Annotated in this window: 45 protein-coding genes, 1 pseudogene and 3 riboswitches (1 of these 49 running past the window's edge); of the genes and pseudogenes, 5 read left to right on the plus strand and 41 right to left on the minus strand. The window is 44.6% G+C overall.

The genetic code is table 11. The annotated features are described in order from the left end of the window. On the minus strand, positions 1 to 650 hold the 5' portion of the coding sequence (locus ACTSEZ_RS08760) for a RecQ family ATP-dependent DNA helicase (RefSeq protein ID WP_369733791.1). The gene continues 829 nt to the left of window position 1, outside the view; 650 of the gene's 1,479 nt are visible here — the first part of the coding sequence; its start codon is at positions 648 to 650; its stop codon lies beyond the left edge, outside the window. 9 nt (positions 651 to 659) lie between these two features. Then, positions 660 to 1,709: a YpbB family protein gene (locus ACTSEZ_RS08765; RefSeq protein WP_369733792.1), complete on the minus strand. Its 1,050-nt coding sequence runs from the start codon at positions 1,707 to 1,709 to the stop codon at positions 660 to 662. Positions 1,710 to 1,996: 287 nt separating this feature from the next. On the opposite strand from ACTSEZ_RS08765, the gene ACTSEZ_RS08770 reads away from it, so the two are divergent. Continuing rightward, a complete protein-coding gene (locus tag ACTSEZ_RS08770; protein ID WP_029280187.1) occupies positions 1,997 to 2,245 on the plus strand; it encodes a ferredoxin in 249 nt (82 codons plus the stop codon). Positions 2,246 to 2,292: 47 nt separating this feature from the next. Here the strand turns inward: ACTSEZ_RS08770 and ACTSEZ_RS08775 are convergent, their stop codons facing one another. Continuing rightward, positions 2,293 to 2,874 carry an ECF transporter S component gene (locus ACTSEZ_RS08775; protein ID WP_369733793.1) on the minus strand — a complete coding sequence of 194 codons (582 nt, stop codon included), beginning with the start codon at positions 2,872 to 2,874 and terminating at the stop codon, positions 2,293 to 2,295. A 152-nt stretch (positions 2,875 to 3,026) separates the two neighbouring features. Then, positions 3,027 to 3,166, minus strand: a riboswitch (FMN riboswitch). A 178-nt stretch (positions 3,167 to 3,344) separates the two neighbouring features. Between ACTSEZ_RS08775 and serA the strand changes: the two genes are divergently transcribed. Beyond that, entirely contained in the window at positions 3,345 to 4,919 is a 1,575-nt protein-coding gene (serA, locus tag ACTSEZ_RS08780) for a phosphoglycerate dehydrogenase (protein ID WP_369733794.1), read from the plus strand. A 44-nt stretch (positions 4,920 to 4,963) separates the two neighbouring features. Here the strand turns inward: serA and ACTSEZ_RS08785 are convergent, their stop codons facing one another. The 25 genes from ACTSEZ_RS08785 to ACTSEZ_RS08905 all read right to left on the minus strand — a co-directional run bounded on the left by ACTSEZ_RS08785 (position 4,964) and on the right by ACTSEZ_RS08905 (position 26,293). Next, a complete protein-coding gene (locus ACTSEZ_RS08785; RefSeq protein WP_369733795.1) occupies positions 4,964 to 6,217 on the minus strand; it encodes an ATP-binding protein in 1,254 nt (417 codons plus the stop codon). Positions 6,218 to 6,358: 141 nt separating this feature from the next. After that, positions 6,359 to 7,171 (minus strand): histidinol-phosphatase, encoded by an 813-nt coding sequence (locus ACTSEZ_RS08790; protein ID WP_369733796.1) that lies wholly within the window; start codon positions 7,169 to 7,171, stop codon positions 6,359 to 6,361. 70 nt (positions 7,172 to 7,241) lie between these two features. Then, a complete protein-coding gene (locus ACTSEZ_RS08795) occupies positions 7,242 to 8,090 on the minus strand; it encodes a M23 family metallopeptidase (protein WP_369733797.1) in 849 nt (282 codons plus the stop codon). Positions 8,091 to 8,639: 549 nt separating this feature from the next. Then, positions 8,640 to 8,888, minus strand: a complete 249-nt coding sequence (locus ACTSEZ_RS08800) for a hypothetical protein (protein WP_369733798.1) — start codon at positions 8,886 to 8,888, stop codon at positions 8,640 to 8,642. A 71-nt stretch (positions 8,889 to 8,959) separates the two neighbouring features. Next, on the minus strand, positions 8,960 to 9,148 hold the full coding sequence (locus ACTSEZ_RS08805) for a hypothetical protein (protein ID WP_369733799.1): 189 nt from the start codon (positions 9,146 to 9,148) through the stop codon (positions 8,960 to 8,962). Positions 9,149 to 9,197: 49 nt separating this feature from the next. Continuing rightward, positions 9,198 to 9,683 (minus strand): hypothetical protein, encoded by a 486-nt coding sequence (locus tag ACTSEZ_RS08810; RefSeq protein WP_369733800.1) that lies wholly within the window; start codon positions 9,681 to 9,683, stop codon positions 9,198 to 9,200. Positions 9,684 to 9,717: 34 nt separating this feature from the next. After that, complete coding sequence (locus ACTSEZ_RS08815; RefSeq protein ID WP_369733801.1) at positions 9,718 to 10,158, minus strand: group-specific protein; 441 nt, start codon at positions 10,156 to 10,158, stop codon at positions 9,718 to 9,720. Between the two features lie 196 nt (positions 10,159 to 10,354). Then, the gene (locus tag ACTSEZ_RS08820; protein WP_369733802.1) at positions 10,355 to 11,491 is read right to left on the minus strand and encodes an RsiX family anti-sigma factor; all 1,137 of its coding nucleotides are present in this window, start codon (positions 11,489 to 11,491) and stop codon (positions 10,355 to 10,357) included. After that, complete coding sequence (gene sigX / locus ACTSEZ_RS08825; protein WP_369733803.1) at positions 11,488 to 12,024, minus strand: RNA polymerase sigma factor SigX; 537 nt, start codon at positions 12,022 to 12,024, stop codon at positions 11,488 to 11,490. The genes ACTSEZ_RS08820 and sigX overlap by 4 nt, the downstream gene beginning before the upstream one ends. Positions 12,025 to 12,141: 117 nt before the next feature. Continuing rightward, on the minus strand, positions 12,142 to 12,720 hold the full coding sequence (locus ACTSEZ_RS08830; protein WP_369733804.1) for a cob(I)yrinic acid a,c-diamide adenosyltransferase: 579 nt from the start codon (positions 12,718 to 12,720) through the stop codon (positions 12,142 to 12,144). A gap of 80 nt (positions 12,721 to 12,800) precedes the next feature. Next, positions 12,801 to 13,316: an ECF transporter S component gene (locus ACTSEZ_RS08835; protein ID WP_369733806.1), complete on the minus strand. Its 516-nt coding sequence runs from the start codon at positions 13,314 to 13,316 to the stop codon at positions 12,801 to 12,803. A gap of 12 nt (positions 13,317 to 13,328) precedes the next feature. Further along, positions 13,329 to 13,742: a DUF4430 domain-containing protein gene (locus ACTSEZ_RS08840; RefSeq protein ID WP_369733807.1), complete on the minus strand. Its 414-nt coding sequence runs from the start codon at positions 13,740 to 13,742 to the stop codon at positions 13,329 to 13,331. Positions 13,743 to 13,892: 150 nt separating this feature from the next. Beyond that, positions 13,893 to 14,084: riboswitch (cobalamin riboswitch) on the minus strand. A 77-nt stretch (positions 14,085 to 14,161) separates the two neighbouring features. Continuing rightward, the gene (locus tag ACTSEZ_RS08845) at positions 14,162 to 15,967 is read right to left on the minus strand and encodes an ATP-binding protein (protein ID WP_369733808.1); all 1,806 of its coding nucleotides are present in this window, start codon (positions 15,965 to 15,967) and stop codon (positions 14,162 to 14,164) included. After that, complete coding sequence (locus ACTSEZ_RS08850; protein WP_029566080.1) at positions 15,964 to 16,686, minus strand: response regulator transcription factor; 723 nt, start codon at positions 16,684 to 16,686, stop codon at positions 15,964 to 15,966. The genes ACTSEZ_RS08845 and ACTSEZ_RS08850 overlap by 4 nt, the downstream gene beginning before the upstream one ends. Positions 16,687 to 16,922: 236 nt before the next feature. Then, positions 16,923 to 18,098, minus strand: a complete 1,176-nt coding sequence (gene ccsB, locus ACTSEZ_RS08855) for a c-type cytochrome biogenesis protein CcsB (protein WP_369733809.1) — start codon at positions 18,096 to 18,098, stop codon at positions 16,923 to 16,925. Between the two features lie 20 nt (positions 18,099 to 18,118). Beyond that, entirely contained in the window at positions 18,119 to 19,744 is a 1,626-nt protein-coding gene (gene resB / locus ACTSEZ_RS08860) for a cytochrome c biogenesis protein ResB (protein ID WP_369733810.1), read from the minus strand. 16 nt (positions 19,745 to 19,760) lie between these two features. After that, a complete protein-coding gene (resA, locus tag ACTSEZ_RS08865; RefSeq protein WP_369733811.1) occupies positions 19,761 to 20,285 on the minus strand; it encodes a thiol-disulfide oxidoreductase ResA in 525 nt (174 codons plus the stop codon). 100 nt (positions 20,286 to 20,385) lie between these two features. Then, the gene (rluB, locus tag ACTSEZ_RS08870) at positions 20,386 to 21,111 is read right to left on the minus strand and encodes a 23S rRNA pseudouridine(2605) synthase RluB (protein WP_369733812.1); all 726 of its coding nucleotides are present in this window, start codon (positions 21,109 to 21,111) and stop codon (positions 20,386 to 20,388) included. A gap of 173 nt (positions 21,112 to 21,284) precedes the next feature. Then, complete coding sequence (locus ACTSEZ_RS08875; protein WP_369733813.1) at positions 21,285 to 21,812, minus strand: spore maturation protein; 528 nt, start codon at positions 21,810 to 21,812, stop codon at positions 21,285 to 21,287. A 2-nt stretch (positions 21,813 to 21,814) separates the two neighbouring features. Next, positions 21,815 to 22,408 (minus strand): nucleoside recognition domain-containing protein, encoded by a 594-nt coding sequence (locus ACTSEZ_RS08880; protein WP_320155939.1) that lies wholly within the window; start codon positions 22,406 to 22,408, stop codon positions 21,815 to 21,817. Then, positions 22,401 to 23,552: a D-alanyl-D-alanine carboxypeptidase family protein gene (locus ACTSEZ_RS08885; protein ID WP_369733814.1), complete on the minus strand. Its 1,152-nt coding sequence runs from the start codon at positions 23,550 to 23,552 to the stop codon at positions 22,401 to 22,403. The genes ACTSEZ_RS08880 and ACTSEZ_RS08885 overlap by 8 nt, the downstream gene beginning before the upstream one ends. A 379-nt stretch (positions 23,553 to 23,931) precedes the next feature. After that, on the minus strand, positions 23,932 to 24,423 hold the full coding sequence (locus ACTSEZ_RS08890; RefSeq protein WP_369733815.1) for a DUF3907 family protein: 492 nt from the start codon (positions 24,421 to 24,423) through the stop codon (positions 23,932 to 23,934). 24 nt (positions 24,424 to 24,447) lie between these two features. After that, entirely contained in the window at positions 24,448 to 24,855 is a 408-nt protein-coding gene (locus tag ACTSEZ_RS08895) for a hypothetical protein (protein WP_369733816.1), read from the minus strand. 99 nt (positions 24,856 to 24,954) lie between these two features. Continuing rightward, positions 24,955 to 25,539: an SMC-Scp complex subunit ScpB gene (gene scpB / locus ACTSEZ_RS08900; RefSeq protein ID WP_277987827.1), complete on the minus strand. Its 585-nt coding sequence runs from the start codon at positions 25,537 to 25,539 to the stop codon at positions 24,955 to 24,957. A 4-nt stretch (positions 25,540 to 25,543) separates the two neighbouring features. Continuing rightward, positions 25,544 to 26,293, minus strand: coding sequence for a segregation/condensation protein A (locus ACTSEZ_RS08905; RefSeq protein ID WP_369733817.1), 750 nt, complete (start codon positions 26,291 to 26,293; stop codon positions 25,544 to 25,546). A 198-nt stretch (positions 26,294 to 26,491) separates the two neighbouring features. Here ACTSEZ_RS08905 and ACTSEZ_RS08910 point away from each other — a divergent pair, with 198 nt between their 5' ends. Both ACTSEZ_RS08910 and ACTSEZ_RS08915 read left to right on the plus strand, forming a co-directional pair. Further along, a complete protein-coding gene (locus tag ACTSEZ_RS08910; protein ID WP_081414149.1) occupies positions 26,492 to 26,587 on the plus strand; it encodes a YjcZ family sporulation protein in 96 nt (31 codons plus the stop codon). Positions 26,588 to 26,720: 133 nt separating this feature from the next. Then, positions 26,721 to 27,242 (plus strand): DUF309 domain-containing protein, encoded by a 522-nt coding sequence (locus ACTSEZ_RS08915; RefSeq protein ID WP_369734089.1) that lies wholly within the window; start codon positions 26,721 to 26,723, stop codon positions 27,240 to 27,242. Between the two features lie 73 nt (positions 27,243 to 27,315). Here the strand turns inward: ACTSEZ_RS08915 and ACTSEZ_RS08920 are convergent, their stop codons facing one another. From ACTSEZ_RS08920 to ACTSEZ_RS08950, 7 genes are all read right to left on the minus strand, one after another. Beyond that, positions 27,316 to 27,672 carry a GNAT family N-acetyltransferase gene (locus ACTSEZ_RS08920; RefSeq protein ID WP_369733819.1) on the minus strand — a complete coding sequence of 119 codons (357 nt, stop codon included), beginning with the start codon at positions 27,670 to 27,672 and terminating at the stop codon, positions 27,316 to 27,318. Between the two features lie 188 nt (positions 27,673 to 27,860). Continuing rightward, positions 27,861 to 28,325, minus strand: coding sequence for a 6,7-dimethyl-8-ribityllumazine synthase (gene ribH / locus ACTSEZ_RS08925; RefSeq protein WP_369733820.1), 465 nt, complete (start codon positions 28,323 to 28,325; stop codon positions 27,861 to 27,863). A 17-nt stretch (positions 28,326 to 28,342) separates the two neighbouring features. After that, positions 28,343 to 29,539 (minus strand): bifunctional 3,4-dihydroxy-2-butanone-4-phosphate synthase/GTP cyclohydrolase II, encoded by a 1,197-nt coding sequence (locus ACTSEZ_RS08930; RefSeq protein ID WP_369733821.1) that lies wholly within the window; start codon positions 29,537 to 29,539, stop codon positions 28,343 to 28,345. Between the two features lie 15 nt (positions 29,540 to 29,554). After that, positions 29,555 to 30,196, minus strand: a complete 642-nt coding sequence (gene ribE, locus ACTSEZ_RS08935) for a riboflavin synthase (protein WP_369733822.1) — start codon at positions 30,194 to 30,196, stop codon at positions 29,555 to 29,557. Positions 30,197 to 30,202: 6 nt separating this feature from the next. Next, on the minus strand, positions 30,203 to 31,288 hold the full coding sequence (gene ribD, locus ACTSEZ_RS08940) for a bifunctional diaminohydroxyphosphoribosylaminopyrimidine deaminase/5-amino-6-(5-phosphoribosylamino)uracil reductase RibD (protein WP_369733824.1): 1,086 nt from the start codon (positions 31,286 to 31,288) through the stop codon (positions 30,203 to 30,205). Between the two features lie 146 nt (positions 31,289 to 31,434). After that, a riboswitch (FMN riboswitch) is annotated at positions 31,435 to 31,580 on the minus strand. Between the two features lie 877 nt (positions 31,581 to 32,457). Continuing rightward, positions 32,458 to 33,372 (minus strand): nuclease-related domain-containing protein, encoded by a 915-nt coding sequence (locus ACTSEZ_RS08945; RefSeq protein WP_369733825.1) that lies wholly within the window; start codon positions 33,370 to 33,372, stop codon positions 32,458 to 32,460. A gap of 182 nt (positions 33,373 to 33,554) precedes the next feature. Continuing rightward, positions 33,555 to 33,989, minus strand: coding sequence for a peptidylprolyl isomerase (locus ACTSEZ_RS08950; RefSeq protein WP_029280109.1), 435 nt, complete (start codon positions 33,987 to 33,989; stop codon positions 33,555 to 33,557). Between the two features lie 172 nt (positions 33,990 to 34,161). On the opposite strand from ACTSEZ_RS08950, the gene ACTSEZ_RS08955 reads away from it, so the two are divergent. Continuing rightward, a complete protein-coding gene (locus ACTSEZ_RS08955; RefSeq protein ID WP_369733826.1) occupies positions 34,162 to 35,043 on the plus strand; it encodes a DUF1002 domain-containing protein in 882 nt (293 codons plus the stop codon). Between the two features lie 39 nt (positions 35,044 to 35,082). Here ACTSEZ_RS08955 and ACTSEZ_RS08960 read toward each other — a convergent pair whose 3' ends face one another. The 6 genes and pseudogenes from ACTSEZ_RS08960 to ACTSEZ_RS08985 form a co-directional block, all read right to left on the minus strand. Then, positions 35,083 to 36,507 carry a sigma-54 interaction domain-containing protein gene (locus tag ACTSEZ_RS08960; protein ID WP_369733827.1) on the minus strand — a complete coding sequence of 475 codons (1,425 nt, stop codon included), beginning with the start codon at positions 36,505 to 36,507 and terminating at the stop codon, positions 35,083 to 35,085. A 135-nt stretch (positions 36,508 to 36,642) separates the two neighbouring features. Beyond that, positions 36,643 to 37,428: a 3-hydroxybutyrate dehydrogenase gene (locus tag ACTSEZ_RS08965; protein WP_342826539.1), complete on the minus strand. Its 786-nt coding sequence runs from the start codon at positions 37,426 to 37,428 to the stop codon at positions 36,643 to 36,645. A gap of 30 nt (positions 37,429 to 37,458) precedes the next feature. Beyond that, the gene (locus ACTSEZ_RS08970) at positions 37,459 to 38,112 is read right to left on the minus strand and encodes a CoA transferase subunit B (protein WP_369733828.1); all 654 of its coding nucleotides are present in this window, start codon (positions 38,110 to 38,112) and stop codon (positions 37,459 to 37,461) included. Between the two features lie 15 nt (positions 38,113 to 38,127). Further along, positions 38,128 to 38,829 carry a CoA transferase subunit A gene (locus ACTSEZ_RS08975; protein ID WP_369733829.1) on the minus strand — a complete coding sequence of 234 codons (702 nt, stop codon included), beginning with the start codon at positions 38,827 to 38,829 and terminating at the stop codon, positions 38,128 to 38,130. Positions 38,830 to 38,859: 30 nt separating this feature from the next. Further along, positions 38,860 to 40,302: a GntP family permease gene (locus ACTSEZ_RS08980; RefSeq protein WP_369733830.1), complete on the minus strand. Its 1,443-nt coding sequence runs from the start codon at positions 40,300 to 40,302 to the stop codon at positions 38,860 to 38,862. A gap of 699 nt (positions 40,303 to 41,001) precedes the next feature. Then, positions 41,002 to 41,422: pseudogene (locus ACTSEZ_RS08985) on the minus strand (diaminopimelate decarboxylase); the annotation flags it as partial.

Here is a 41,422-nt window from a genome sequence, read left to right on the forward strand (position 1 = left end):
TGAAGTTTATCTTCCAGAGAAGAGTATTCCTCAATTTTGATGCTGATGTTTCTTCTGTTCACTGAATAGACGTGCCTGATTGGTTCTTTCATGTTCAGTGATTGTTCAATGTCTGCTAAAACCTCTTTTGTTGCCGTCGCCGTCAGGGCAAGACAAGGGGGATTTCCGAGGCGTTCTCTAAGTTCGCCCAATTTCGAGTAGTCCGGTCTGAAATCATGGCCCCACTGGGAGATGCAGTGTGCTTCATCGACAGCAAATAAGGATATTTTGACTTCAGTTAGCGCGGAAAGAACCGCTTCAGACTGAAGGATTTCCGGTGAAGCAAAAATAAACCTGTACTGATTTAAATGAGAAAGAGCCCTCTGCCTTTCAAGATATGGAAGAGAGCCATTTAGACCAATCACTCTTTTTTCACCCCGCAGGCGGATTTGCTGCACCTGGTCTTCCATAAGAGAGAGCAGGGGGGAAATAATCAGAACGGTCCCCTCAAGAAGATAGCCCGGGAGCTGATAGCACAGCGACTTTCCCCCGCCGGTCGGAAGCATGGCAAGGACATCCCGGACTGAGAGCACATCCCGTACGATATTTTCCTGCCCTTCCCGAAAGTGATTATATCCAAAATAGCGGGACAATGCCTGCTGAACGTTCATAGCATCCTCCTAGGTTCTTGTATAGGCAAGCCTGATCTGAAAATAGCTGAACCGGTCATCTAAAGCCTCTTTTACGATTCTCAGCTGATGGGTATTCAGTTCATGAATCTTGCGTGTAATCAGAGCAAGCCCCTCTTCTTCAAGAAACATTGAGATATCAAAACCTGGGTCATTTAATGAGATCTCGACAATGTGGTCTTCTATCGTGCTTCTTTTTAAACGCCTGATGTCAGAAATCGTTTTAACCGACTTCCCTGAGCGGATCAAATGAAGTGTTTTGGAAGCAGATTCAGTCAGAGAATCGCTTTTTGTCAAATCTTTTGAAACGGCATGCAGGATCGGATAGGCGTGAACATTTTTCGTTGATTCCTTTAAAAAACGGTGAACAAGTCCCCAGAACTTGAGCCTGATGTAAACTTCATCGTCATTAAACTTCTCGGCAAGCTGCTGGTAGGTAAAGCCGATTCTGCTTTTGGAACTTAATTGATACACCCACACAGCGGCCGCTGTATTGTCAGCCTGCTTCAGAAATGCCTGCATCTCCTGATACATGCTGAAGGCAAGCTCTTCTTTTGAGAATGGCATCCCTTTAAGATAGGATTTCACCCATCGCTGCACTTTTTCGTCTTTTATCACAGGCAGATAGCGCGCGCTCCCGGCTGCTGCATGAGAAAGCACCTGTACTAGAAGGACGGTCCGCTTCCAGAAATGTACACCTGCCTGGGAATAAATAGCGCCGTCCAAGTCTTCCGGAAGCGGCTTTTCTTTTAACATCTTTTCTTTATGAATGACGGCATCAGGATTCGTCCTGCAGACATCGCCTTCACCGGGAAGCAGCCACCCTTTCTTTACAAGTCCTCCAATGGCTGCATCAAATTCTTTCCTTGAAAGATCGGGAAACATTCCGAAGAGGCGGGACAGACCGAAAAGTTTGCTGTCCTGAATGGTCTGGGAAGATTTTTTTCCTTTCAGCAGATGAAAGACCGCAGATGCAGTCCGTTCGCCTCTGAACCCATCAAGGCATTCCAAGTAAATACACTCCATATAAGGATCTGTCATGGTCATCACCCTGCACTTTTTGACACGATTCGATATATGTTCATTGTAACAGATTCTGTATAAAAAAAGGCGTTTAAAGTTGCGTTCAAAGGGTACCTTATATACTAGAAACCCTTATATGATAAGCATTCTCAATGTACTTTACTATTGAAAAGTTTTATAAACAGATTTACAATGTATAAATATAAAGAGGTACGCACTCGTTCAGACTTTCATTTCTTATGCACTGACAAATGAATGACAGTACCATATCATAGAGTGTAACCAATTCAGAGGAGGTTTTTTTGATGGCAAAGTATACAATTGTTGACAAAGATACGTGCATTGCTTGCGGTGCTTGCGGAGCTGCTGCACCGGACATTTATGATTATGATGATGAGGGGATTGCATTTGTAACCCTTGATGATAACCAGGGAATTGTTGAAGTTCCTGAAATTCTTGAAGAAGACATGATGGATGCATATGAGGGCTGCCCGACTGACTCCATTAAAATTGCTGACGAGTCATTTGACGGCGACGCATTGAAATTTGAATAGCATAATACGAAAAACCCTCCGCATCTGCGGAGGGTTTTTTAATGGGCTTAAGCAGCCCGTTTATAGTCATTTTGAGCATGAACCCATGTTTTCAGCTTGGCGAAAATCGCCATAAACACAAAGCCCATCACAATTCCTTTAATTAAGTTAAATGGCAGAATACCACTTACAATCAGTGCTTTAAGCTCAGGCGCTGCCATTGCCGGCGCGTTCAGGAACCACGTGTAGGCAGGAATAAACAAGTAATAGTTCAGGACACTCATAGCACCTGCCATGAGGACTGTTCCTGCTGAAAGACCGATTGCAAGACCTTTCATGCTGTTCATTCTTCTGTACAGATAGGATGCCGGAAGAATATAAAGAACTCCCGCAGTGAAGTTTGCGAGCTGCCCTACAGGTACTCCCGCAGCATTTCCCATAATGATATAGTGAAGAATGTTCTTCAGCGCCTCGACCATAATCCCTGCGCCAGGTCCGTAAAGAATGGCTGCAATAATGGCCGGCACGTCCCCAAAATCAAGCTCCAGAAAGCTTGAAAAACCAATCGGGAAATTAAAAATCATTAAAACAAAACCTACACTGGCAAGCATCGCAATCGATACCTGCTTTTTGACTTTACTTTGCTGCATTGCTGCTTCTCTCCTTTTTCGATCCATCCGGAAAGAAAGGAAACGTTCTGTTTTTCCCTGAAAAATAAAAACCCCAAGTGAAAAAATCACTATGGGGAGAATTTAGTCAAGGTCAAATAAACGGTTAAAATTTTCATTTTAAACGCCAGAACCTCCATCTTCTCCCATCCAGACTTTACTGTCGGCTCTGGAATCTCACCAGATCCTGCCATCACAAGGACGGCTCGCGGGCTTTGGAAATAACTCTTTCCTTACCGCCGGTCGGGAATTTCACCCTGCCCCGAAGATAGATCATGTTATTTTGTTTTCGAGATAAGTATACTGCATCTGTTTCAATTTGTGAATACATTTGCTTGCGAAACATCTTCCAGCAAATGTCTTTATCGTTGTACCGCGTTAATGTTATTGACACAATAATCGTAATATGATAAATTATCTGATATTTACTAGATGTACTTAGGGGGATAAACATGTACCGAATTCTTGTTTCAGATTCAATGAGTGCAGACGGTCTGCAGCCTTTACTCGAAGCAGAACACGTCGAAGTTGTCCAGAAAAAAGCCGCCGAAGCAGAAGATGACCTTCATACATTTCATGCTTTACTGGTGCGCAGTGCCACAAAAGTAACAGACGAACTGATTGGAAAAATGACCTCTCTTAAAATTATTGCCAGGGCCGGTGTTGGAATCGATAACATTGATCTTGATGCTGCTACAAAGCACGGTGTTGTCGTCATTAATGCACCTGACGGAAATACCATCTCGACAGCAGAACATACTTTTGCCATGATGACATCTCTCCTTCGCCATATTCCTCAGGCAACTGTATCTGTTAAATCCAATGAATGGAACCGGAATGCATTTGTCGGGACGGAGCTTTACGGCAAAACGCTCGGTATCGTGGGACTTGGAAGAATCGGAACTGAAATTGCCAAGCGAGCACAGGCCTTCGGGGTAAATGTGATCGTATTTGATCCGTTTTTAACCCGCGACCGCGCAGCCAAAATATCTGTTAAAAGCGCCACATTGGATGAAGTTTTGACACAGGCGGACATTATCACCGTACATACACCGCTTACTAAAGAGACAAGAGGCCTGATCGGTGCTGAATCACTGCCGAAAACAAAAAAAGGCGTTTATTTGCTCAATTGTGCACGTGGCGGAATTATAGACGAGAAAGCAATCATCCCTTATCTTGAAAACGGCCATATTGCCGGTGTTGCCCTGGATGTATTCGAAACAGAGCCGCCGGAAAATCATCCGCTTCTGAAATTTGACAATGTGATTGCCACACCGCATTTAGGGGCCTCAACAAAAGAAGCCCAGTTGAATGTAGCCGCTCAGGTTGCACAGGATGTTCTCGACTTCCTAGATGGAAAGATCGTCACAACTTCTGTAAACCTGCCTGCTCTGACAAAGGAAGTATTCGAAAAAATCCAGCCATTTTACAGGCTCGCAAAGAATATGGGCAATATCGTTTCACAATGCATGAAAGAGCCTGTACATGATATTTCCATTACATACGAAGGTTCTGTTGTAGAGCTTGAAACGTCGTTTGTGACAAAAAGCCTGATTGCAGGATTCCTCACTCCCCGCGTTGCATCAAATGTCAACGAAGTAAACGCAGGGATGATCGCCAAAGAGCGCGGCATCAGCTTCAGCGAAAAAATCACTTCGAATCAGTCAGGTTACGAAAACTGTATTACGGTGTCCATTCACGGAGACCAGACTACTTTTGAAATAAAAGGCACACATGTTCCGCATTACGGCGAACGCATTGTCGGCATCAATTCCTTTAACATTGATTTTTATCCCGCAGGTCATCTTATTTATATTCAGCATACAGATAAGCCAGGAGTCATCGGACGTGTCGGAAGAATTCTAGGAGATCATGAAGTCAATATCGCAACGATGCAGGTAGGACGGAAAAATGCAGGCGGAGAAGCCATCATGATGCTGTCATTCGACCGCAAGCTTGATGATTCCCTTATTAAAACCCTTTCTGACATCGACGACATTGTATCCATAAAACCTATTGAGCTTTAAGGGAATAAGAAAAAACGAGCAAGCAGATCATCTGCTTGCTCGTTTTACGTTCTTTTTACAGGCAGATCAATGACAACTTTAGTGCCCTCTCCCACCTTGCTTGAATACGTGATGGTGCCGCCATGCGACTGGATGATTCTGTAGCTGACCGTAAGGCCGAGCCCTGTTCCTTTTTCTTTCACGGAATAAAACGGCTCTCCAAGGCGTTTCAGCCTCTCCTCTTCCATGCCTTCCCCGTCATCTTCAATCATGATGCGCGCTGATCCGCCTTCTTCAAAAAGAGAGATGGAAATCGTTTTTGATCCTGCTTCAATAGAGTTTTTTATAATATTGATAAAAACCTGCTTCAGCTGATTCGGTTCGCAGTCAATTTCCTTCATCCCCGCGTCTGACTGAAACACAATATTCACCCCGTACATATTCGCCTGTGATTCTAGCAGCGAAATGACATTGCACATCAGCTTGCTAACATTTGTTTTCGTAAAGCAGATGTTCTGGGGCTTTGCCAGCACAAGCAGCTCTCCGACAATCTCATTGATCCGGTCAAGCTCATTTTCCATAATCTCATAATACATTTTATTCACACTGTCGTTTTTGTTCATCAGCTGAACAAACCCTTTTAAAGAGGTGAGCGGATTTCTTATCTCGTGGGCGACGCTTGCGGCAAGACCTCCGACAACACTCAGTTTTTCAGCTTTTTGAAGACGGTCCTCCGCTTCTTTCATCTGGGTGATGTCCCGTCCGATCACGACAAGGGCCTTTCTCGAGCCGTCTTCATTGAACAGCGGAACCTTAATCGTATCAAACGTTTTAAAGTTTCCATCCGGCTGCGGGATCTGTTCTTCACTCCTGCTGACAGATCCGCTCATCCAGGTCTGCTCGTCCGATTCCTCGCAATAAAGCAGTGCCTCTCTGTAGAATTCCGTGTATTCAGCAAGATCCCTGTCCCGCTTCCCCTTGTAATCCACTCCCTGCAGGTCAAACAGATTCAGCCCGAACGTATTTACCTCAATCCACCGGCCCTCACCGTCTTTAAAGTTTACAAAGTCCACCATAGAATTTATAAGCGACAGCAGCTTTTCTTTTTCCCGCTCAAGCTCTTGAAACTGTTCATTTTTGCTGATCAGGTATTTTATAAAAATAAACGTCGCGACAATGAAGAAAACTGCTTTTATTTTTGAAATTGCAATAAATGTGTATATGTCATAATCAAGCAGTGCAATCAAATGGTCTGTGCCAAATACCCACACGATGCTTAGTAAAACATAGAAATATAGAACCTTTTTCATTTTTGACATGTATGTCTCCCGAAAATAAGATGTAGACTTCCATTTTACTACTAAATCCGGGAAAAGGGATAGGCATCGGCAGAAATTTTTAAAACAGACATGTTCTTTCAAATAAAAAAGACCGCGGGCATCAGCCTGCAGTCTCCTACTTCAATCTATTGGAACTTCTTTGCGCTCGCCTTTTGAAAATGTCATCAGCGATGTGTAGCCAACTCTCTTTGCAAGAGCCACAGCCTGGTCATAATCGGCACCGACATCACCCGGGACATGTGCATCCGAAGACAGGACGATTGGAATTTGCTTTTGATGGCACAGCTTTAAAAGCCTTTCATCAGGATACAGTTCGCCGACAGGCTTTCTGAGCCCTGCAGTGCTGATCTCAACGCATGTCTTGGACTGGGCAAGAGCATCTGTCGCCCGGTCATACTGCTTCATTAGAAACTCTTCGTCATCCGGGACGTATTTAAAAATTTTGACAAGATCCAGGTGGCCGACGATATCAAACAGATTCGACTGGGCAAGGGTTACGACCTGATTGAAATAATGCTCATACACTTCTTTTACATCACGCTTGTCCCATTCATGCAAATATTCCTTCAGGTCAATTCCAAAGTCATCCACCCAGTGTATGGAACCGATAACATAATCAAAATCATATGTATCAATAAACGATTTCATTTCAGCATGCCTGCCTGGTGTATAGTCCATTTCAATCGACATTTTCACATCAATTCCCTGATTCCATGCCTCGTGAAAAAGTGACACGTAATCCTTCATATCATAGTAGCGCCTCTCGTCTACCCATGGGTTGCTCAGAATGTTTTTTGTCTGATAAAAATGATAGGCATGCTCGGAAATTCCGAAATGCTGTATGCCTTTTGCGGCAGCTTCATCTGTAAATTCCTTTAAATAATCAAGTGTCAGAGTGCCTCTTTCGAGATGATTGTGATAGTCGGTGCGCATTGTCTGCTCCCCCTGCGAAGTTTTGTCCTATTATATCGCTTTTTGGAAAGTGTGACAATGCATTTTCAGTTTATTTAGAGGAAACTGAAGATTGAGTAATTTTCAGCATTTGGTCAGGAAAAATAGCTTCAGATGACAGGTCATTTTCTCGCTTCAGCTGCTGAACAGTTATTTGTAGCTGTTCTGCTATCGAAAAGAGGGTGTCCCCTTTTTTAACGGTGTACTGGCTAACGGAGGCCGTTCTTTGCTCAATCATCAGCTTCTGTCCTGCGTATAGACGGTCAGATACAAGGCCGTTTATTTTCTTCAGTCCATCTATGCTCAGTCCATTTCTTTTGGCAATCCCCCACAGCGTGTCCCCTTTTTGGACAGTGACAGATCCATCTTCAGCAGCAGGCTGTGCCGTCGCGGGAACGGCTTCTATAGATTGGGCTGCCACCATGATAAATGGATCAACAGCCTGTTTTTTGTCGTATGTCCATTTTCCTTTATGTACTTCAAAATGCAGGTGAGTCCCTCTGGATACACCCGTGTTGCCGATCACACCGATTTTTTGGCCCCTTGCTACTTGTTCACCTTCTGAAACGGTCCTTTTGCTCAAATGGGCATAGACCGTTTCATATCCTTCAGGGTGAGAAATAAAAACGACATGGCCATATGTATTCGAAAGATAGGATTTTGTCACTGTTCCTGACTGTACAGCGGAAATGGCCGTTCCTTCAGGTGCTGCAATATCAATTCCTTTATGTTTTCCGCTTCTTGTTCCAAATGTGTCTGTTATTGTGCCCTTGACGGGATGAATCCAGCTTTTGTCTTCAGCTGGACTTTCTGCTTTTGCGAGTGTGCCTCCGACAAAGAGCAACATAACGCATATTCCGACAATCAGAGCAATGGATAACCTTCTCAGCAAATCTAACATGAGTTCCCCCTAGTTTGTTCATTTGTCAAAAAATGACCAATACTAGTATTATGCAGACTTTGCCAATTCATACGTTAAAATTGTGTGAAGAGGGGGTTTTGGATGAGGGTTATTCTTACAGCATCCTTTTAGATAAGGCCTAATTATTCTTCTCTAATTTTTAATGGAAGCCTGACTTTGTGGGGATTTTTGGTTTGAAGGTATACCCGTTCCCTTGCGCTCCAGTCACTTGCTTTCCGCGGGGAGCCCCGGGAGCCTTCTCACTCCGTTTGCGGGGTCTCCCGTGCCCTCTTCATCCCTTAGAAATGCGGAAGCGTCCGTTTTGCTCCGGCAGTCAGATAAGAAATCATCCGAAAAGTACGGGTCCCGCCTTTTTGGGGGATTTTGTTCTGACAGAGGAGCCTGAGCGCTGCAGCTGGACAAGGAGTCAAGTGCCTTCCGCTTCAGTTCACTGGAGAGTGGTGATTCTGCTGCAGGAAGGAAACCCTAAAACGGAATAAATTTAATGCTTTAAATGGACTATAGCAATCCATTTTTTTCGTTAATTTTTTATAAAGATTTTCTCTTAAACAACTTCAATAAACCAAAGAGAACGAGATATATAATAAATACATTCAAAAGAAGTCCCCATATTTCAAAACTAAATTGACCATCACCATAGTAGCCCAGCCATTGAACACGTATCCCAAAGAATCTATAAGTGCCTTCATTCCAGTATCCAATGTTAGGTATAAAAGCTATTAAAACCGTTAGAATCAGTGCAATGAGAATAAGAAATTTCTTATTGATTATACTCATAGCAGAATCACCTCCACCTATTTAAGCATCGATTCCATTTAACCGATAGCCCCATTTTCAATAAGGTAAGTTCACTCCTTGTTCCTAAACATGAAATTGGCTAGAATTCCGCATACAATAATAGTCAATCCAGCAAAAATTCCGGCGTATATTCTATTGTCCCAGTCTATAAGAAAATTTGCGGCAGTAATGACTGTGGCAGCAAGAAAGGACATAAGAATTGTTTGAGGAATATTTAATTTCAATTTTAACTTTTCCATAAAAATCTCCTATTCAGATCTTAGAATTAGAGGTACCTTTGAACTTTTCTTAAGGATTGTTAACCGATACCGTTTCTTCAAACTGCAATCCAAAGTAACTATATGTTATATGCAATCTTTCTATGGGTTCATTATGTACAACACTTATTCCATAACTTTTATCATTTTTAGTTGCCGTTCCATCATTCATCTTTTCTAGTTGGGTTATTGGAGATGTGTCGGACTCAATGTAGATAGTATCAATATTACTAATGCCAAATTCCTTTTCATCAAATGTATTAGATATGACAAAACCTTTAAGGGGATTCGTGGCCTGTATTTTAAGCTTTATAGGTTCATTGTAATTATTTACTAGAACTTCATTAATCTTCAGCTTTCCAAACCCTTTATTCCCTATTGCAACAACAACTGCTTTATTATCTACTGTTGAAGCAACTGTACCACTTTCCAATGGAGAATTGATTTTGAAAAAAGAATAAAGTCCAATAAATACTATTATTATGCTTAGAGCTAAAATTAAAATTGATTTCTTCATTTATCCCAACCCCCACACCACGCCCAATTCCTTATTATGAAAATGAGATTTCATTGTGCAACAATTGCCCCCTATAATTGAGGATCCTATCTTCATTTGTAATTATAAATTCAACTAACTCATCTAAAGGACCGATAAAAGTTTCAACCTCTCTTAGGTGATAAAAAGTGCTTGTGGTTGCAAATTTATTAACCTCATCGTTGGATGAATATAGAATAATTCTTTTATTAAGTCCCAAAGCTATTCCAAACTCAATGTGACTTCCTTTTCCAGCTGGTAATAATACAACGATCAAATCAGCTTCCGCCACAGCAATCTTTTCTTGACGACCAATTAGTTTTAGGTCTTCAAATGTGGAAGCTTTTTCATTTTCAGTCCAATCATATGTTTGTATATAACCTCTACTTTTTAACTGATTACTAACCTGTCTAACCTTATCTATATTTTTAAAACTAGACGCAACATAAAACTTCATTCTTCTCCTCCTTTGCTATTACATTTATTCAACAAGTCTGCCTTTTAATTAAATACCTAATATTTACAATAGTACCATAAATATTCCGTCTACTAGACAGGTAATTCTAAATCTATATATAAAGACTCCCCCCCTCCTCTACCATCTTTTCTCAACGGCAAAAAACCCGCAAGCATCATGCTGCGGGTTTTTCCGGCTATTCCTCAAGATCAACGGGATTTGGCGAGAACGGAACGGGCACGGCCTGTGTTACGTCCATTTCACCAATTCTGCCGGCTTCAATTCCTTCGAATTTTACACTTTCATAGCCAAAATCTTTGGCGGTCATCAAAATTGCTTCAAGCATCAGTGTATCTGTTTCGTTATCATCTATTGTTGAGGCGTCTGTAAATTCAATGGTTACTTCTTTATCTGTTTCTTTTACTTCATCAATGATAACTGTTTTTTCGATTACTGGTTTTAATCCGAGAGTCCCTTTTTCCTTCATAGCAGTCAGTGCATCTGTCAGCTTGTTAAAGGGTAGAAGGGAAGGAGCCAGGAATTTAGGGGAATCGAGGCTTTCTTGATACAGAAAATAGGCTTTCTTCTTGAACTTTGTGAATGTCAGCTTATCCTGAAAGCCATACGCTCCGATTTCTGCTCCTTTTTCGCTGCCGGTATAATAGTCAGCCTGAGAGGCATCCTGCCAGCGGAAAGACTCTTCCAGACCTTCTGTAAAGAGTCTGTTTTCCGTTTCAGAGCTGGATGCCGCATAGGCATTGCCTTTTATGTCAACAGACATCCGCTCTTCTCCTGTTTCATAGGAGAGCTTTGTTCCTGAGAGTGCAGAAGGACTAAGCCCGGAGATTTCCGGGTCAAATGAAGACAATGCCGTTTCAAAAAGAGTCATGTACGAGTCAGAGGAATCGAACTGAAAACTGAGCGGTATCGTATTTTGCACCTGAAGATCTGGATAGGCAACCGTTACAATCGTCTGATTGTCATTTGTTCTTGCTACAAATGACTTTTTCTCAGGCTCTGGTGCAGACTTTGCTTCTAATTTCATGTCTGCGTTCTCTTCCGGCGCCTGGCCGCTTTCAACTGCTTTATCCGCACTTGATTCAGACCTGCTATCACTCATCTGGAAGTTCTGAAGGAAAAAGGGTGAAAGGATTAAAAGAATAAAAAGTGCGGCAATGCTTGCAAAAGCCGGTGTTTTCCACTGAACTTGCTTTTTGTGCATACGTTCCTGCAAACGGGTGTATATTTGCTGCTGCGAGCGCCGATCTTTGATATCCGGCATTGCTTGAAGCTTATCTGTAATCTGCTCATCGTTCCATTTTGATTGATTCATCCCTTTACTATTCCCTCCTTCCTGATCGAGTGTTCAGACAATTTATTTTTCAAAGCTTTCAGCGCTCTGTGCTGGGTCGTTTTCACTTTGCTTTCTGTAAATCCCAGGGCTTCTGCTGTATCCGAAATGGACATTCCCTGAATATACCTTAAGATTATGACGGCCTTCTGATCGACCGTGCATGTATCAAGCGTTCTGTATACCATCTGCATCTCTTCGTTTAAAGCGGCAATCTCCTCCGGAAGCGGCTGATGATCCCGTATTTGCTCACGGTCCCAGTCAAATGCTTCAAAGATGCGCTGTTTGAGTGTTTTCTGTTTGCGGAAAAAATCAATCGCAACATGTCTTGCAATGGAGAGGATCCAGGTTTTTTCACTGCTCCGTCCTTCAAAACTGCTGTGTGATTTTAATATTCGTATATACACTTCCTGAACGAGGTCCTCGGCCTGTTCACGATTCTTTACCATATAAAATAAGAACTGGAAAAGATCGCTGTGATATTTTTCATAAATCCTCTGAAAGGCCTCTTCCATGAACGAACCTCCAATCAATACATTAGTCGGAATGAAGAATAAAAAGTTACACATCTTTTACTATATCGGGATTGCATAGAAAAAGGAAGGCAGTTTCCGCCTTCCTTTTTAAAGAAATTATGACTCTTTCTTTTTAGTAAATACGATGGCACTTCTTTCATACTCCACATCTTTTGAACCGAGTCTGGCATTTGCCGCTCTAGCTGCCGCAAAGAAATAATCGGAAAGTCTGTTCATGTATGTTAAAACATGCTCATTGATTTCCGTTTCTTTTTTGAGCGAAACAATACAGCGCTCTGCCCTTCTTGCTACGGTCCTTGCCACATGGATGGCAGCAGCCGCCTTTGTCCCTCCAGGAAGAATGAATCGCTCGAGCGGAGGGGCTTCTGCTGTGTACGCATCGATTCGTGATTCAAGAAACTCAATCATGTCAGGAGTTGTTTTATAGGGATGTTTTTGCTTGCCGTGGATGACAGCAAGATCGCTTCCGCAGTCAAAAAGTTCATGCTGGATTTTTTCAAATTCCTGCTTCATGTCTTTTAGGGTATCATCGTTCATCCATGTCATGGCAAGACCGGTAAAAGAGTTTACCTCATCGATTGTTCCGTAGGCCTCTACCCTCAGATCATCCTTATCGACCCGGCCCCCGATAATGCTTGTTTTCCCTTTATCACCGGTTCTAGTATACAAATTCATATTCAGCAGCTCCTGTCCTTTGTTCTCAGACTGTCTTGCCTAAGCTATAAAGAAAGTCTCTCTCTTATTCTGCCATTATTTTATTGAAGTGTAACGCCATAATCGTTTTTATAGAGATAATACTGAAACGTTTTTTGCATGACCGGGTACAGCACGAGAAAGAAAATGCCGTTTCCTGCTGCATGCATCGTATCAAACGGGATTCCTGCAAGATAGTAGACAAGTCCATTTTCGGTCAGGACAAACATATTCAGAGAAACGATGAATCCAAAAAGATATCCCGCAAGAACGGCTGCCGGGGTAAAAACGAGAAGTCTGTTTCTTTTAACCGCTTTTCCAAGCAGGCCGAAGATTAAAGCCAAGGTCCCCCAGGCAAGCATCTGCCAGATTGTCCACATGCCCATGCCAAGCAGCAGATTGCTGAGAAAACAGCCAAGCACCGCGACGATCATTCCATTAACCGGTCCGAGCAGAATCGCGGTTATAAGAATTACGGCTGTCATCGGCTGCACATTCGGAATGAACTGAAAAGTCAGCCTGCCTACAACGGACAAGGCAATAAGCAAAGAGAGAAGACTGATTCTTCTCGTTGTCATTGTTTCTCACACTTATTCATAATTCCGCAGATCAAATTCAATCTTATCGCCGTCTTTCAGCTTAATGTCATTTGCTCCTGTCATAGCATCTTCCCCGTTTACAACTAAATGCCAGTATGTTTTGTCCGCTTCGCTCGCCTGGATGCCTTCAATTCCGTTGATAAAGCCTCCGGACTCTTCAATTTCAAAGTTTGCCTTCATTGCATCCATAAGGCTCTGGCCTTCTTCAAAAACCACTTCTTTTGATTCTACTTTCTCCGCCATTTCATTTTTAGTCAGCGTGACAGAGGCTTTCAGTTCCTCCGCCTGCTCTTCGCTTTCAGCAGCAGGTTTTGCTTCTTCTGTTTTAGGTTCCTCTGCCGCATTTCCGCAGGCGCTCATCAGTGCAAGAAGAAGCACTGCGAGAAAGCTGTAAAATTTGTTCATGATCCATCTCTCCTCTTGTTGTTGTGTATGTATTGGAATAGCAAAAAGCCCATCTGTTAGAAGATGGGCTTTTAAAAACGGCATAGAAGAAACTGCAGGCACTGGTGCCATAACTGTGCCGTTTCTATGCTCAAATCCCCGAAGAATAGTAACGTTTGAAAGAACCCGGCAGGTCTACTGACTCGTGCTTCATCCTCAAGCCTGCACCTTCCCGTCTGAATCAGTCATTCTGACAGTGGTCTAAAAGCAGGTATTGTCTGCACTTACAGTTGCGGGGACAGTTCAGGCATCTCACCTGATTCCCTATTAAGCAAAGTTTGCACCAGTTTCTTTTCGTATTCACTTTTATATCCAGCTTTTATTGTACCTAAAATGACAAGCGGCATCAACAGGTGTTTCGTATGAAACAAGAATATTCGTCACATTCTATCAGGAAAAACGTTTTTTCGAGGCAGATAGAAACTGAATGTGGTTCCTTCATTGACTTTGCTGTGCACATTAATCGAACCTGAATGGGCATCGACAATGTTCTTGGCAATCGCAAGACCAAGGCCTGTTCCGGAGCGGCCTCTCGTCCTCGCCTTATCTGCTTTATAGAAGCGTTCAAAAACAAACGGCAGATCTTCTTCGACAATTCCTGTGCCTGTATCCTTAACATCAACCTTTATTCCGCCCGCAACGGACTGCACCCCCACTTCAACTGTGCCGCCCTCAAGAGTATGCCTGATTGCGTTATCCACAAGATTCGTCAGAACCTGTTCAATTTTATCCGGATCAAGAACAAACTCAGGTTCGTCGAGTGCAAAACTGGAGGTGAGCGTAATATCTTTTTCCCTCGCAAGTCCCTGGAACTTGCGGTTGATTTTTTCAATAAATTCATTAATGGAAATGCTCTCAAGATTGAGGGTGATATGACCCGCTTCCATCCGGGCAAGATCGAGCAGATCATTGACAAGCCGTCCCATTCTGAGCGATTCATCGTAAATAACCTGGGCAATCTCTTTTTTCTCCTCATCCGAGCTTGCAATATCATCTACAATCGCTTCAGAATACCCCTGAAGCATGGCAATCGGCGTTCTCAGTTCATGGCTGACGTTTGCGATAAAGTCTTTGCGCAATTTATCAAGCCGGCGCTCTTCTGTCATGTCCCGAAGCACGGCTACCGCCCCCCGGACGTAAGACTGATTGTAAAGCGGGCTCATGACAAGCACCCAGCTTCTTCCCTGAAGGGTTACTTCCACGATATGCTCTCTTTCTGTGTTGACAACCCGCTGGAACAATTCTTTCGCTTCAGGAGGAATTTCTTCCCCCTCGTTTATCTGCATTTTTTGTTCATAGTACCATGACTGCAGGAAGCGTTCCGCAGGGGGATTGGTCACAAGAATGGTTCCATCAATATTAAGTGTGATAACCCCGTCTGCCATACTGCTCAGAATGCTCGTTAAGTGCTCTTTCTCCTGATTAAGAGCGTTGATGTTAAACTTCAGCTGTCTCCCCATCTGATTGAATGCAATAGCGAGCTCCCCGATTTCATCGTGGCTCAAAATCGGAACTTTTGTATCAAAATTGCCTCGTGTCAGCTCTTGTGTCGCCTCTCTCATTTTTCTCAGCGGATAGGTAATTCTGGTTGACAGGAAGAAGGCAAAAACCGTTGTCAGAATGATGGCTATACCTGCCGCAAGAAGAATGTATTTTGTCGTGTGCTCGGTTGTCTTTTGGACGGCCTGCAGGGACTGTGACATAAAAACGGCTCCGTCCTTGCCGTCACTTGTTTTATAGGGAACACCGACTACAAGCACTTCCTCCTTGTTTCCGGAGTTTTTTTGCTGTTCTTCCGGCAGCCGGGTGAGCTTGCTTACATTTTTCTGATCCTGGAACACCTTTGACAGCTCTCTGTCAGCGCGGATGTCCTCCATGCTGAAGGTTGGTGTGTTTTCATACTTTTTAGGAGAAAACCAGTATTCATTTTCGTTCTCGGCTATCACAATGCTAGTCAGTTCATCCGCAAGCTCCCAGGTAATGGACCTTGCAAGCTCCTGGTCTTCATGATTTTCCAAAATAACAGACACTTTATTGGCCAGCTGCGTCAGTTCATTTTCGGCTTCATCAACATGAAAGCTTTCAATAAACTGGAGCAGCAGAACAGTCAGGACAAACAAGACGAATGATACAAGAAGCAGAATGGTAAACCAAAGTTTACCGACTACGCTTTTCCAGAACATCATTCACTGCCTGCCTCAAACTTGTAGCCGACACCCCAGACCGTGACTATCATCGAGGCAGCATCGGGTGAAACTTTGCTGAGTTTCTCTCTCAGGCGCTTTACATGCGTATCAACCGTTCTCAAGTCTCCGAAAAACTCATACTGCCACACTTCCTTCAAAAGCTTCTCACGGTCATACACTTTGTCAGGCGTTTTCGCAAGAAAATAAAGCAGCTCATACTCTTTAGGCGTTAAGCTGACTTCTTTTCCATCAGCAAGCACCCGGTGAGCATCATGGTCAATGGAAAGATGCGGGAAAACAATGACGTTTTTCGCTTTTGTTTCTGTTTTAAGGAAAGAAGTCGTTGAAGAGCGTCTCAGCAGGGCTTTCACTCTTAAAACAACTTCTCTCGGGCTGAACGGCTTAACGATGTAGTCATCTGTTCCGACCTCAAAGCCCTGAACTCTATTCACTTCTTCCCCTTTTGCCGTCAGCATGATGATCGGGGTCGCTTTTTTCAGGCGCAGCTGTCTGCATACCTCAATGCCGTCAATGCCCGGCATCATTAAATCAAGCAGAATCAGATCATATTCTTCTGCAAGAGCCATTTCCAGAGCGTCGCTTCCGTTGTCGGCTTCTTCTATTTGATAGTTTTCACGTTCAAGGTACATCTTCAGCAGTCTTCTTATTCTGTCTTCATCATCTACAACAAGTATTTTATAGTTTGGATTGGTTTCCATAGAGGTTCCTCCCTTATTAGAAAAGCGTAAGCGGGCGTTCAGCTCCGGGAGCCAGATAAGAAATCACATAAAAAGTCCGGGTTTAGACTTTTTAGGGAATTTTGTTCTGGCAGAGGAGCTGGCCGCTGAAATGCGTAAGCGGCAAATCCGCCCGCCATTAAGAAAAAGAATGATTACTTCCTATTTTACCAAAAAACCTTCACTTTATAGGAGTGAAGGCTCTTTAAAAACGTATTTTAAGCGTAAGAATGCAATCCGGCAATGACAAGGTTCACAAAAATCAAGTTAAACATGATAATAGCAAAACCGATTACAGCAAGCCAGGCTGATTTTTCTCCCTGCCAGCCTTTTGAAAGCCGCAGATGGAGATATGCCGCATAAAACAGCCACGTAATCAGGGCCCAGACCTCTTTTGGATCCCAGCCCCAAAAACGGGTCCATGCAATCTGCGCCCAGATCATGGCGAAAATCAGAGCGCCTAATGTGAAGACCGGAAAACCGATTGTCACAGAACGGTAGCCAATTTCATCTACAAGGTCCAGGTTGACGTTTTTCGTCAGCGGCTGCAAAAAGGCGGATATCCGCTTTCTTAAAATCAGGCGCAGCGCACCGTACAGCAGCAACCCTGTTCCAAGCGACCAGATCACTGTATTCAGTTTTCGTGCTGAAATCAGAGCCGGAACTTCAACAGCAGCTTCCATTTTTCCTTCTGTCAGCAGTTCGCCTTTATGGGGACCAACTAAAGCAGGAAGGTTATAGACCATTTCTGCTTCCTGTTCGTTCTTATCCGTCCACTTATAAACAGCCTCATAATCCATGAATCTGAATGTGCTGGTAATCGCTATAAACGCAATTGTGGCAACAAGCGCATACATGACCGCTTCAAGCCAGAATGTCTTTTTGGATCTCACGGACTGATCGACTGTACGAATGAGATAAATGACTCCCGCAATAAAACTGATTGCAAGAATTGCCTGTCCAAGAGCCGCAGTGGTCACATGGATGTGAAGCCAGTTGCTCTGCAAAGCCGGAATCAGCGGAGATATGTCTGTTGGAAACATGCTTGCATAGGCAATCAGAAGCAAGGCAACAGGAAGTGTAAATAATCCAAGAACCGATACTTTATAAATAAAATAGAGGACAATAAATGCCAGAACAAGCATCATGCCGAAAAACGTTGTAAACTCAAAAAGATTGCTGACAGGAGCATGCCCGGAAGCCATCCATCTTGTAAAAAAATAGCCGGTCTGTGCTGCAAACCCGGCGATTGTCACCGCAATGCCTGCAGCCGCCCATTTCGTAGGCTTTTTATATTCTTTTCTCTTGTCGCGGATTGCTCCTGCAAAAAGAAAGGTTGCAGCCAGGTATAGAAAGAATGCTGCAAATAGCAAATTACTGCTTAAAGCCGCCACACCTTTTCCTCCTCATCGCTTTATTTCTCATCTGACTGGTCAGCCGGCTTTTCAATCACTGTTCCTTCAAGCACAGCTTCCATTTCCTTTTTAATGCCGTACCAGTTTTTATTGGTATGGCCTGCAAGGAGAATGGCATCCCCGTTCCGCCTGATCCAAATGCGGCGGTGATTCCAGTACATGCCCTGAGTGACACCGATCATGAAAATGGCTCCGCCAAGTCCAAGGAACCAGAGGGTATTGTCTTTTCTTACCGTAAGAGCAGAAAGGTTTTTTGTTTCGACTCCTTCAAACTTCATCTTCATCTGATTATCTTCACTCGGCTCAATCGTCTGCTGAATCGCAACAAAACTCGTTTCGCCTTCAGGTTTATCAGGAGAAATCATTTTAAAAACGAATGCCGGGTTATCCGGAATCCTTGTCTTCGTTGCCGGCTCACCCTCGCTGTTAAAATAAAAATCAGGAAGATAGCTTGCGACTTCAACTTTATAGCCATTGCCAAGGTCGTACTGTTTTTGCGGATCCAGCAGATCTATGGCAAGCTCACCAAAGCTCTCTTCCGTCTCTTTGTCTATCAGACTGAATTTCATCTTGTTTAATTCGTTCAGTTTGAAGTCAACTTGATAAAGAGCATACGAATCATGCTTTAACGGCTGATTCACTTTAATCTGCTCATCCTTTATTTTCTCAAGCTCAGGTTCTGCGCCAACGAGCGCTTCCCCTTTTCGTTCAAATAAGGTGACGTTTGTCTGATAGTTTTTGGCTACACTGCCGTCTCCTACTCTAGTAATCGCGTTTTCAAATACTTCATCTTCGCTTTCTTTCTGGTAGGTTTCCATAATGAACTGATCGCTTTTCAGAAAATACTTGCCGTCTGTTCCAGGGATGACCTTTGTTTCTCCTTCGCGGATCCACAAGACATCATCCACATACATGCCCGGCACAAACCTGAGCATCGCTCCAAACAAAAAGATGATTAGACCGATGTGGTTGACATAGGGTCCCCATCTTGAAAAACGGTTTTTTTCGGCCAACAGGCTGCCGTTCTCTTCTCTGACATGATAGCGTTTTCTCTCAAGCTTTTCTTTCACCATTTTCAGCTGCGCATCTGCGTCTGTGACAGACGGTGTCTCGCTGAACAGACGCTGCCTTCTCATGAAACTTTCATGGCGTGTGACGCCCTGCTTTTTCAGCGCCCTGTAAAGCGGTACGAATCTGTCAAGGCTTGCAATGACAAGCGAAGCTGCCAGAGCCCCGATAAGGACGATATACCACCACGAGCTGAAAAGTTCATGAAATCCAAGCTGATAATAAAGCTGGCCGATTACGCCGTATTCTTCCCGGTAGAAATCTTTAGGCGTCACATTCGGCGGTATGTACATCACTTGAGGAAGAATGGTGCCGATCGCTGACGCTATTAAAATCAGGACGATAATCCAAATCCCGACTTTTACGGAAGAAAAGAAATTCCAGATCTTATCGACCGGGGTTCTTTTATAGGTCTGGGACCGTCTTGCACTGCCGTCATACTTCATATCAAGCAGCTTGCTTCCGTTCTCCTTTTCCTGAATAGGACGGCCGCAGGATTCGCAGAGAACCGTTCCATGCGGATTGCTGTGGCCGCATAAGCATTTCACTTCATTCATGATGAAAACTCCCCGTTTACGGCTTGATTGATTCCATATAATCCCTGACCATCCGCTCATTCATCTGGCCAGTGATAATTTCTTTCACTACTCCATTTTTGTCAATGAGAAATGTAGTCGGAAGCGGGACAACTCCATATGCCTCAAGCACCTGTGAGTCTTTATCAAGAACCACGGGAAAAGATAAATCATATGTTTCCATAAAGCTCTGCACGGCAACGTCTGACTCTGCGATGTTCACGGCAAGAATTTCAACGCCCTTGTCTGAATAATAATCATACTGGTTCTGCATATAGGGCATCTCGCGTTTGCACGGCTCGCACCATGTTCCCCAGAAATTCAGAAAAACACCTTTTCCTTTGTAATCAGAAAGCTGGTGCTTGTCCCCGTTCAGGTCTGTTAATACGAAATCAGGCGCCTCGCTGCCAACCTTCACCTTTTCTTTGCTTGAGAAAAAATTTGTGTATAACGTATATCCCAGCGCCCCGGCAAGCAGGGCGAGGATAATGGATCTCATGATCAGACGTCTTTTTTTCTTCATTGAAAACTCTCCCATATCCTCATACATTTCAACTCATTATATCACTGTTTTTTTGGAACATTTTCCTGATAATTTGAAGTTTATGTGAAAATTAAGGCGCTTACTTTCCAAATTTGGCAAGGGATCTGAGCTGTTTCACCTCATGCGGGGAAAGCTCGCGGGCATCGCCTGTTTTCAGTCCCTTAAGGTCAAGGAAGCCGTATGTTTCGCGCTTAAGCTTTAGAACAGGGTGTCCGATCGCTTCAAACATGCGGCGCACCTGTCTGTTTCTGCCTTCATGGATGGTCAGTTCCACAATGCTTGTCTGCTTCTTTTTATCAAGAGATACAAACTTCACCTTTGCAGGAGCCGTTTTCCCGTCTTCAAGCATGATTCCTTTTTCAAGCGATCTCAGCGTTTCACGCGGAGGAATGCCTTTGATTTTTGCCACATAGGTTTTTTCAACTTCGCTCTTAGGGTGCATCATCAAATTGGCAAATTCGCCGTCATTAGTCATGATGACAAGGCCGGAAGTATCATAATCAAGCCTTCCAACGGGATAGATTCGCTCTTTAATATGCTGGAAGAAATCTGTCACCGTTTTTCTTCCTTTATCGTCAGAAGCAGTCGAGACCACTCCGCGCGGTTTGTAAAGAATAAAATACACAGGTTCTTCTTTTTCAACAGGAACTCCGGCAACCTCAACACGGTCATTTCCGGATACTTTTATCCCAAGCTCCCGGACGGTTTTGCCATTCACTGTAACTTTTCCTTCTAATATAAGCTCTTCCGCTTTCCTTCTTGATGCAAGGCCTGCGTGAGCTATCACTTTTTGCAAACGTTCCATTCTTTTCACCTCGTTAACATCTTACTGCTAAAAATTTGATTAGACAAGTTCTCGTGGCATGCACGAAGCCTTATTATCTCACAAAAATGATGCGCCTGCTCAAAAATCTTCATAACTGCCGAAACAGGCATATAAAAAAGCCTTCCGGATGAGGAAGACTTGAATTCTATGCATTAAAAAGCAAGCATCACAATAAAGATAGCAGCCGCAATCCCCAGCAAGTCTGCTAGGAGCCCCACTTTCAGCGCATCCCCCATTTTTTTCACACCGACCGCGCCGAAGTAAACCGTCAGGATGTAGAGCGTTGTATCCGTGCTTCCCTGCATGACGGCAGAGAGCCTTCCGATAAAAGAATCCGGTCCGTAGGCTGCAATCAAATCTGTCGTCATTCCAAGAGCGGCAGTCCCTGATATCGGCCGGATAAAAGCCAGCGGTACAATTTCACTCGGCACACCGATTGCATCCAGTGCGGGTTTCATCATCCCGACGAAAAATTCAAGCGCACCAGATGCACGAAAAATGGTGATGGCTACGAGCATTCCCACTAAATAAGGAATAATGGAAAAGGCAATTTCAATTCCTTCCTTGCCGCCTTCAACAAACGTTTCATAGGTCGGCACTTTCTTAAACGTGCCGTAAACAAGAATGAACCCGATCATCAGGGGAATCATCCAAAGAGATATGATGCTGACAAGCCCCATTCCTATCTCCTCTCCTTCCGCATTCTTCTATGGTAGAAATAGCGGTCTATCAGAATGGCGCCAATGGCGGAAATGATGGTTGCAAGCAGTGTCGGCCCAACAATATCAGTGGGTGACTTTGACCCGTATGTCATCCTCACCGCAATGACTGTCGTTGGAATCAGCGTAATGCTTGATGTGTTCAGCGCGAGAAATGTAATCATTGACCTGCTTGCATCCGGTTTATTCCCATTCAGCTTTTTCATCTGCTCCATCGCTTTAATGCCAAGAGGTGTGGCTGCATTGCCGAGTCCGAACAGGTTCGCCATCATGTTTGACAGAATGTAGCCCATTGCCGGGTGTTCAGGAGGGATCTCCGGAAAGAGTCTTTTAACAAGCGGCTTAAACAAATTGCTCAATTTTTCAAGGAGTCCTGCTTTTTCCGCCACCTTCATCAGACCAAGCCAGAACACAAGCACACTGATCAAGCCGATGCTGATGGTAACAGCATCTTTTGCCCCTTTAAATACCGCAGCGTTCACTTCTTCCATCGTTCCGTTCACCATGGCAAACACAATTCCGATGACAGTCAGCCCCACCCATATGATGTTAATCATGTCCGCTGTAGCCCGCTCCGATAAAGAATAGCTTCCGGAATTTTTCCCAAAGAGGGGCATTCGGTTTGTTGGTCAGGCCATTATCATAGTAAATGGGCACCTCATCGACACGTTCATCTTCTACAATAACGGACATTTTCCCGACGACATTCGGCACATCTTCCGGCTTATCCCATTTTTTATCCGGTTTGATGAGCGTGATGTCGATTCTGATTTCATCCTCCTCCTCATCGTTCAGCGGATAGTACACATCTCTTTTGATGAACAGCCGGTTCTTATAGATTTTCTCCTGAATATCTTTCAGCGTTCCCGACTCTTTCACTTTAAAAAGATCATAATCTCTGTATGCCATATTGAACATGGCAATATGATCATTCCAGTCATCAGAAGCATCAATCGTAACAGCCACAAGGTTCATGCCCTCTTTAGAAGCAGTTGACACAAGCGTTCGCTTCGCCCGTTTCGTATACCCCGTTTTCCCGCCGGTGCTGTACTCATAAAGACTTGTCAGCAGTTTATTTTTATTTCTCCACACCCGGTCCCACTGCTCATTCGGATTAGGGGCACGGTGCACCTTAGTGCCTGATATTTTCTGATACATCGGGTTTTCCATGGCATACCTTGTCAGGATCGCCATATCATAGGCAGTTGAATAATGATTTTCATGATCATCCAGACCGTGCGGATTCGCAAACTCCGTATTCATCATGCCGATTTCCGCTGCCTTCTGGTTCATCATATGGACAAACCCTTCAACACTTCCGCCAACATGTTCTGCAATTGCAACCGCAGCGTCGTTTCCGGAACGGAGCATCAGGCCGTACACAAGGTCCTCAAGCTTAATCTTCTCACCCTCCTGAAGGTAGACCGCCGACCCTTCAGTATGTATCGCGCGATTGCTGACCGTTGCCTTTTCATCCATCTTCCCGGATTCAATCGCAAGAATGGCCGTCATAATTTTAGTAATGCTCGCAATTCTCCGTTTTGTATGGGCATCTTTTTCAAAAAGGATTCTTCCTGATTCCTGTTCAAGCAGTACAGCACTTCTTGCACTGACGCCCATCGCATCAGCCTTATGCGGCAGACCCGAAATAAGCAAAAGGCAAACAAGTGCGGTCACTGCGATCTGTTTCCATTGCCGCACAGCCCCCACGTCCTTTGATCGTTTTGTACAAGTTTATGCGGGTGGACAAAGGTTATGAAGGAATAATTTCTTCTTTTGGATGAAAAGTGTTGTGATACTGAGTTTGATGCTTGTCCTCTGAAATCGAATTACAGCTTGGGAGGGTACGAGTCGTGTGGTTGCTTACCCTCCTAGATCGTTTCTCAGTTTCCGATGGTACGATTCGGCCGCTTGCTTACCCTCCCAAATCGTTTCTCGGTTTCCGTGGGTACGATTCGCGCATTTGCTTACCCTCCCAGATCGTTTCTCGGTTTCCGTGGGTACGATTAAAGTGCCCGCACCTCATGCCATACCGAAAAAACAAAAAAACAGCTGCCCACTGGACAGCTGCTCACTTCGTTCATTTGGATTGAATCATTTTTGTACGGTAATCGGTTTCGTAGTACTCAAGCTCTTCGCGGATTTCCTGAAAGCCGCTTTCGAGTGAAGCTATCATCGTTTGAAGGGTTGCCGGTGCAGCATGGCGGTATTTGATGGCGTTTTTGCCTGTATAGGCTGACCTGCTGTCTTCATACCACACATCATTTTTCGGATTATAAAACTCTTCAATGCACTGATGATAAATTTTATAAAGCGCCTTTTCGGCTGCAGGCTTTCTGAAAGGCTCATTCTGAAGCACGATTCTGCACGCTTCAAGCCCTTCCTCGCAGTAAACGGACAGCCTTCTCAGGTTGCGGAAAAGATCTTCATAATACTCCTCTTCTCCTCCCGCTTCCTCGTTTAAAAAGGATGAGATTGTCGCATGGTTTAAAAACGTATTCAACTCATTGACGACATTCCCCAAAAAACGTTCTACTTGTTCAGTTTGTGCTTTCACAATGGCATTTCCCACTTGAGACACTTCCCTTCCGTTTGTTTACATTTCTTTATGTACAGTCATTTTTACTTTTTCAGCAGCATCCAAAAGACTGATCCTGCCGTGCTCTCTAATGTGAGCAGGAATCTCCAGGGCCTGCTGAAGATTGATTCCATCCAAGTACTTGAGGAAAACATCCTGCTCATTTACATAAAATCGTTTCCGCTTTAAGAGCGATTCATTTTGAATAATGCAAATTAACGCCAATACATCCTTTATTGCCGCATCTTTGAAAAGGGCAGGGTTTTGACCGGCAAACACCTCTTCAAAGTACCTGACATACAGGACGTGAAACGTTTTTTCGGTTTTACCTGTGACAATCGTGATTTCAGAGCGGTTAAAAAAATCCTCGGATGTATTCGGCATCTCTTTTTCTAACTCATAGCCTCTGCACATGGTTATGTACACCTGATTGCCCTCCTGATTTAGATTCAAAAAAAGGAACAAAGAGTGTCCTTTGTTCCGTTGTACCCTATTTTACCACAGGTTCTGCTTCAATTGTGTAAATTATTTGATTTCTTCAAATGTCTGATTGAAATTTTCAAAAAAGAGATCTGCTTCTTCTCCGAACGCCTCGTCGTCTTCTTTTTCAGGAAGTGGAGGAAGCTCCTTAATGTTCTTCAGGCCGAAATGCTCGAGAAATTCCTTGGTCGTTCCATAGAGAATGGCCCGTCCTGTTCCTTCCGCCCGACCGACTTCTTTCACAAGAACCTTGGCTGTGAGTGTCTGAAGAGGCCGCTCGGACTTGACTCCTCTTATCTCTTCAATTTCAGCTCTTGTAATCGGCTGTCTGTAGGCTACTATTGCAAGAATTTCAAGGGCTGCCTGTGACAGGGAGCTGTGGTTTGGTGTTTCAACCAGTTTCTTTAAATAAGCGGCATGCTTTTTCTTCGTTGTCAGCTGATAAACACCTGCGACTTCAATCAATTCAATGCCCCGCTGCTTTTTCTTATACTCTTTTTGAAGTTCTTCTATTGCTTCTGCTACAACCTCTTCTTCAATCTCAAGCACGGCTGTGAGCTGTTTCTTTGAAAGCCCCTCATCACCTGCGGCAAACAGCAGGGCTTCCATAATGGATTTCCATTTCTCCAAGGCTTTAAACCCTCCCCAGAATATAAATATCTGAAAAATTTTCTTCCTGTTCGATCATGATGCTGTTGTTTTTCATCAATTCCAAGATGGCTAGAAAGGTTACCACTAGATGATCCTTCTGGTCTGAGGGGAACAGCTCGGTAAATTTGCGTCTGCGGGGATTTCGCCTGAATTCATCAAGTATCTCATCCATCCGCTTCTCAATCGGTATTTCCTGTCTGGCAATTTTCGTCTGCAGCGGCTTTTGCAGTTTTTTTCTGCGCATCATCTTCTGAAAAGCCCCAAGCATATCATAAATGGTGACATTCACCGGATCTGATCCTCCAGCAGGCTCTGCGGCATATGCACTAAGGTCACTGGGAGGCTTTGTAAAAACCTTCGATCGTTCTTCTTCCATGTGTCTTAAATCATCTGCAGCTTCTTTGTATTTGCGGTATTCGATCAGTCTTCTCATCAGCTCATCGCGCGGATCTTCTTCAGGTTCAAACCCAAAGTCATCCTCTTCAAGCTCTTCTTCATGTTTTGGAAGAAGCATTCCGCTTTTAATGGACAAAAGCGATGCTGCCATTACCAGATACTCAGATGCCACATCAAGCTGAAGTTCTTTCATTGTATGTATATAGAGCATATACTGCTCGGTTATTTCAGCAACCGGTATATCATAAATATCAATCTCAAGTGTATTGATTAAATGCAGGAGAAGATCCAGCGGCCCTTCAAATGCATCGATTTTCACTTTGTACTGCACGTTCATCCCACCACTTCATTCTGTACCGCTTAAGCAGACTACCCTTTAGTATAGAACATAATATGATCAATCTCCATTACTATTTTAGGTGATTCATAGAACAATGAGAAAAAAGTCCAGAACCGGGATATTCGCCCATACACATCAAAGCGCCCTGCATAAGATACCAATGTAAATTCGAAAGTTCTTAAGGAGGAATTAGTAATGGGAGATAAAGGTTTTGGCTACGGTTCTGGATTTGCGCTGATCGTTGTATTGTTCATTTTGTTAATTATCGTTGGAGCTGCTTGGCTGTACTAATCAGCGCCTATTAAAGACCGCAACATTTTGGTGCTCAGGCTTATGAGCACCTTTTGTGTTTCATTTCTTCATAGAAGATGCCCCTTTATGCTAAACTGAAGATACATATTTTCTGATGTGAGGGTGATGTTATCTGTATCCTGAAGCCTATTTAGATTATTTAGTTCACTTCCACGGAGACCGCGACTATTTTGAATGCCATGAAGTGCTTGAAGAACACTGGAAGGAAGATCCTCCCGGAAAGCGCAAGGCATACTGGGTCGGACTCATTCAGCTTGCAGTCGGGCTTTATCATTACAGAAGGGAAAACTGGAACGGGGCAGAGCGGATGATTAAAAATGCCATTTCCATTTGTTCGCAGGAGAAAGATGCGGTTGCTTCACTCGGTCTGCACCCCGAATCTCTTCTTGAGCTGATGAGAAAAACATCTCTCGCGATCGAACAAAAGCGGCCATATGAAAGCATCAGTCTTCCGGTTTTTGATGAAGAGCTTCTGAAGCAGGCCAAGTCACACTGTAAAGAAAACGGCATGACGTGGGGAAACCCAAGCAATCTTGCGGATGCCTCCCTCGTTCACAGACATTCCACGAGGGACAGATCGGATGTTATTGCAGAACGGAACAGAAGTCTTCTGCAAAAGAAAAAAAACAGATGAAGCATATGCTTCATCTGTTTTTTTGAAAGCAGGTATTTATACTGTCCCTGCCCAACGTCCTGAAAGTCTGCTGCTAGCAGTCCGGTTCCGTGCACTTTTCGAAAAAAGCTTTTGTCCGTTCATCCGGAACCACTGTTTTTGTTTTGTACTGTTCTTTTAATGCCGCCACCATTTTTCTGCCGATTCCCTGATGACGGTGAGAAGGGTTCACACTTACATGCTGAATCTTCACGCGGTCATCGTCCTCATGCACGACTCCGATTGTGCCGATGATATCATCGTCTTCTTTCCAAAGAAACAGCTGCCAGAACTCATCTGTTTCATACTGTTTCATTGTCTGCTGCAAATGCTTTAAATCTTTTTCATTTGGCATAAAAGACAAAAGACCCATGGCAATTTTTTCAAAGCTTTTCTTATAGCGAATTAACATATGAACCCCTCATTAACGAAATAACCTTCCGATTAGAGAAAGCAAAAACAAAAAATGAAAGCCTGTCATCAGACTGATGTTCGGTCCATGTTTCTTCCGTTCACCTAAACAGATCCCGGATCAGGCATGAATCACTCTCAGAACATTATAAACAGTTTTCCGGGCTTTTTAAACACTTTTCAGCGAAATTAATCCAATGTGCGCATTAAATTCGCCATTTCGATGGCCGCAACAGCTGCTTCATAGCCTTTATTCCCAGCTTTTGTGCCGGCACGCTCAATTGCCTGTTCAATCGATTCAGTCGTCAGGACACCGAAAATAACCGGAACGCCCGTTGACATGGATGCCTGCGACACTCCTTTAGCCGCCTCATTGCAGACATAATCATAATGAGTCGTAGATCCTCTGATGACTGTTCCAAGTGTGATCACTGCATCATATTTGTTCGATGCGGCCATTTTTTTGGCAACCAGCGGAATTTCAAATGCGCCAGGCACCCATGCGATTTCCACGTTCTCTTCCTCCACGCCGTGGCGGTTCAGTGCGTCTGTTGCCCCGCTCAAAAGCTTGCTTGTAATGAATTCATTAAATCTCCCTACGATAACCGCTACTTTTAATCCTGATCCGACTAAATTACCTTCGTATGTTTTCATGACTGTTTCCTCCAATATTATAGGTTGAGTAAATGTCCAAGCTTTCCTTTTTTCGTTTTCATATAGCCTTCATTTTCTTCTTTTGAAGGCATTTGAATCGGTATACGGTCCACAACTGTCAGTCCGTACCCTTCAAGCCCTGCGATTTTTCTCGGATTGTTCGTCAGAAGCTTCATCTCTGCCACGCCAAGATCTTTTAATATCTGGGCACCGATTCCGTAATCTCTCAGGTCATCGGCAAATCCAAGCTTATGATTGGCTTCCACCGTATCATAGCCTTCTTCCTGAAGGGCATAAGCTTTCATCTTATTTAAAAGTCCGATCCCTCTGCCTTCCTGTCTCATATATAAAAGAATTCCGCTTCCGGCTTCTTCAATCTGGGCAAGCGCTGCATGGAGCTGAGGTCCGCAGTCGCAGCGGTTTGACCCGAACACATCACCTGTCAGACATTCTGAATGGACGCGCACAAGAGTCGGCTGATCAGGAGAAATTTCTCCTTTTACAAGAGCGATATGCTCTTTGCCGTCAAGAACGTTTGAATACCCGACCGCTCTGAACATGCCGAACTCAGTTGGAAGCTTAATATCCGCTTCTCTTTTTACAAGAGCATCAGACACATTGCGGTAGTGAATCAGATCTTTAATGGTGATCATTTTGAGGCCATGGTGCTCGGCAATTTCCATTAAATCCGGAACCCGCGCCATTTCTCCGTCTTCTTTAATAATTTCACAGATGACGCCTGCCGGGCTTGCACCAGAGAGTCTCGCAAGATCAACAGCAGCTTCTGTATGCCCTGCCCGTCTCAGCACCCCGCCCTGCTTTGCAACGAGCGGAAAAATATGACCCGGCCGTTTAAAGTCAGAAGGAACGGCATCTTCATTTAGAATCGCCATGATCGTATCTGATCGTTCAGAAGCGCTTATCCCTGTTTTGGTGGTTTTATAGTCAATGCTGACCGTAAACGCCGTTCCATGCGGGTCCGTATTGTCGCTTACCATCGGATGAAACTGAAATTTTTCCGCATACTCCGAAGAAAGCGGCACGCAGACAAGTCCTCTGCCGTGCTTAATCATAAAATTGATCACTTCAGGAGTAGCATGGTCTGCAAGAGCTACAAAATCTCCTTCATTTTCACGTTCTTCATCATCTACGACAATGACAACTTTGCCGTTTTTCAAATCCTCAATTGCTTCACTTATTGAATGAAATGCCATGATGTGTCCTCCATTCTAGTAAAATCCGTTTTCTTTTAAAAAATCAGGTGTAATCGATGAAGATCCCTGTGACTGATCGATGAACTTCTTCACATACTTGCCGAGCATGTCACATTCAATGTTGACAATATCCCCTGCCTCTTTGCCTCCAAGAACGGTTTCAGAGAGAGTATGCGGGATAATGGACACCGTTACTTGTTCATTCTCAAGGCCGAAAATCGTCAGGCTGATTCCATCAATGGCGATTGAGCCTTTCATCACTATCGATGAAGTCAGGTCCCTGCTCGTTTTTATATCATAATAAACCGCATTTGCACTCGGCCGTTTGCGGATAATCGTACCTGTCCCATCCACATGTCCGGTGACAAAATGCCCGCCGAACCTTCCTCCTGCCGCCATCGCCCGCTCAAGATTGACGTTTGATCCCTGTTTCAGGGCGTTCAGCGAGGTAGCTTTCACGGTTTCAGGCATCACATCCACTGTAAAGGAGGATGATGTGAACTTTGTTACCGTCAGGCACACGCCGTTCACGGATATACTGTCCCCAAGCCTCACATCTTCCAAAACTTTTGACGCATGGATGGTCATCTCAATGGCTTTATCGCTTCCGCTCATGCTGCCGATCGTGCCGATTTCTTCAATAATTCCTGTAAACATTTCGCTTTACCCCTCCTTCTTTACGCAGACAAGCTTCAGATCTTCACCAATCAGCTCAGCTGACTGAATTTTCAGTCGGAATGCTTTATTAATTTCCTTAATCCCTGTTCCTCCTGCAAGAGACGGGGCACCTTCCCCTCCAATCAGAACGGGGGCTGTATAGCTGACTACTTCATTGAACATGCCGCTTTCAATAAAATTTCCATGTACTGTTGCGCCGCCTTCAACAAATAATGACGTCACGCCCATTTCACCTATGGTCTGAAGCAATTCCTCAATTCTTATGGACGGCGTGTTCATTTTTATCACTTTGGCTTTCTTTTCAAGCAGGCTTATTTTTTCAGCAGATGCACCGCTGCCGGCTATCAGCCACGTTTCCGCAAGACCGTCATTCAGCACAGCGGCTGTTTCCGGAATTCTCAGATGCGTATCAAGCACAATTCGGACAGGCTGCTTTTTAGCATGTTCCGTCCTGCATGTTAAAGACGGATTATCTTTTATAACTGTTTCAATACCGGTAAGGATGGCATCATGCCTCTCTCTGTAGGAGTGGACATCTTTCCTTGCTTCTTCCCCGGTGATCCATTTGCTCTCTCCCGTTACAGTGGCTGTTTTGCCGTCAAGACTCCCAGCCCACTTCAGCGTAACAAACGGACGTTTCTTTTGAATATAATGGAAAAAGAATTTGTTCAGCTCTGCAGCTTCTTCTTTCAAGACGCCAAGCTCTACTTCAATTCCGGCATCACGGAGTTTCCTTATTCCTCTGCCGGCAACTGCGGGATTCGGGTCTTCAACAGCCACAACCACTCTTTTCACTTTGGACTGAATAAGCAGATCCGCACAAGGCGGCGTCCTCCCGTGATGACTGCAAGGCTCAAGCGTCACATAAACAGTCGACCCTTCAGCCTCAGCACCCGCCATCCTGATCGCATGAACTTCTGCGTGCGGCTCACCCGCTTTAAGATGTGCGCCAAGACCGACGATCCTGCCGTCTTTCACCACAGCCGCACCAACATGAGGATTGGGCGACGTCTGCCCGATTCCCTGTTCTGCCAGGCGCAGAGCCGTCATCATATACTCGCGATCTTCCAAAACCATATCCCCTTTCTTTTAGAATGCAAAAAAGCCCGCAGGTTGATACCTGGGGGCTTGTCAGGGATTATTGGTCACATTCGCATGCCAAACAAGAGTACCATTCCTCTGTTTTTTCAGAAAAATAATACCCGCACGTCAACACTGTGTTCCTTCTCCCATCCAGACTATACTGTCGGCTCCAGAATTTCACTGGATCCACCGCCTGCACCATGTGCAGCCGGGTCACGGACTGAAAAGCATCTGCTTTATCACCGCCGGTTGGGAATTTCACCCTGCCCCGAAGGAAAACAATGAGTATGAAATTGTTCCTTTCTATCATCTTATCCGGATATGCGGAAGATTGCAACGATTTAATTCCGGGGTTTTCTGATTGGAGATTGATTTTTCATTTTAGAAAGGGTTGCTGGTTTTTTAGGTGGTGTGATCCGTGATGTTGCTTACCCTCGCAAATTGTTTTACGGTTTACGAGGGTACGATTCGAGCACTTGCTTACCCTCCCACATGGTTTCTCGGTTTGAGAGGGTACGATTCCAGCACTTGGCTACCCTCCCAGATCGTTTTACGGTTTACGGGGGTACGATTCCAGCATTTGCTTACCCTCGCAAATCGTTTTTCAGTTTACGGGGGTACGATTCAAACGCTTGCTTACCCTCGCAAATCGTTTTTCGGTTTGCGAGGGTACGATTCGAGCACTTGCTTACCCTCCCACATCGTTTCTCGGTTTGCGAGGGTACGATTCCGACGCTTGCTTACCCTCGCAAATCGTTTTTCGGTTTACCGGGGTACGATTCCAGCATTTACTTACCCTCGCAAATCGTTTTACGATTTCCGGGGGTAGGATTCCAGCGTTTGCTTACCCTCGCAGATTGTTTTACGGTTTACGTGGGTACGATCCGCAAGTTTACTTACCCTCGCAAATCGTTTTACGATTTCCGGGGGTAGGATTCCAGCGTTTGCTTACCCTCGCAAATCGTTTTACGGTTTACGTGGGTACGATCCGCAAGTTTGCTTACCCTCGCAGATCGTTTTACGGTTTACGGGGGTACGATTCCAGCATTTGCTTACCCTCGCAAATCGTTTCTCGGTTTCCGGGGGTACGATTCACGCGTTTGCTTACCCTCCCATATCGTTTCTCAGTTTCAGAGGGTACGATTCAACTGTGTTTACTATTTCTCGCGAGGCACATAATGTGTAGCTTTGCCAATCCCTGTCTGTAAAAAATGATTGTTTAAGATTTTCCTGATGGTCTTTTTGGATTTTACTATGTGACACCATTCCCAAATCTCTTCAACAGTAATCTTTCTTTCCGGAAAAAGAAACTGATATTCTTCAATAGCCCGCAGGATTGCAGAAACATAGGCTTCCGCAGTTTTACAATTCGAGCAGCGAAAATATGGATTTGAAAATGTAGTATACATCTTGCCACAAAACCTGCACCCCACCCCCTTCTCAAGCTCGTCATACCCATACTCAGGCAGCCGGTCAAAACGCGATTCCTCCTGATGAAGTGCCAAAAGCTTCTCCGCAAGCTTCGAGTGAACGGCTTTAAGCGGGGAGACACAATTCTTTTTTAGTGTTTTTGCAAAACGGTCCAGCTGGGAATGGAAAACGATGGGCTGTGAGGACGATGCATGATAGAGATGAAACCGGGGATTGATAAAAACCAGGTTGGCTTCTATGGGGAGCTGAAAGTGGTGTTCCTGAAGCAGGATTCGAAAGAGGGTTTCGTTTCTATGCAGCTGCAGCAAAGGGTTTTTGACTTCTTTTTTCACAGGAGACAGCCACTTATCTTTATCCAGGTGATAATCTCCTTCGAAGTTCTTCACTTCAAACAAATAGATTCTTTGCGGCGAGATGTACAAAGAATCAATCTGATAGGTTGTTTGATTGGTTTCGAGCAGGAGATCGCTCAGAATGATTCCGTTTCCTTGATGAAGTTTCAGCCACGCCTCAAACTGTCTTTCCCCTTCAAACCCTTTTTCAAGGTTAAGAAAGTGCGCTGCTTCTTCAGCATGCAAAGCCTTTCGGGCATTCAGCTTCCGGTACATCAGCAGCTCTTTCGATTCTCGAAGATCTTTCAAATGCATTCCTCCTTTTCCGCCATCGTATGATAAGAAGAAGATTCCGGCAAATCATGAAAATCAAGTTATCTGTCAATCCACGTAACTTAATTAGTTGTTTGGACCAAACAATCCGGGACATTCACCCGTGCACAAATGCAAACAAAAAAAGCCGCCCGCATAAGGACAGCTTTCCATCTATCTTATTCTTCCCAGACTTTAACTTCTTTCATTGCATCGCCCTGTTTGATTTTGTAGACGTTGTCTAGTCCTTCAACAACTTGTCCGAATACAGTATGGACGCCGTTCAAATGAGGCTGTGGCTCGTGAACGATGAAGAATTGGCTACCGCCTGTGTCTTTTCCTGCATGTGCCATTGAAAGAGCTCCGGCAACGTGCTTGTGAGGGTTACCTGCTGTTTCGCATTTGATTGAGTAGCCAGGGCCGCCTGCGCCTGTTCCAGTTGGATCTCCGCCTTGTGCAACGAAGCCAGGGATAACGCGGTGGAATGTTACGCCGTTGTAGAAGCCTTCGTTTGCAAGCTTTTCGAAGTTTTCTACTGTTTTAGGTGCTGCTTCAGGATAAAATTCGATCACCATTTGATCGCCGTTTTCCATTGTGATTTGACCTTTTTTCATATGTATGAAACCTCCTGCATCTTTTTTTCGTCTAATAGACTGAACGTTATTCATTCTACTATATAACGTTTCATAAAGCCAAACAGTTCGCTGTTTTCCTGAAAAAACCTGTCGCCAAACCGATAAACAGATTATAATGAAGATTGCTGTCATAAAGAAGGAGGTCTTTTTTTTGAAAAAGATAATGATTACTGCATTCTCACTGGCACTGCTTGCTTTTCCGTCAATGGGACTTGCCGATGCAGCACCCGGAGACAAAATTATTACACTTGGAAAGAACTTAACAGAAGCACAAAAAGATTCCATGCTTTCTGAAATGGGAGCGGATGACAGTGCTCAAGTCATAGAAGTGACAAACGAGGAAGAACATAAATATCTCGGAAACTATATTCCGAAGGCGCAAATAGGAACGAGAGCCATTTCCTCTTCAGCCATTACGATTGAAGAGAGCGGCGCAGGCCTTGAAGTTAATACGAAAAATGTCAATTGGGTAACGGATGAAATGTATTTGAACGCCCTGATGACAGCAGGCGTAAAAGATGCTTCCATCCAGGTTTCAGCGCCATTTGAGGTATCCGGCACAGCGGCTTTGACAGGTTTGCTGAAAGCTTATGAAGTAAGTTCAGATGAGGCTATTCCGGAAGATGTGAAACAGGTGGCGAACGAGGAACTTGTTAAAACAGCTGAGCTAGGCGACAAAGTCGGACAGGAAAATGCCAGTGCACTTATGGCGAAAATTAAAGAAGAGATCGCGAACAACGGTGTTCCTGAGACAGATGCCGAGTTCCGCGAACTGATTGAAACATCTGCAAGCGACCTTGGCATTACGCTGTCTGAAGAAGAGATCAACAGCCTTGTTGCTTTGTTCAATAAAATGAAAGACGTCAACATCGACTGGAATCAAGTAGGACAGCAGCTTGATCAGGCAAAAGACAAGATTTCAAAATTCATAGATTCAGAGGAAGGCCAGAACTTCCTTGATCAGCTGAAAGAGTTTTTTATTGCTCTTTGGGATGCAATCATCGCTATTTTCAGCAATAAAGATAATGCCTGAAGCAAACAGCCTGCAGAAACTATTTCTGCAGGCTGTTTTTTATCTGATTTCATATTCCCTGCATTTTTCATAAAAACTTGTTTTCCCAATTCCAAGAAGCTTTGCCGCCTCCAATTTGTTTCCTTTTGCTTCTGATAAGGCATGGAGAATGGCTCTCTTCTCAGCATCAGCCACAATGCTCTTAAGCGGTTTCACAGGGCCTTCAAACGTGTTCGTGTATACTGGCTGCAGCAGCGGGCCTGCAGTGTATGGCATGATTTGGCTATGCTCTTCTTTCTGAAGATACAGCGGCAGATGTTCCGGGTAGATTATTTGTCCGTCGAGCACATTTACAGCCCGTTCGAGCACGTTTTCAAGTTCCCGGATGTTTCCGGGCCATGAATGCCTTTCAAGATCATGCATCGCTTCCTCAGATAGATCCAGACCATATCTGTGAAATTTCGTCTCGAGTTTTTTCAAAAGAACTCTTGAGATTGGAACAATGTCTTCCTTCCGTTCCGCAAGTGAGGGGATCTCAATTTTTATCACATTGAGCCTGTAGTAGAGATCCTCTCTGAATTCACCTTCCAACACCATCTTCTCCAGATTCCTGTGGGTAGCGGCAATGACCCTGACATCAATTTGAACAGGCCCCCTGCCGCCGATGCGTTCAATTTCTTTTTCCTGCAGCACACGAAGCAGCTTGCTTTGCATCTGCAGGGGAAGGTCACCTATCTCGTCGAGAAAAATCGTGCCTCCGTGCGCAAGCTCAAACTTCCCCTTTTTCCCTCCTCTTTTTGCGCCGGTAAAGGAGCCTTCTTCATACCCGAAGATTTCCGATTCAAAAAGGTGCTCGGGGATGGATGCGCAGTTCACTCTCATAAAAGGGGCAAATTTTCTGCCGCTTGTCTGATGGATGGCATGTGCAAACAGTTCTTTTCCGGTTCCGGACGCTCCAAGGAGGAGCACGGCTGACTGACTGTCTGAAACTCTTTCTGCGAGCCTTTTTGCTTCCGTGAATTTCGGGCTGCTTCCTACAAGATCCCCGAAATGATACTTGCTGAAGAGCTCTTTTTCAAATTTCCTTTTATAATAGTTTAACTCTTCCATGATCGGCTGGATTTTCTTTGAGTAGTCAATCCATTCCTGTGCATTTCGGAACATGACCGTTCCCACAGCGCCAACGAGCTCTCCTTTTACGTATAGGGGATAGCGGTTTGCAATCATTTCACTGCCATTTATAGGATGAATGGACGCCACCTCAGCCTGTCCGGTTTTGGCCACAATCTGCATTCTCGTGTTTTCGATCACATCCTGAACAGGCTTTCCGATTGATTCTTCCGCATTCACATGTAAGAATTCACAATAGGCAGAGTTGAGATAAAGAACTGTCCCCTCATGATCCACTACTACCATGCATTCAGCTGCCAAGTTGACGACCTCTTCGATCCAGTCTGCAGGAAGCTTTTCCATGAGCCCTTTCATTCTCTCCACCTCTTTCCTTCTTTTAAACCGTTTACATTTTATGTTCATCTTACACGGACGCATTGACAAAAATCAATAGATTAAGAGATTCAGCATATAAAAAAGACAGCATGGCACGCTGTCTTTTTTTCACTCTTATTGAACCGTATACCCGCCGTCAAGAATAGCTGCCTGGCCAGTTATTCCTTTCGCTTTATCGCTTGCAAGGAAAACGGCATAATCCGCAATTTCCTGAACAGCGAGCAGTCTCTTTTGCGGAACAAGCGGATAGATGACCTGCTCGAGCACGCGTTCAAGCTCTACATTTCTTGTTTTTGCAAGGTCTGCGAGCTGATTGCGCACAAGCGGTGTATCCACATAACCGGGACAGAGGGCGTTAACGGTAATTCCATGTTCTGCCCCTTCGAGCGCCGCTACTTTTGTTAATCCGATGACACCGTGCTTGGCGCTGTTATATGCCGCTTTTCCAGCAAAACCGATGACTCCGTTTATGGATGCCATGTTGATGATTCTGCCGAAGTTTTGTTTTTTCATGATCGGGAAAGCATGCTTTGTTGCGACAAACGGAGCTGTCAGCATGACTTTAATCAGAAATTCAAACCGGTCAGTCGGAAATTCGTCAATTGGAGAAACGTGCTGCAGTCCTGCATTGTTGACCAGAATATCCAGGCGTCCATATTGCTTTTGGACGGTTTCGATCGCTCCAATCATCTCGTCTTCCTTTGTTACATCGCACGCCGCCGCAATGGATTCAAATCCTTCATCCTTCAGCTTTGATGCCGCTGCTTCTGCTGCTTCTCTATTAATATCTGAAATTACGACCGCAGCACCTTCTCTTGCATACTCTTTTGCTATTTCAAAGCCAATCCCGCCTGCAGCGCCTGTGATCAGTGCTGTTTTTCCGCTGAGTAATTGGTTCATCGCCATATTCCTTTCTGTCTGTAGCTCGCCTTAATGGGCGGTCATCAATGATTTGTTGACCGTAAACGCGGCCTCTGTTTTCTCTTTTACCTCTTCAATGGTCACTCCGTCCTGGAGTTCGACAAGCTCCATCGCACCATCCGCAAAATCAAAGACGGCAAGATCGGTAATGAGGCGGTTGACTACATGCTTCCCTGTCAGCGGAAGGCTGCATTCCTTTTTCACCTTGGATTCGCCGTATTTATTCACATGCTCCATAATCACAATGATTCTTTTGGCGCCGTTTACAAGATCCATGGCACCGCCCATTCCTTTTACCATTTTCCCCGGTATCATCCAGTTGGCAAGGTCCCCCTGTTCAGAAACCTCCATGCCCCCAAGAATAGCAAGGTCAATATGCCCTCCGCGGATCATGGCGAATGATTCGGCACTGTCGAAGTAGGAAGCTCCAGGCACACTTGTTACCGTTTCTTTCCCTGCGTTGATCAGATCTGGGTCCTCTGTTCCGGAAACCGGATAAGGACCGATCCCAAGGAGGCCATTCTCTGATTGCAAAAGAACATTGTAATCATCCGGGATTTCATTAGCCACAAGTGTTGGCATTCCGATTCCAAGATTCACGTTCATTCCGTCCTGAATTTCTTTTACTGCTCGCTGCACCATTTTCCGTCTGCTGTCATTCATGTTTTTGCCTCCCCCTTATGCCTGGCGCACAGTCAGGCGTTCAATGCGCTTTTCATAGTTTGATCCAAGCAATACATGCTGGACATAAATGCCCGGTGTATGAATTTCGTCCGGATCCAGTTCGCCGGCTTCTACAATTTCTTCCACTTCTGCAATCGTTATTTTCCCTGCCATTGCAGCGACAGGGTTAAAATTCCTTGATGTTTTCCGGAAGACCAAATTGCCGAGGGTATCTGCTTTCCACGCTTTTACGAGGGCAAAATCTCCGAGAATCCCTCTTTCAAGAATATAGGTCCGGCCGTCAAAGTCCTTGTGTTCTTTTCCTTCTGCCACCTTTGTGCCCACTCCGGTCGCTGTATAAAAGCCCGGAATGCCTGCACCGCCAGCTCTCATTCTCTCGGCAAGCGTGCCCTGCGGAATCAGTTCCACTTCCAGTTCGCCGCTTAAATACTGGCGTTCAAAAATTTTGTTTTCCCCTACATAAGAGGACATCATTTTCTTAATTTGTTTGTTTGCCAGAAGAAGCCCAAGCCCCCAGTCATCTACTCCGCAGTTATTACTGACAACTGTCAGGTCTTTGACTCCTTTATCTCTTAACGCAAGAATTGCTTTTTCCGGAATGCCGCAGAGGCCGAAGCCTCCAACGACCAATGTTGCACCGTCTTCTATTTTTTCTATTGCCTGTTCAAATGAATCGAGCACTTTTCCTTTCCCCATAACTGTTCCCTCTCTTTCCAAGCTAGTTGTTTAAACTAAGCCAAATAGGCTGTAAATGCCGATAATCACAAACACGGCAACCGTTTTAATGATCGTAATGGCAAAAATATCACGGTAGGATTGTCTGTGAGTCAATCCGGTAACAGCAAGAAGCGTGATAACCGCTCCATTGTGCGGAAGTGTGTCCATACCGCCGGATGCCATCGAAATAACCCTGTGCATAACCTCAGGAGGAATATTGAATTTTTCAATCGCCTCAAGGTACTTGTCAGACATGGCACTAAGCGCAATTCCCATACCGCCGGATGCAGAGCCTGTGATACCTGCAAGGGTGGTTGTCGTCACCGCACCGTTTACGAGCGGATCTGTGAAAGTAGAAGAAATTCCGTTGCTTACTGCTTTAAATCCAGGCAATGCAGCGATAACGCCGCCGAACCCGTACTCAGCCCCAGTATTCATAGCAGCCAGAAGCGCACCGCCGATCCCTGCGTTCAGACCTTCTTTAATGTTAGCGGTTACAGCTTTCCAGTCAAAAGCAATTGTCGCGATGATTCCAATCAGCAGCGCAAGTTCAACAGACCAGATGGCTACAACGGACGGCAGTTCGATCTTGCCGAACGCTTCAAGCCCGATGGCAGAAAAATCAAATCCGTTCGGATACCATTTTGGAAATGAAACCGTGAAAAATTTATTCATGACACCAACCAGAATCAGCGGCACAAATGCTAAAACCTGGCGGGCCACACTTGGTTCAGTACCAGCCGACAATGTAGCTTCTTCTTTTTCGCGGGCAATCTCAGGATCAAGCCCGGCAGCCGTCTCTGAATGAAATCCGGCGTATCCTTCTCCGGCTTTTTCCGCTTTTTTGCGTCTCGATTCCAAATACCACATCCCAAGTGAGAGGACGAAGATCGCACCAATGATCCCAAGAACAGGCGCTGCATAAATATCAGTTTTGAAGAAAGTAGTCGGGATTACGTTTTGAATCTGCGGAGTACCTGGAAGGGCATCCATCGTAAAGGTAAACGCACCGAGAGCAATCGTTCCCGGAATCAGGCGTTTTGGAATATCTGCCTGAATGAAAAGGTTTTTCGCAAATGGATAGACGGCAAACACAACAACAAACAGGCTGACGCCGCTGTACGTTAAAATCGCACCCATCAGAACGATTGCAAGAATCGCTCTCTTTGCACCGACAAGTTTGACAATCGTCTTCGCAATCGATTCAGCAAGGCCTGACATTTCAACTACTTTCCCGAATATTGCCCCAAGCAGGAAAACAGGAAAGTACAGTTTAATGAACCCGACCATTTTCTCCATAAACACATTGGAGAAAAACGGCAGGACATAACTCGGATCCGTCAGCAGCACGGCAAACAGTGCACAGATCGGAGCAAACAAAATAACCGAAAATCCCCGGTATGCCACAAACATCAATAAACTGAGCGACAATAAAATAATAATGATTTCCACAAACATCCCCCTTTGCCTAAGTGTTCTTCTGCATAAGCAGCCCATTTAATGGTAAGCGCTTACAAATTAGGTACCCCTGCCCGCTTGCGCTACCCATCCAAATGACCAGCTCACAGTAATAACTTGCAAGATGCGTGCCAACAAAGCTTATCTTTATAAAAATTCGGAAAATTGACTTAAATCCAGTGACCGCTTGGCTTGTTAGTTTTTATAAGATTGAAAATTCACTTTTAAAAGGATGATCTTTTCCGCAATTTCGGAAAAGCGTCTCATTCCTTTCCGGAATTGCGGAATATTCCGGATATGCGGAATGGACTATTATTACGCATTGTTAATATGGTGTATATATAGAGGTTGCGTTTTTATTATTGGAACCTTATAATTCCGCAGATCCGTTTTATAGGGATGCAGTTTCTTCTTTTGCTACCCTATATTTCCGCAGCTCCGATTTATAGGGATGCAGTTTTGTCTTTTGCTACCCTATATTTCCGCAGCTTCGTTTTATAGGGATACATTTTCGCCTTTTGCTACCCTATATTTCCGCAGCTTCGTTTTATAGGGATTCAGTTTTGTCTTTTGCTACCCCATATTTTACCTGCTCCTTTCTATAGGAATGCATCCACTGTAATAGCCAGCCTTTTACCCCTTCCCCCAAAAACAAAATAACCGCCCCCAACCGGAAGCGGCTTTTTCAATCTATCAGCATTGAGACACTTTTGATTTTAACGGCAGATCCAGTGCGACCAGATCCTGATACGTTTCTCTTTTAATGACAAGCTGTGCTTCTCCATTTTCTGCAAAAACAACCGGAGGACGCGGAATGCGGTTGTAGTTGTTTGCCATGGAGTATCCGTATGCACCTGTGCAGAAGACTGCCAGCAGATCATCTGGGTTTGCTTGCGGCAGAGGAAGATCCCAAATAAGCATGTCTCCGCTCTCGCAGCATTTGCCGGCGATGGAAACCGAGTCATCCTTTGGATCATTCATGCGGTTCGCAAGGGCTGCTTCGTATTTTGCCTGGTAAAGGGCAGGACGGATGTTGTCGCTCATGCCGCCGTCGACAGAGACATATTTGCGGACATTCGGCACCACTTTTTCTGAGCCGATGGAATAAATGGTC

This window comes from Metabacillus mesotrionivorans, from assembly GCF_052171315.1.
Taxonomy (GTDB): Bacteria; Bacillota; Bacilli; order Bacillales; family Bacillaceae; genus Bacillus_P.

Coding starts and splice junctions, on each gene's coding strand:
- ACTSEZ_RS08790 (WP_369733796.1), bottom strand. CDS start 7,171: ATGCGCACCGACTATCACAATCATCTCGAAAGAGGCACTCTGACACTT.
- ACTSEZ_RS08770 (WP_029280187.1), top strand. CDS start 1,997: ATGGCAAAGTATACAATTGTTGACAAAGATACGTGCATTGCTTGCGGT.
- ACTSEZ_RS08820 (WP_369733802.1), bottom strand. CDS start 11,491: ATGAATCAATCAAAATGGAACGATGAGCAGATTACAGATAAGCTTCAA.
- ACTSEZ_RS08795 (WP_369733797.1), bottom strand. CDS start 8,090: ATGTTAGATTTGCTGAGAAGGTTATCCATTGCTCTGATTGTCGGAATA.
- ACTSEZ_RS08970 (WP_369733828.1), bottom strand. CDS start 38,112: ATGAATGACAGCAGACGGAAAATGGTGCAGCGAGCAGTAAAAGAAATT.
- ACTSEZ_RS08815 (WP_369733801.1), bottom strand. CDS start 10,158: ATGAAGTTTTATGTTGCGTCTAGTTTTAAAAATATAGATAAGGTTAGA.
- ACTSEZ_RS08810 (WP_369733800.1), bottom strand. CDS start 9,683: ATGAAGAAATCAATTTTAATTTTAGCTCTAAGCATAATAATAGTATTT.
- ACTSEZ_RS08835 (WP_369733806.1), bottom strand. CDS start 13,316: ATGACAACGAGAAGAATCAGTCTTCTCTCTTTGCTTATTGCCTTGTCC.
- ACTSEZ_RS08840 (WP_369733807.1), bottom strand. CDS start 13,742: ATGAACAAATTTTACAGCTTTCTCGCAGTGCTTCTTCTTGCACTGATG.
- ACTSEZ_RS08910 (WP_081414149.1), top strand. CDS start 26,492: ATGGGAGATAAAGGTTTTGGCTACGGTTCTGGATTTGCGCTGATCGTT.
- ACTSEZ_RS08775 (WP_369733793.1), bottom strand. CDS start 2,874: ATGCAGCAAAGTAAAGTCAAAAAGCAGGTATCGATTGCGATGCTTGCC.
- ACTSEZ_RS08905 (WP_369733817.1), bottom strand. CDS start 26,293: ATGAACGTGCAGTACAAAGTGAAAATCGATGCATTTGAAGGGCCGCTG.
- sigX (WP_369733803.1), bottom strand. CDS start 12,024: ATGGAAGAGGCCTTTCAGAGGATTTATGAAAAATATCACAGCGATCTT.
- ACTSEZ_RS08950 (WP_029280109.1), bottom strand. CDS start 33,989: ATGAAAAAAGGTCAAATCACAATGGAAAACGGCGATCAAATGGTGATC.
- serA (WP_369733794.1), top strand. CDS start 3,345: ATGTACCGAATTCTTGTTTCAGATTCAATGAGTGCAGACGGTCTGCAG.
- resA (WP_369733811.1), bottom strand. CDS start 20,285: ATGAAGAAAAAAAGACGTCTGATCATGAGATCCATTATCCTCGCCCTG.
- ACTSEZ_RS08930 (WP_369733821.1), bottom strand. CDS start 29,539: ATGGCATTTCATTCAATAAGTGAAGCAATTGAGGATTTGAAAAACGGC.
- ACTSEZ_RS08785 (WP_369733795.1), bottom strand. CDS start 6,217: ATGTCAAAAATGAAAAAGGTTCTATATTTCTATGTTTTACTAAGCATC.
- ACTSEZ_RS08965 (WP_342826539.1), bottom strand. CDS start 37,428: ATGAACCAATTACTCAGCGGAAAAACAGCACTGATCACAGGCGCTGCA.
- ACTSEZ_RS08765 (WP_369733792.1), bottom strand. CDS start 1,709: ATGACAGATCCTTATATGGAGTGTATTTACTTGGAATGCCTTGATGGG.
- ribE (WP_369733822.1), bottom strand. CDS start 30,196: ATGTTTACAGGAATTATTGAAGAAATCGGCACGATCGGCAGCATGAGC.
- ACTSEZ_RS08845 (WP_369733808.1), bottom strand. CDS start 15,967: ATGATGTTCTGGAAAAGCGTAGTCGGTAAACTTTGGTTTACCATTCTG.
- ACTSEZ_RS08875 (WP_369733813.1), bottom strand. CDS start 21,812: ATGGGGCTTGTCAGCATCATATCTCTTTGGATGATTCCCCTGATGATC.
- ACTSEZ_RS08880 (WP_320155939.1), bottom strand. CDS start 22,408: ATGATTAACATCATATGGGTGGGGCTGACTGTCATCGGAATTGTGTTT.
- ACTSEZ_RS08960 (WP_369733827.1), bottom strand. CDS start 36,507: ATGAAAGGGCTCATGGAAAAGCTTCCTGCAGACTGGATCGAAGAGGTC.
- ACTSEZ_RS08920 (WP_369733819.1), bottom strand. CDS start 27,672: ATGTTAATTCGCTATAAGAAAAGCTTTGAAAAAATTGCCATGGGTCTT.
- ACTSEZ_RS08850 (WP_029566080.1), bottom strand. CDS start 16,686: ATGGAAACCAATCCAAACTATAAAATACTTGTTGTAGATGATGAAGAC.
- ACTSEZ_RS08830 (WP_369733804.1), bottom strand. CDS start 12,720: ATGAATTTGTATACTAGAACCGGTGATAAAGGGAAAACAAGCATTATC.
- ACTSEZ_RS08975 (WP_369733829.1), bottom strand. CDS start 38,829: ATGGGGAAAGGAAAAGTGCTCGATTCATTTGAACAGGCAATAGAAAAA.
- resB (WP_369733810.1), bottom strand. CDS start 19,744: ATGAATGAAGTGAAATGCTTATGCGGCCACAGCAATCCGCATGGAACG.
- ACTSEZ_RS08805 (WP_369733799.1), bottom strand. CDS start 9,148: ATGGAAAAGTTAAAATTGAAATTAAATATTCCTCAAACAATTCTTATG.
- rluB (WP_369733812.1), bottom strand. CDS start 21,111: ATGGAACGTTTGCAAAAAGTGATAGCTCACGCAGGCCTTGCATCAAGA.
- ribH (WP_369733820.1), bottom strand. CDS start 28,325: ATGAAAACATACGAAGGTAATTTAGTCGGATCAGGATTAAAAGTAGCG.
- ACTSEZ_RS08800 (WP_369733798.1), bottom strand. CDS start 8,888: ATGAGTATAATCAATAAGAAATTTCTTATTCTCATTGCACTGATTCTA.